General features: G+C 69.4%; 52 protein-coding genes (1 of these 52 cut by a window edge). 17 read left to right on the top strand and 35 right to left on the bottom strand.

Features of this window, described 5'->3' with window-relative positions; all coding sequences use genetic code 11:
* Nucleotides 1-100 precede the first annotated feature (100 nt).
* From ACFOWB_RS20820 to ACFOWB_RS20835, 4 genes are all read right to left on the bottom strand, one after another.
* Nucleotides 101-388 (bottom strand): hypothetical protein, encoded by a 288-nt coding sequence (locus ACFOWB_RS20820; RefSeq protein ID WP_261402342.1) that lies wholly within the window; start codon nucleotides 386-388, stop codon nucleotides 101-103.
* 85 nt (nucleotides 389-473) lie between these two features.
* Entirely contained in the window at nucleotides 474-8,993 is an 8,520-nt protein-coding gene (locus ACFOWB_RS20825; RefSeq protein ID WP_378149115.1) for a GH36-type glycosyl hydrolase domain-containing protein, read from the bottom strand.
* Nucleotides 8,994-9,151: 158 nt separating this feature from the next.
* Entirely contained in the window at nucleotides 9,152-9,286 is a 135-nt protein-coding gene (locus tag ACFOWB_RS20830; RefSeq protein ID WP_261402341.1) for a hypothetical protein, read from the bottom strand.
* A gap of 216 nt (nucleotides 9,287-9,502) precedes the next feature.
* The gene (locus ACFOWB_RS20835) at nucleotides 9,503-9,715 is read right to left on the bottom strand and encodes a cold-shock protein (protein WP_261402340.1); all 213 of its coding nucleotides are present in this window, start codon (nucleotides 9,713-9,715) and stop codon (nucleotides 9,503-9,505) included.
* Nucleotides 9,716-9,953: 238 nt separating this feature from the next.
* On the opposite strand from ACFOWB_RS20835, the gene ACFOWB_RS20840 reads away from it, so the two are divergent.
* A complete protein-coding gene (locus ACFOWB_RS20840) occupies nucleotides 9,954-10,265 on the top strand; it encodes a hypothetical protein (protein WP_261402339.1) in 312 nt (103 codons plus the stop codon).
* Here the strand turns inward: ACFOWB_RS20840 and ACFOWB_RS20845 are convergent.
* On the bottom strand, nucleotides 10,184-11,068 hold the full coding sequence (locus ACFOWB_RS20845) for a transglutaminase family protein (protein WP_261402338.1): 885 nt from the start codon (nucleotides 11,066-11,068) through the stop codon (nucleotides 10,184-10,186). The two genes, ACFOWB_RS20840 and ACFOWB_RS20845, sit on opposite strands and share 82 nt — an antisense overlap.
* Before the next feature lie 162 nt (nucleotides 11,069-11,230).
* Between ACFOWB_RS20845 and ACFOWB_RS20850 the strand changes: the two genes are divergently transcribed.
* On the top strand, nucleotides 11,231-12,061 hold the full coding sequence (locus tag ACFOWB_RS20850; RefSeq protein WP_261402337.1) for a transglutaminase-like domain-containing protein: 831 nt from the start codon (nucleotides 11,231-11,233) through the stop codon (nucleotides 12,059-12,061).
* Between the two features lie 31 nt (nucleotides 12,062-12,092).
* Here the strand turns inward: ACFOWB_RS20850 and ACFOWB_RS20855 are convergent, their stop codons facing one another.
* The 8 genes from ACFOWB_RS20855 to ACFOWB_RS20890 form a co-directional block, all read right to left on the bottom strand.
* Complete coding sequence (locus ACFOWB_RS20855; protein ID WP_261402336.1) at nucleotides 12,093-12,326, bottom strand: hypothetical protein; 234 nt, start codon at nucleotides 12,324-12,326, stop codon at nucleotides 12,093-12,095.
* A gap of 96 nt (nucleotides 12,327-12,422) precedes the next feature.
* Entirely contained in the window at nucleotides 12,423-14,918 is a 2,496-nt protein-coding gene (locus tag ACFOWB_RS20860) for a PAS domain-containing hybrid sensor histidine kinase/response regulator (RefSeq protein WP_261402335.1), read from the bottom strand.
* A gap of 25 nt (nucleotides 14,919-14,943) precedes the next feature.
* A complete protein-coding gene (locus ACFOWB_RS20865; RefSeq protein ID WP_261402334.1) occupies nucleotides 14,944-15,297 on the bottom strand; it encodes a circadian clock KaiB family protein in 354 nt (117 codons plus the stop codon).
* Nucleotides 15,294-15,599 (bottom strand): circadian clock KaiB family protein, encoded by a 306-nt coding sequence (locus tag ACFOWB_RS20870; protein WP_261402333.1) that lies wholly within the window; start codon nucleotides 15,597-15,599, stop codon nucleotides 15,294-15,296. Before ACFOWB_RS20870 ends, ACFOWB_RS20865 begins: the two co-directional genes overlap by 4 nt.
* 2 nt (nucleotides 15,600-15,601) lie before the next feature.
* On the bottom strand, nucleotides 15,602-17,299 hold the full coding sequence (kaiC, locus tag ACFOWB_RS20875; RefSeq protein ID WP_261402332.1) for a circadian clock protein KaiC: 1,698 nt from the start codon (nucleotides 17,297-17,299) through the stop codon (nucleotides 15,602-15,604).
* 194 nt (nucleotides 17,300-17,493) lie between these two features.
* Nucleotides 17,494-18,477, bottom strand: coding sequence for a saccharopine dehydrogenase family protein (locus ACFOWB_RS20880; protein ID WP_261402331.1), 984 nt, complete (start codon nucleotides 18,475-18,477; stop codon nucleotides 17,494-17,496).
* Nucleotides 18,478-18,479: 2 nt separating this feature from the next.
* Nucleotides 18,480-18,875, bottom strand: coding sequence for a VOC family protein (locus ACFOWB_RS20885; RefSeq protein ID WP_378149121.1), 396 nt, complete (start codon nucleotides 18,873-18,875; stop codon nucleotides 18,480-18,482).
* An 11-nt stretch (nucleotides 18,876-18,886) separates the two neighbouring features.
* Nucleotides 18,887-19,630 (bottom strand): SDR family NAD(P)-dependent oxidoreductase, encoded by a 744-nt coding sequence (locus ACFOWB_RS20890; RefSeq protein WP_378149123.1) that lies wholly within the window; start codon nucleotides 19,628-19,630, stop codon nucleotides 18,887-18,889.
* A 137-nt stretch (nucleotides 19,631-19,767) separates the two neighbouring features.
* Here ACFOWB_RS20890 and ACFOWB_RS20895 point away from each other — a divergent pair, with 137 nt between their 5' ends.
* Nucleotides 19,768-20,667 carry an AraC family transcriptional regulator gene (locus ACFOWB_RS20895; RefSeq protein WP_378149125.1) on the top strand — a complete coding sequence of 300 codons (900 nt, stop codon included), beginning with the start codon at nucleotides 19,768-19,770 and terminating at the stop codon, nucleotides 20,665-20,667.
* Nucleotides 20,668-20,774: 107 nt separating this feature from the next.
* Here ACFOWB_RS20895 and flhA read toward each other — a convergent pair whose 3' ends face one another.
* A complete protein-coding gene (flhA, locus tag ACFOWB_RS20900) occupies nucleotides 20,775-22,946 on the bottom strand; it encodes a flagellar biosynthesis protein FlhA (protein ID WP_378149127.1) in 2,172 nt (723 codons plus the stop codon).
* Between the two features lie 292 nt (nucleotides 22,947-23,238).
* Between flhA and ACFOWB_RS20905 the strand changes: the two genes are divergently transcribed.
* Nucleotides 23,239-24,414: an FAD-dependent oxidoreductase gene (locus tag ACFOWB_RS20905; RefSeq protein ID WP_261402330.1), complete on the top strand. Its 1,176-nt coding sequence runs from the start codon at nucleotides 23,239-23,241 to the stop codon at nucleotides 24,412-24,414.
* A 3-nt stretch (nucleotides 24,415-24,417) separates the two neighbouring features.
* Here the strand turns inward: ACFOWB_RS20905 and ACFOWB_RS20910 are convergent, their stop codons facing one another.
* Nucleotides 24,418-25,035, bottom strand: coding sequence for a DUF1345 domain-containing protein (locus tag ACFOWB_RS20910; protein ID WP_261402329.1), 618 nt, complete (start codon nucleotides 25,033-25,035; stop codon nucleotides 24,418-24,420).
* Between the two features lie 83 nt (nucleotides 25,036-25,118).
* Here ACFOWB_RS20910 and ACFOWB_RS20915 point away from each other — a divergent pair, with 83 nt between their 5' ends.
* The 3 genes from ACFOWB_RS20915 to ACFOWB_RS20925 all read left to right on the top strand — a co-directional run bounded on the left by ACFOWB_RS20915 (nucleotide 25,119) and on the right by ACFOWB_RS20925 (nucleotide 28,135).
* Nucleotides 25,119-26,186: a hypothetical protein gene (locus ACFOWB_RS20915; protein ID WP_261402328.1), complete on the top strand. Its 1,068-nt coding sequence runs from the start codon at nucleotides 25,119-25,121 to the stop codon at nucleotides 26,184-26,186.
* Between the two features lie 104 nt (nucleotides 26,187-26,290).
* The gene (locus ACFOWB_RS20920; protein WP_261402327.1) at nucleotides 26,291-26,791 is read left to right on the top strand and encodes a DUF1523 family protein; all 501 of its coding nucleotides are present in this window, start codon (nucleotides 26,291-26,293) and stop codon (nucleotides 26,789-26,791) included.
* A 96-nt stretch (nucleotides 26,792-26,887) separates the two neighbouring features.
* On the top strand, nucleotides 26,888-28,135 hold the full coding sequence (locus tag ACFOWB_RS20925; RefSeq protein ID WP_261402326.1) for a GGDEF domain-containing protein: 1,248 nt from the start codon (nucleotides 26,888-26,890) through the stop codon (nucleotides 28,133-28,135).
* 15 nt (nucleotides 28,136-28,150) lie between these two features.
* Here the strand turns inward: ACFOWB_RS20925 and ACFOWB_RS20930 are convergent, their stop codons facing one another.
* The 8 genes from ACFOWB_RS20930 to sciP form a co-directional block, all read right to left on the bottom strand.
* A complete protein-coding gene (locus tag ACFOWB_RS20930) occupies nucleotides 28,151-29,020 on the bottom strand; it encodes a hypothetical protein (protein ID WP_261402325.1) in 870 nt (289 codons plus the stop codon).
* Between the two features lie 66 nt (nucleotides 29,021-29,086).
* Entirely contained in the window at nucleotides 29,087-29,272 is a 186-nt protein-coding gene (locus tag ACFOWB_RS20935; protein WP_261402324.1) for a hypothetical protein, read from the bottom strand.
* Nucleotides 29,273-29,285: 13 nt separating this feature from the next.
* Complete coding sequence (flbD, locus tag ACFOWB_RS20940) at nucleotides 29,286-30,650, bottom strand: sigma-54-dependent transcriptional regulator FlbD (protein ID WP_261402323.1); 1,365 nt, start codon at nucleotides 30,648-30,650, stop codon at nucleotides 29,286-29,288.
* A gap of 20 nt (nucleotides 30,651-30,670) precedes the next feature.
* Nucleotides 30,671-31,024, bottom strand: coding sequence for a flagellar motor switch protein FliN (gene fliN, locus ACFOWB_RS20945; protein ID WP_261402322.1), 354 nt, complete (start codon nucleotides 31,022-31,024; stop codon nucleotides 30,671-30,673).
* A complete protein-coding gene (locus tag ACFOWB_RS20950; protein WP_378149133.1) occupies nucleotides 31,021-31,686 on the bottom strand; it encodes a hypothetical protein in 666 nt (221 codons plus the stop codon). The genes fliN and ACFOWB_RS20950 overlap by 4 nt, the downstream gene beginning before the upstream one ends.
* Nucleotides 31,687-31,722: 36 nt before the next feature.
* Nucleotides 31,723-32,751 carry a flagellar motor switch protein FliG gene (gene fliG / locus ACFOWB_RS20955; protein WP_378149135.1) on the bottom strand — a complete coding sequence of 343 codons (1,029 nt, stop codon included), beginning with the start codon at nucleotides 32,749-32,751 and terminating at the stop codon, nucleotides 31,723-31,725.
* A gap of 3 nt (nucleotides 32,752-32,754) precedes the next feature.
* A complete protein-coding gene (fliF, locus tag ACFOWB_RS20960; protein WP_378149358.1) occupies nucleotides 32,755-34,374 on the bottom strand; it encodes a flagellar basal-body MS-ring/collar protein FliF in 1,620 nt (539 codons plus the stop codon).
* A 221-nt stretch (nucleotides 34,375-34,595) separates the two neighbouring features.
* A complete protein-coding gene (gene sciP, locus ACFOWB_RS20965) occupies nucleotides 34,596-34,871 on the bottom strand; it encodes a CtrA inhibitor SciP (protein ID WP_261402319.1) in 276 nt (91 codons plus the stop codon).
* Between the two features lie 306 nt (nucleotides 34,872-35,177).
* On the opposite strand from sciP, the gene ACFOWB_RS20970 reads away from it, so the two are divergent.
* From ACFOWB_RS20970 to ACFOWB_RS20990, 5 genes are all read left to right on the top strand, one after another.
* Nucleotides 35,178-36,713 carry a flagellar hook-length control protein FliK gene (locus tag ACFOWB_RS20970; RefSeq protein WP_378149137.1) on the top strand — a complete coding sequence of 512 codons (1,536 nt, stop codon included), beginning with the start codon at nucleotides 35,178-35,180 and terminating at the stop codon, nucleotides 36,711-36,713.
* A gap of 10 nt (nucleotides 36,714-36,723) precedes the next feature.
* The gene (locus tag ACFOWB_RS20975) at nucleotides 36,724-37,398 is read left to right on the top strand and encodes a flagellar hook assembly protein FlgD (protein ID WP_261402316.1); all 675 of its coding nucleotides are present in this window, start codon (nucleotides 36,724-36,726) and stop codon (nucleotides 37,396-37,398) included.
* 108 nt (nucleotides 37,399-37,506) lie between these two features.
* Complete coding sequence (locus tag ACFOWB_RS20980; RefSeq protein WP_378149140.1) at nucleotides 37,507-37,911, top strand: hypothetical protein; 405 nt, start codon at nucleotides 37,507-37,509, stop codon at nucleotides 37,909-37,911.
* Between the two features lie 102 nt (nucleotides 37,912-38,013).
* Nucleotides 38,014-39,201, top strand: coding sequence for a tRNA 2-thiouridine(34) synthase MnmA (gene mnmA / locus ACFOWB_RS20985; RefSeq protein WP_378149142.1), 1,188 nt, complete (start codon nucleotides 38,014-38,016; stop codon nucleotides 39,199-39,201).
* A gap of 13 nt (nucleotides 39,202-39,214) precedes the next feature.
* Nucleotides 39,215-39,856 carry a class I SAM-dependent methyltransferase gene (locus tag ACFOWB_RS20990; protein ID WP_261402314.1) on the top strand — a complete coding sequence of 214 codons (642 nt, stop codon included), beginning with the start codon at nucleotides 39,215-39,217 and terminating at the stop codon, nucleotides 39,854-39,856.
* 193 nt (nucleotides 39,857-40,049) lie between these two features.
* Here ACFOWB_RS20990 and ACFOWB_RS20995 read toward each other — a convergent pair whose 3' ends face one another.
* Together ACFOWB_RS20995 and ACFOWB_RS21000 are read right to left on the bottom strand one after the other, a co-directional pair.
* Nucleotides 40,050-40,355: a hypothetical protein gene (locus ACFOWB_RS20995; protein ID WP_261402313.1), complete on the bottom strand. Its 306-nt coding sequence runs from the start codon at nucleotides 40,353-40,355 to the stop codon at nucleotides 40,050-40,052.
* Nucleotides 40,356-40,541: 186 nt separating this feature from the next.
* The gene (locus ACFOWB_RS21000; RefSeq protein WP_261402312.1) at nucleotides 40,542-40,856 is read right to left on the bottom strand and encodes a hypothetical protein; all 315 of its coding nucleotides are present in this window, start codon (nucleotides 40,854-40,856) and stop codon (nucleotides 40,542-40,544) included.
* 98 nt (nucleotides 40,857-40,954) lie between these two features.
* Between ACFOWB_RS21000 and ACFOWB_RS21005 the strand changes: the two genes are divergently transcribed.
* Together ACFOWB_RS21005 and ACFOWB_RS21010 are read left to right on the top strand one after the other, a co-directional pair.
* Nucleotides 40,955-41,911, top strand: coding sequence for a LysR family transcriptional regulator (locus tag ACFOWB_RS21005; RefSeq protein ID WP_261402311.1), 957 nt, complete (start codon nucleotides 40,955-40,957; stop codon nucleotides 41,909-41,911).
* Between the two features lie 142 nt (nucleotides 41,912-42,053).
* Nucleotides 42,054-43,112, top strand: coding sequence for a transglycosylase SLT domain-containing protein (locus tag ACFOWB_RS21010; protein WP_378149145.1), 1,059 nt, complete (start codon nucleotides 42,054-42,056; stop codon nucleotides 43,110-43,112).
* Here ACFOWB_RS21010 and ACFOWB_RS21015 read toward each other — a convergent pair.
* From ACFOWB_RS21015 to fliI, 4 genes are all read right to left on the bottom strand, one after another.
* Nucleotides 43,064-43,621 (bottom strand): RES family NAD+ phosphorylase, encoded by a 558-nt coding sequence (locus tag ACFOWB_RS21015; RefSeq protein WP_378149147.1) that lies wholly within the window; start codon nucleotides 43,619-43,621, stop codon nucleotides 43,064-43,066. The two genes, ACFOWB_RS21010 and ACFOWB_RS21015, sit on opposite strands and share 49 nt — an antisense overlap.
* Nucleotides 43,605-44,012 (bottom strand): antitoxin Xre/MbcA/ParS toxin-binding domain-containing protein, encoded by a 408-nt coding sequence (locus ACFOWB_RS21020; protein ID WP_261402309.1) that lies wholly within the window; start codon nucleotides 44,010-44,012, stop codon nucleotides 43,605-43,607. Before ACFOWB_RS21020 ends, ACFOWB_RS21015 begins: the two co-directional genes overlap by 17 nt.
* A 133-nt stretch (nucleotides 44,013-44,145) precedes the next feature.
* A complete protein-coding gene (gene fliJ, locus ACFOWB_RS21025; RefSeq protein WP_261402308.1) occupies nucleotides 44,146-44,568 on the bottom strand; it encodes a flagellar export protein FliJ in 423 nt (140 codons plus the stop codon).
* A 24-nt stretch (nucleotides 44,569-44,592) separates the two neighbouring features.
* Nucleotides 44,593-45,927: a flagellar protein export ATPase FliI gene (fliI, locus tag ACFOWB_RS21030; protein ID WP_261405814.1), complete on the bottom strand. Its 1,335-nt coding sequence runs from the start codon at nucleotides 45,925-45,927 to the stop codon at nucleotides 44,593-44,595.
* A 373-nt stretch (nucleotides 45,928-46,300) separates the two neighbouring features.
* Between fliI and ctrA the strand changes: the two genes are divergently transcribed.
* Nucleotides 46,301-46,999 carry a response regulator transcription factor CtrA gene (gene ctrA, locus ACFOWB_RS21035; RefSeq protein ID WP_261402307.1) on the top strand — a complete coding sequence of 233 codons (699 nt, stop codon included), beginning with the start codon at nucleotides 46,301-46,303 and terminating at the stop codon, nucleotides 46,997-46,999.
* Between the two features lie 142 nt (nucleotides 47,000-47,141).
* Here the strand turns inward: ctrA and ACFOWB_RS21040 are convergent, their stop codons facing one another.
* The 6 genes from ACFOWB_RS21040 to chpT all read right to left on the bottom strand — a co-directional run bounded on the left by ACFOWB_RS21040 (nucleotide 47,142) and on the right by chpT (nucleotide 53,471).
* Nucleotides 47,142-47,999 carry a CheR family methyltransferase gene (locus tag ACFOWB_RS21040; protein WP_261402306.1) on the bottom strand — a complete coding sequence of 286 codons (858 nt, stop codon included), beginning with the start codon at nucleotides 47,997-47,999 and terminating at the stop codon, nucleotides 47,142-47,144.
* Entirely contained in the window at nucleotides 47,996-49,114 is a 1,119-nt protein-coding gene (locus ACFOWB_RS21045; RefSeq protein WP_261402305.1) for a protein-glutamate methylesterase/protein-glutamine glutaminase, read from the bottom strand. The genes ACFOWB_RS21040 and ACFOWB_RS21045 overlap by 4 nt, the downstream gene beginning before the upstream one ends.
* A 28-nt stretch (nucleotides 49,115-49,142) precedes the next feature.
* Nucleotides 49,143-49,508, bottom strand: coding sequence for a response regulator (locus tag ACFOWB_RS21050; RefSeq protein WP_261402304.1), 366 nt, complete (start codon nucleotides 49,506-49,508; stop codon nucleotides 49,143-49,145).
* Nucleotides 49,509-49,557: 49 nt separating this feature from the next.
* Nucleotides 49,558-50,019 (bottom strand): chemotaxis protein CheW, encoded by a 462-nt coding sequence (locus tag ACFOWB_RS21055; protein ID WP_261402303.1) that lies wholly within the window; start codon nucleotides 50,017-50,019, stop codon nucleotides 49,558-49,560.
* A complete protein-coding gene (locus ACFOWB_RS21060) occupies nucleotides 50,016-52,676 on the bottom strand; it encodes a hybrid sensor histidine kinase/response regulator (RefSeq protein ID WP_261402302.1) in 2,661 nt (886 codons plus the stop codon). The genes ACFOWB_RS21055 and ACFOWB_RS21060 overlap by 4 nt, the downstream gene beginning before the upstream one ends.
* Before the next feature lie 114 nt (nucleotides 52,677-52,790).
* Nucleotides 52,791-53,471, bottom strand: coding sequence for a histidine phosphotransferase ChpT (gene chpT / locus ACFOWB_RS21065; protein ID WP_261402301.1), 681 nt, complete (start codon nucleotides 53,469-53,471; stop codon nucleotides 52,791-52,793).
* 145 nt (nucleotides 53,472-53,616) lie between these two features.
* Between chpT and cysQ the strand changes: the two genes are divergently transcribed.
* Both cysQ and ACFOWB_RS21075 read left to right on the top strand, forming a co-directional pair.
* A complete protein-coding gene (gene cysQ / locus ACFOWB_RS21070; protein ID WP_261402300.1) occupies nucleotides 53,617-54,426 on the top strand; it encodes a 3'(2'),5'-bisphosphate nucleotidase CysQ in 810 nt (269 codons plus the stop codon).
* Between the two features lie 128 nt (nucleotides 54,427-54,554).
* On the top strand, nucleotides 54,555-55,738 hold the 5' portion of the coding sequence (locus ACFOWB_RS21075) for a hypothetical protein (protein ID WP_261402299.1). It continues 283 nt past the right edge of the window; the window shows 1,184 of its 1,467 coding nt (coding positions 1-1,184); its start codon is at nucleotides 54,555-54,557; the stop codon falls past the right edge of the window.

A 55,738-nucleotide genomic window follows, 5' to 3' on the forward strand; every position in this document is an offset into this window, starting at 1 on the left:
CGGGCAACAGCCTTGAAGGCTAACCCGCCGAGGGAAGCAGCCGGTCCATCCCATTAGCGGACGTAGCGTGGGCCGCATATTGGCCAGCTGAAGCGACGCGTCAGCGATTGCCGCTCTTCGAAGAGCCGGCGCGAGCGCCCGCCGCTTTCATTTTGCGTCCAGCGCGGACCATTGGGGCGTCGACGGGACCGAATAGAGGCCGTCGGCGCTTGGTCGTTTTGGCCCCGGACAGAGCCGCCGCGAGCAGCGCCCGCGCCGCCTCTTCGCGCGACATCGGGTCGAGGTGAGCCGCGATCCAGCCGTCGAGCTTGGCGAGAAGCTCGGAATCAGCCGGTATCGTGAGGGTGGCGACGCTGGAGGTCGCCGGGAACTCGGTGTTCTGGGTCATTGAGATAGCCTATCAGCGCCGCACGTCGGAATAGCGGCGGATTGGAACGAGGCCGCGCCGAAACGTCGGCTCAGAGGTGGGACGGTCAAGCTTCGCCCCTAGCCAAGGTGATCGTCAGCTCATGCGCGCGCGCGTCTAGCGGGATCCGCGCGCCTTCTGCGGTCGGATCGAGAGGGCTGCCGTCGAGCGTATGCCGCGGGGCATCGTCATCGCCAGCCGCACGCCGCCCGACCCGGATCCGGCAGACCGTATCCTCGACCGTAAGCGTCGCCTCGAAGCCTGGCCATGACGGCGGGATCACGGGCGCGACGCGCAGTTGCGCGCCTTCGCGGGTGACGCCCAGAATGCCTTCCAGTCCCGCGCGATACATCCAGGCGGCGGATCCCGTGTACCAGGTCCAGCCGCCGCGTCCGACATGGGGGGAGACCGAATAGACGTCGGCCGCCACCACATAGGGCTCGACCTTGTAGCGCTCAGCCGCGGCGCCATCGAGCGCGTGGTTGATCGGGTTCAGCATGGCGAACAGGTCGTGCGCCTTCTTCCCGTCGCCGAGCCTTGCGAAAGCCAGGATCGACCACATCGCGGCGTGCGAATACTGCCCGCCGTTCTCGCGCAGGCCCGCCGGATAGCCTTTGATGTAGCCGGGATCGTGCGGGGTCGAGACGAAGGGCGGCGAGAACAGGACCGCGATTCCATCGTCGCGCCGGATCAGGCGCTCGTCGACCGAGGCCATGGCGCGGGCGGCGCGCTCCGGGTTTGCGGCGCCGGACAGCACCGCCCAGGACTGCGCGATCTGGTCGATGCGGCACTCGTCGCTGTCTTTTGAGCCGAGCCACGTCCCGTCGTCGAAGGTCGCGCGGCGATACCATGCGCCGTCCCAGGCCTCGCGCTCGATCGCCGCGCGAACGCTTTCGGCATGCGCCCGCCAGCGCGAGGCGCGGCCGGGATAGCGCGCATCGGCGAGCGGCGCGAACAGCGAGACGGTGCGGATAAACAGCCAGCCGAGCCAGACGCTTTCGCCCTGGCCGCCCTCGCCGACGCGGTTCATGCCGTCGTTCCAGTCGCCCGCGCCCATCAGCGGCAGACCGTGCGGGCCGGTGAGTTCCACGCACTGGTCGAGCCCGCGGGCGCAGTGCTCGAACAGAGAGGCGCGCTCGGCCGACACCATCGGCTGGAAGAAGGCGTCGTGCTCGCCGGGCTTCAGCAACGGGCCGTCGAGGAAGCCGGTCTCCTCGTCGAGAACCGCGGCGTCGCCTGAGGTCGAGACGTAGGTCGCGCTGGCATATGCGAGCCACACCCGGTCGTCGGAGATGCGCGTGCGCACGCCCTGGCCGGAATGCGGCAGCCACCAATGCTGGACATCGCCTTCAGGGAACTGGCGGCTCGCGGCGCGCAGCAGATGGGAGCGGGTCTCGGCGGGGTCGATCAGCGACAGCGCCATGCCGTCCTGCATCTGGTCGCGGAACCCGTAGGCGCCGCTCGCCTGGTAAAAGCCCGAGCGCGCCCAGATGCGGCAGCCGAGCGCCTGATAGAGCAGCCAGCCGTTGAGCATGATGTCCATCGCCCGGTCGGGCGTACGGACCTGAACGGCGCCGAGGCGCGTCTTCCAGCCGTCCGAGACCTCCTCCAGCATGGCGTCGATGTCAGCCTCGCGGGTCCGCAGCACGAGCGCGCGGGCCTCGTCCTCGGAGCGGCACTGGCCCAGGAGCCAGACGATCTCGACGCTTTCGCCGACGCCGAGCGACACCTTCGTCGCGAGCGCTGCGCACGGATCGAGGCCCGCGCCCGCCGCGCCCGACAGCGGCGCGTCCTGGAACAGAGCGGCCGGCGCTTCCGGGCCGCCGTTGCGGCCGAGGAATTCGGCGCGGTCGGCCGTCCAACTGGTTTGGCGGCCGAGGAGATCGGCGAACGCCACGCGGCCGGGGAAGGCCGAGCCCCACGGGTTGCGGGCGAACAGCGCGCCGGTGTCGGCGTCCATCCCCGTCACGACGAACGGCGCGGAGGCGCCGCGCGCGGTCCCCAAAACCCATTCGGCGAAGGCCGTGACGGAGAGCTTGCGGGGGCGGCCCGATGTGTTGCGCAGCGTCAGCCGCGAGATCTTGACCGGGTCGGCAACGGCCACGAACTGCGTCAGCTCCAGCGCGACGCCGTTCGCCTCGTGCTCGAAGCGGCTCGAGCCGAAGCGGTGGCGCGCGACGTAGAGCCCGCCGTCGCAGATCGGCTGTGCGGTGGGGGTCCAGACATCGCCGGTCTCCTCGTCGCGAATGTAGATCGCCTCGCCGGACGGATCCATGACGGGGTCGTTCGACCATGGCGTCAGCTGATTCTCGCGGCTGTTCTCCGACCATGTCGAGCCGGCGCCGCCGGCCGAGACCTGGAAGCCGAAAGCTGGATTGGCGATGACGTTGATCCACGGCGCGGGCGTCGTCGCGCCGCCGTCGAGCGCGACGACATATTCGCGGCCGTCGTCGCCGAAGCCGCCGAGCCCATTGAAGAATTCGAGCCCCGCCGTCGCCGCGGCGCGCTGCGCCTCGGCGCTCTTCGCCTTTCGCGTCATGCGCCGCGCAGGCGTCGCGAGGGGCGCGAGCGCGGAGAGGCGCGCCATCTGGGCCGCGATCGGGCCGCGGCGGGCGACGAGCACGACGCGCGCGACCGACAGCAGCAGGTTGCGGGCTTCGGTTGAAAGCAGGTCGGCGCGCAGCGTGTAGACCGCGCCTTGCGCCGGCGCGTCGCCGAGACGCGGCCGCGACTGGCCCGAGCGGACCGCGGTGTCGATCGCGACCTGCAGGTCCTGCAGGTAGGACGAGGCATGCTCGTTGACGATGACGAGATCGACCGAGATCCGCTTCATCCGCAAATATTCGTGGGCGCGCAGAAGCTGGCGGACCTGGTCCATGTCCTCGACGTCGTCGATCCGCAGGAGCACGATGGGCAGGTCGCCGGAAATCGAATACGGCCACAGGCCCGACTGCGGACCCGCGCCGCGGACGATCACGTCGGAGGCCGCCCGGAAGCGCGCGTCCGGATAGAGCAGCGGGGCGGCAAGCCGCTGGAAGTCGGCGGCCTCTTCGGCGGTCACGTCGAGATGGCGAAGCTGCACCTGCGCCTGCGTCCAGGCCAGCGTCTTCGCGCGGTCGAAGGCGTTGCGGTCGTGATGGGCGTCGACGAGGTCGAGGAGGTCTTCGCGAGAGGTCGCGACCACGGTCCAGAACGCGACGCGCACGCGGCCGCCGGCCGGGACCGTCACGCGGCGGCGGATCGAAAACACCGGGTCAAGCACCGTCCCGACGGTGTTCGACAGCGGCCGGGCCGCATTGCCTGCGAAAGCCGCAGGGGGCGCCAGACTGCGCCCGAGGAATTTCGCGCGATCGGTCTCGTATTCCGGAGCGGCGGTCTCGCCGCCCTCGACCACCGCGAAATGCGCCGCGCAAGGCGCGGCCTCGCCGTTTGCGCGCGGGCGGCGAGTGGCGACCAGCGCGCCGAACTCGGGCAGGTGCTCGGTCACGACGAAGAGCTTGGCGAAGGCAGGATGCGCGGCGTCGGCGGCGGGCGGCGCGAGCACGATCTCGGAATAGGACGTCAGCTCGATCTCGAAGGCGGTTCTGCCGGCGTTGGTCAGCGTGACGCGCCGGACCTCGGCGTCGACCTCGCCCGAGACGATGACCTCCATGGTGGTGGCCAGCGGTCCGTCGCGGCGGATGAAGCTCGCCTGATCCTCGCCGAACACGACCTCCTGGTGGTCCGCCGGCGCGCCGATCGGCTGGGCCGCGGCCGACCAGGTCCGTCCGCTCGCGACGTCGCGCAGCGTGACGAAGGACCCGAGATCGTCGCGGGTGGCGTCGCCGCGCCAGCGGGTGACCGCGAGGTCGCGCCAGCGGCTGTAGCCGGCGCCTTCCGCCGTCAGCATGACGGCGTAGCGGCCGTTCGACAGCACATGGGTGACCGGCCCGCCGCCCGTCGACGGCGTGACGCGCCGCATGACCGAGGCTTCTGTGAGCTCGCCGGCGGACGCCTTGACCTCTTCGGCGCGCGCCCGCAGCACCGCGACGTCGCGCGGCATGCGCTCCTGCATGAGGAGATCGCAGGCCTGGATGATCGGCTCGCGGTGGAAGCGCGCCCGCATCTTTCCGTCCTGCAGGACGTTCGAAAGCGCCACGATGGTCATGCCCTGATGATGGGCCATGAAGTTGCGGACGATGGCGACGCTCTCGCCTTCCGGCAGACGCGAGCGTGTGAAGTCGAGCGCCTCGTAGAACCCGTAGCGGCCGCGCCCGCCCATATCCGCCATATGCGCGAAATTCGCCAAGGCGCCCTGCGGGTCCACCATGGCGGCGAGCGCGGTCGCGTAAGGAGCGAACACCGCGTTTTCGGCGAGGCCGCGCTTCAGCCCGAGGCCCGGCACGCCGAAGTTGGAATACTGGTAGGTGGATTCGAGGTCGCGGGCGTTGTAGGCGGACTCCGAGACGCCCCATGGAACGCCGAGCGACTTTCCGTAGTCCTGCTGGCGGCGAACCATCAGGCGGTTGGTCTGCTCCAGCAGGCTGCCGGCCGGCGCGCGCATGACGAGCGACGGCATCAGATATTCGAACATCGAGCCCGACCAGGAGATCAGCGCCGAGGCGCCGCCGATCGGGGTCGCGGTCCGGCCGAGACGGAACCAGTGCCTTGTCGGGGCGTCGCCTTTGGCGATGGCGAACAGGCTCGCGAGCCGGGCTTCCGAGGCGAGCAGGTCGTAGCAGCTCGGATCGAGCCGGTTGTCGGGCAGCGAGTAGCCGATCGAGAACAGTTTGCGCTCAGGATCAAGCAGGAACGCGAAGTCCATCGCAAGGGCGGTCGCGCGCGCCTCCGCGCCGATGGCGCGCGCCCGCTCGGCGAGCGCAAAACTGGGGCGTTCGGCTTCGTCGCGCGCGTGCTCCGCGACGCCCTGCGCGAACGCCCTGATCCAGAACTGGAAGTCCGAGCCGCCCTCCGACGCGACCGGCGGCAGCACGTCGCGCGCGACCTTGAGGGTCTTTTCGGCCAGCCGCGCGAGCACCGGCGCGAGCGTTGCAATCGCGACGCCGCCATTCAGCTGGCCGTCGATCTCGTCGAGGATCGCTGTGATCTGGCGGGCATGATCGTCTTCGCGCGACACGAGCACGGCCAGCGCGCTTCGGGCGAGCGCCAGATTGTCGCCGAGCCCCTGCCTTATGGGCGGCGCCACAGGCTCAGCGGCCCATTCCTCGCAGGCGTTGGCGAGCGCTATGAGGTGGCCCGCAAGATTGCCGCTGTCGACGGTCGACACATAGGCCGGGATGAGGGGCTCGCCGCTTTCCGTGCCGTACCAGTTTAGAAAATGCCCGCGATGGCGCTGCAACTTTCGAAGCGACGCGAAGGTCGCCTCCAGCCGTTCGACGGTCTCGGCCGTTCCGGCCCAGCCGAAGTCGCGCGCCGCGACCGCCGACAGCAGGTAGAGCCCGATATTGGTCGGCGAGGTGCGCCGCGCGATGACCGGTCGAGGGTCTTCCTGAAAGTTGTCCGGCGGCAGCATGGTGTCGGCCGGCGTCACGAAGGTCTCGAAGAACCGCCACGTCCTGCGGGCGATCAGGCGCAGCTCGTGCGCGTCGGCGGGAGAGACGGCGAGATCGGACGCCGCGCTCGGCGAGCGGCTCGCCCAAAGCGCGATCGCAGGCGCAAGGCCCCATGCGATGGCGAATGGGACGATCAACGCCCAAGCCGCGGGAGCGATCGCCAGAGAGAGAGCAGCAAGCCCGAGCCCGAGGCCCGTGCCTCCCGCCATCATGCTGTAGAAGCCGCCGAGCGTCAGCCGCGGCGACGCGCTCGACTGGGCGGCGGTCGTCCATTCGAGCAGCCGGCGCCGGGTCCGGAACACCCGGTCGAGCGTGCGCGCGATGGCGTCGATCCCTCGCCATGCCTGGTCGGGCAGGAAGGCGAGCGACAAAACGATCTGCGTCGCGGCGAGCCTGAGATCGCCGAGCAGCGCGCGGTTGTGCGCCCCAAGATGGATTCCCGAGCGCCGCGGCACCACGCAGAAGAACAGGTGCAGCGCGCCCGGAATGGCGATGGCGAGAACCGTGAACAGCACGCCCAATGCGGCGGCAGGAGCCGGCGCCAGCCAACTGGCCGCAAGCGTCGCCATCGCGGCGGGCGCGACGAGGGAGCGACGGAGGTTGTCGAGCATCTTGCCGCGCCCGACGGCAGGCAGGCCGGCGCGGCCCTGTCCTACGCCGAGCACCCAAGGCAGCAACTGCCAATCGCCGCGCGTCCAGCGGTGCTGGCGGCGCGCCGCCACGTCGTAGCGGGACGGGAAATCCTCGATGACCTCGACGTCGGAGGCCAGACCCGCTCGCGCGAATATCCCCTCGAACAGGTCGTGGCTCAACATGGCGTTGTCGGGCGTCCGACCGGCGAGCGCGGCCTCGAAGGCGTCGACGTCGTAAATACCCTTGCCGGTGTACGAGCCCTCGCCGAACAAGTCCTGATAGACGTCCGAGACCGCGGCGGCGTACGGATCGACGCCGCCCGGCGCCGAGAACGCCCGCTGGTAGGCCGAACCCTCCCGGCCGATGGGCAGGGAGGGCGTCACCCGCGGCTGGAGGATTCCATATCCGCCGACCACGCGCCGCCCGGCCGCGTCGAAACTCGGCCAGTTCAGCGGATGGGCCATCTTGCCGATGAGCCGGCTCGCCGCGTCGCGCGGCAGGCGCGTGTCGGCGTCGAGCGTGATGACGTAGCGGACGCCCTCGGGGACCCGCGGCGAAAGTCCGTCGAGCGACGTGAACGTCGTGTCGGTCGCGCCGCGCAGCAGCCGATTCAGCTCGTGCAGCTTGCCGCGCTTGCGCTCCCATCCCATCCACACGCCATCGACGGCGTTGAACACGCGGCGGCGATGCAGCAGCAGGAAGCGGTCGCCGCTCGGGCCGGGGCCGTGCGTCGCGTTCAGGCGCGCGATCGACCCCTGCGCCATGGCGAGAAGCGCGGAGTCGCCGTCGAGCGTCTCGCGGTCGGCGTCGACGCCGTCGATCACCAGCGCGAACGAGATATCACCGCCGGCGCCGGCGAGATGATGCACTTCGAGCCGCGCGATCTGCTCGGCGAGATCGGCCTCGCCGGTGAGCAGCGTCGGCATCGCGACGAGCGTCCTGAGCTCCGACGGCACGCCTGTCGATAGGTCGAGCCCCGGAAGCGCGTTGGCGCCGAAGCTCCAGCCGATCACGCGGTTGACGAGCGCTGTGGCGACTTCGGTGGCCGGGATGACGCCGAGCAGCGCGATCATCCACGGCCAGACCGATCCGCCGCCCGCCGCGGTCAGCGCGCAGACGACGCCGCCGAGGAGCGCGGCCGTGAGCGCCAGGATCGCCCCGACGTAACCGCCGATGCCGAGTCTGATGCTAAGCCGGTTGAACCACAGCCGCGGCGACGGGCGGAACCCGATCGCGCGTTCGAGCGCGGGCCGGCCTTCGGCGATCAGATGATAACCCGGATCGCGGACGCGCTCCGCCCCGGCCGCAGACGCAGCCGTACCGGGCCGCGACGCCGCGAGCGCCGCATCGGCGACCTCGAGTTCGCTTGCCGACGAACCGCGGGCAAGCTGCTCGACCGCGCTGCGGTAGAGGTTGCGGGTGGGGAAATCCATCGCCGCGAAGTCGCTGGCGTCCCGAAGCCTCTCGTCCACGAGGCTGACGCTTTCGAACAGCTCCGCCCAGTCGATGTCCGAGATCAGGCGCATGCTGGTGATGACGTTGCGGATCGTGACGTTCGAGGCGCCCTGTCGCATCTGCGCGTGCCGAACGGACTCCTCGATCGAGGAGCCTTGCAGCGCCAAGCGCTGCTCGAGCCATTCGAGCGCAGGGTTGGTGCGTGGGTCCTGGTCGCGCAGACGCTTGGCGAGCTGCGCTGCGAACAGTTCGGAGACCGGACCTTCGGGTCGCGTGGCGATGTCGGCGTCGAGCGCGGACCGCGCTCCGCCCGATGCGAGAAGCCGGTTGGCGAGCGCCTCGGCGTCGGCGCGGGCCGCGCGCGCTACGCTGATCTGGTCGGCGAGCCGTCGCAGGTTTTCGATCAGCACGATGCGGATCGTGATCGCCACCGCCCAGAGCTCGCCGATCGTCAGCGGCTGGACCCTCTGATAGGCCGCGACGAACCGTTTCAGGATCTCCGGATCGAAATGGCTGTCGGTGTGGGCGACATAGGCCCATGCGATGCCGAACACGCGCGGGTAGCCCTTGAACGGACCCGCGGAGAGCTTCGGCAGCTGCCGATAGTATCCCGACGGCAGATCCTCCCTGATCTCGCGGATCTGGTCTTCGACGAGATGGTAGTTGTCGAGCAGCCATTCGGCCGCCGGCGTCACGCCGCGCCCGCTCTCTAGCTCGGCTGCGCTCGCCTTGTAGGCGGCGAGCAGCGTGATGGCGTTCTCGCCCAGGCGCACGCGAAGCGACCGCACGAAAGGCGGCCGTTCGGCGATGGGCTGGGCGGCCGCGAGCGATTCGGCGTGCTGCTCGAGCCGCTCGGCTCCGAAGAGCTCCTCGCGGACCGGCGAGGCGTCGTCCCACGGGGCCGCCGAGCCTCTGCGAGCCAGGATGTTGCGCGCGATCTCAAGCATGTTCGCCCTTCCAGCCACGACCTGTCGGCAGGGCGATCTGTTTCATGCGCGGGCGAAACGAAGCCGCGCCGAAGCTCAATGATCGAGCGCCTTCAGCGTGAACGGCCGGTGGAACGTCACCGTGGATTCCTGAGTCCGGCGCGACATGTCGGTCGCCGTCAGGATTTCTTGGACTTCGGCGCGCCGGCCGGTGAGGCGCCGATCTTCAGAGCCGTGGTCGGGGCGGGTTCCGCCGCCTTGATCTTCTTCGGCTTCTTGGCTTCCTTGTTGCCGCGCTTCTGTGCCTTGGCCATTCGCCGTACTCCGGTTGGGCCCGTCGGGGCCGAAAGCCAAAAGAAGACCCCGCCGCCTCGAAAGGCGACAGGGTCGAAAGCGCTCTCAAGCGCCTCTTCGGATCTGATGCTGCAGCGCTGCCGCCAGCGAGGTTCGCCAGTACATCCGTGGTCGACCTCGCTCGTCAGGGCGCTTCGCCGCGCCGCCCGGAGCGACCGGTGCGGCCGGCGTTGTGATCAGGTCTGAATTTGCAGCCGGTCGGCCGTCATCTTGCCGCTCTTGCGATCGGAGACGAGCTCGTAAGCCACCTTCTGGCCCTCCTGAAGATCGGAGATGCCGGCGCGCTCCATGGCGCTGATGTGCACGAACGCGTCAGCGCCGCCGTCGTCAGGCGCGATGAAGCCGAAGCCCTTCTGGGCGTTGAACCATTTGACTGTTCCCGAAGACATGGGAGTTCCTTCTCGAAAATAAATGCGCGCGCCCGCGAGGGCGGCGCGGCCTACAGTGCTGTTTGATGAAAATAAAATCTGGCGCACGAAATATTTTTATTTCGGAGCGCCAAATATTACGTCGCTTGAACAACGATACTGAAATGATGTCCGCTTCGTCATTTGCAATGACGCGTCGGTCTTATTTTTCTAGGATCGTGTCCGGGTCGCGATAGTTCGAGGAACGCTTTTGGACGTTATGGTCAAACCGGTTTTCGGCCGGAAGGAATGGCTGCTGACCGATCTGCTCGGCCGCCCGATGGGAATGATCCGCACCACCGACAGCGGACACGTCCATATCGAGCCCGACGGCAAGGCGACCGCGACCATGACCGGCATGCGATGCGGCCCGTTCGCCTCGCTCGACGAGGCGCTGGCGATGATCGAGACCCACACCAGAGGCGTCTGCCGCCGCGAGCCCGGCGAGGCTCAGGCCGCTGCAGGTGAACCCGCCGCGACGGTCGAGACCTCGACGGACATGTCCGAAAACGCGTCCGCGGACCCGAGATAGCTGCCCGAAAGCGGCATGATCTGCCTGATGTCGCGGGCGACCGCGACAGGGATCAGATTGGCGCTTCCGACACTTCGGTTGGTCGGGTCGAAGGTGATCCAGCCTGCGCCCGGCACATAAACCTCCGCCCAGGCGTGGGTCGAGCCAAGCCCGTTCGAGCCGACCAGCCCCTCGCCCGGATCGTGGAGATAACCCGAGACGACCCGCGCTCCGAAGCCGAGGCTGCGCGCGGTCTCGGCGAACAGGGTCGCGAAGTCGCGGCACGAGCCGAGGCGGCGATCGAGCGTCTCGAGCGGCGACTGGACGCCTTCGTCCTCGCGGATCTCATACGCGACCTCGGCCGCCACGCCGGCGTTAACGTCCTTCAGCAGCGACAGCGTATCGGTCGGCTCGCCGTACACGAACCCGCGCGCCCAGCCGCGCAGCCGTCCCGCCGGATCGAGATACTGGTTGAGCGTCAGCGATCCCAGATCGGTCCGCTCGTCGTCGGAATAGGGAAACGGATACTGGATCGCGGACGCCGCGACGTCGAAGACCGGCCAGGCCGGCGCATCGAGCTCGATCTTCGCGACGCTCTCTATCGTCAGGAGATCGGTAGCGTCCGCAAAACTCGCGATCGCCACGGCATTGCCAAACACGTCGTAGCTCCAGGACAGCGAGGCCGCGGGCGTGATCGAGACGTCTATCGACAGCAGCCTGAGTTCGCGGCTCTCGCGCGGGCGAGCCACCATCCTGTGCGGATTGAGCCGCACAGGGCTGCGGTAGCGATACGTGGTCCGGTGCCGGATCGTGATCTCGTCCAAGGGGTCTCCTGGCTGCCGCGCCGAAGCGGTGCGATTTGAGCGCGGCGGGAAGTTTTTCGCACTGCAGCGTCCGCGGCCTGCGATCTTTGCTAGGGTGAGCCCGGTCCGATCCCGCGCAATCGGTCGAACCGTTCGTCGGCGCTCCTCCAATGAAAGAGCGCGATGCTGATCCGCTACGGCTACGAGATCACGCTGAACTGCCAGTCGCCGACGCCGGTCGTCTGTCTCCTGTCGGTCCATGACGAGCGCAGCGCCGACATTCGCGATCCCGAGAAGGTGTTCACGACGCCGATCACGCCCACAACGACCTATCGCGACCTGTTCGGCAACCAGTGCCGACGCCTCGTGGTTCCGGCCGGCGACTTCAAGCTCTGGGGCGACGCTACGATCTGGGACAGCGGGCTGCCGGAAGAGCCGGCTCCCGGGGCGTGCGAACACCCCGTCGCGGACCTGCCCGACGACACGCTGCTCTACCTGATGGGCAGTCGCTACTGCGAGACCGACCGGCTCAGCCAGGCGGCCTGGGACCTGTTCGGGACCGTCGAACCGGGATGGGGCCGCGTGCAGGCGGTGTGCGATTTCGTCAACGGCCACATCGCCTTCGACTACATGCAGGCGCGCTTGACCCGCACAGCATTCGACGCCTTCAACGAGCGCATCGGCGTCTGTCGCGACTACGCCCATCTTGCGGTCGCGTTCTGCCGCTGCCTGAACATCCCCGCGCGCTACGTGAACGGGCATCTCGGCGACATCGGCGTGCCCGTCGTCGATCCCATGGATTTCAGCGCCTGGATCGAGGTCTATCTCGGGGGCGCCTGGCGCACCTTCGACCCGCGCAACAACATCCCGCGCATCGGCCGCATCGTGGTCGCGCGCGGCCGGGACGCAGCGGACGTGCCGCTGATCAACTCCTTCGGCCCGCATACGCTGAAGGCGTTCAGGGTATGGACCTATGAGGTCGACGAGGCCCCGCAGGGTCAGCAGGGCGCCTAGCAAGACGCGTGACGGCGATCGCGTCGTCGCGTCAGTCTTCGAACTCCGCGGGCGTGCGCCCGGCCCGGAACAGCACCAGCGGGTTTTCGTCCGCCTGCTCGGTGTCGACGTCGTAGCCCTGGCTGAGCGCGACGACGCCGGCGAATTTGCCCTCCGCGCGCTCGGCGCGGCCCTTGGCCTCCGCGGCGGTCTTGAACTTCATCGGCGTCTCGGCCCGCAGCTTGCCGCGTTTGTCGGCGCTCCAGGTCAGCACGATGTGAATCATCTCTGTCGCCATGAACCGAGATAGCAGTGATCGCAGACGCCTGTCTCGTCACCGCCGGATCATCAGGCAAATTTCTGGAGCAGGTCGAGCGACGGGTCAGCCATTGTTCGCGTCCCTCACGGTCCGGCTCACGAGCCGCGAGAGATCCTCCGCCGCATACGGCTTCTGCAGCAGTTCGAACCCAAGACGCCCCTGATCGACCAGCACGTCGCTGTAGCCGCTCGTCAGAAGCACGGGCAGGCCGGGGTAGAGCCGGTTGATCTCCTGGCCGAGTTCGACCCCGCCCATGCCCGGCATCACGATGTCGGAGAACACGAGGTCGAACCGGCGCGGCTCCCGCCGCAGCAGGTCGAGCGCCTCGCGGGCGTTGTTGGCCCAGACGGTGTTGTAGCCGAGGTCCTGGAGCATCTGGGTCGAGAACGCCCCGACGTCGTTGTTGTCCTCGACCACCAGCACCCATTGGCCCTGGCCTGCGCCCGCGATCTCGCTTTCGGCCCGCACGCGCGCGGCGGGCTCTTCCTCGCCGGAGGCGTGCGGCAGCAGGATCGTGAAGGTCGCGCCCTGTCCCAGAGCGCTCCGCACCGTCAGGTCGCCGCCGCTCTGCTTGGCGAAGCCGTAGGCCTGCGACAGCCCGAGACCGGTGCCCTTGCCGACCTCCTTGGTGGTGAAGAATGGCTCGAAGATCTGCTTGAGCTGCTCGGGCGCGACGCCGACGCCGGTGTCCTCGATCTCGATCCGGACCATGCCGGGCGAGACGCGCGCGGCTAGCGGCCCCTTCTCGTCGGACGACACGCGGATCGTGAGGACGCCTTCGCCCGCCATGGCGTCGCGCGCGTTGACCGCGAGGTTGACGACCGCGGTCTCGAACTGGCTGACGTCGGCCTCGACGAGGCAGGGCGACCGGTCGTCGACCTCGACCACGACGCCGACGCGCGCGCCCACGATGGTGCGCAGCATGTCGGCGACCGAATGGACCTGGAGGTTGACGTCGAAGATTTCCGGCTTGAGCGCCTGGCGGCGCGCGAAGGACAGCAGCTGCCCTGTAAGTTTCGCCGCGCGGTCGACCGTGTCGGCGATCGCGTCGATGTAACGTCGCCTGCGCTCCGGCGGCAGGTCGTCGCGGCGCAGGAAGTCCACCGACGAGCGCACGATCGTGAGCAGGTTGTTGAAGTCGTGCGCGACGCCGCCGGTCAGCTGCCCGACGGCCTCCATCTTCTGCGACTGGCGCAGCGCGTCCTCGGCCTGTCCGCGGCGCGCGACCTCGTCGGCGACCCGCGACTCGAGCGTCTGGTTGAGCCGCTCCAACTCCTCGGCGGCCCGCCGCCGCTCGGTGATGTCGAGCGAGACGCCGGTCATACGCAGCGGCGCGCCGTCCTCGCCGTAGACCGGGCGGCCTCGGATCTGCACCCATCGGATCTCGCCGCTCGGCCAGACGACGCGGTATTCGATGTCGTAGTCGACGCGTTCGGAGAGTGACCGCTCAACGGCCTCCTCCATCCGGGCGCGGTCGTCCGGCAGCACCGATCGCCTCAGATCCTCGTAGTCGAACGGATCGTCAGGGCCGCGGCCAAAATTCGCCCGGCAGGTCTCGCTCGCCTGGAGCGCGCCGGTACGCACGTCGAGCTCCCACGCGCCGAGCCGGCCGGCCTTGAGCGTGAAGCGCAGGCGCGCCTCGCTGTCGCGTAGCGCCGCCTCCGTAAGGCGGCTCTCGGTGCGGTCCCTCAGGATCTTGAGGTAGCCGATGTGCTCTTCGCCGACGAGCAGCGGCATCATCAGGCCGTTCGCCCAGAACCGCGAGCCGTCGCGCCTCAGGTGCCAGCGCTCGTCTTCGGCGCGGCCGTCGCGCGCAGCCTTCGACATCTCGAGCTCGGGCACGCCGGCGGCGCGATCTTCCGGCGTCCAGATCAACGGCGCGGGCGCGCCGAGGATCTCGTGTTCGGACCAGCCGAAGATCTTCTGCGCGCCGGCGTTCCAGGTCGTCACCCGCTCGTCGAGATCGGTGGCGATGATGGCGAAGTCGGTCGCGCTCTGCAGGATCAGCCGCGAGAAGCCTTCGCCTTCGCGCCGGGCGAGCGTGGCCTTGGCCTCGCCGAGCTGCGCGGCCTGGCGGCGTTCCTGGCTGAGGTCGGTGACGACCGCCCCGATCAGGCCCTCGCCGTCGCCCTCGATCGCTGCGAACGACACGGTGACGGGCACGTCCGTGCCGTTCGCGGTCCTGAGCGCAGCCTCGACGCGGCCCGGCCGGTCGAACAGCGCATGGAACAGTCCGGGCGAGGACAGGAACGAGCCGAGCGTGTGGCCGACAACCGTCTCGGGCGCGAGGCCCAGCATCCCAGCGAACGCCCTGTTGGCGTATAGGATGAGGCCTTCGCGATTGAGCGTCAGCGCGCCTTCCTGCATCTGCTCGATCAGCAGGCGGTAGGGCCGATCGGCGTTTTCGAGCGTGTAGACCAGCGGTTCGCCGCTGGCGCCCCCGACCACGACCGCGTCGACCTCGCCCGAGCGGATCGCCTCGATGGTCTCGAGCGCCTCCCGCAGTCGGGCCTCGAGCTCTGCGGATCGTGCCTGGAAGTCTTCGGTCTGTGCGGACATGAGCGACGAGGGGATCAAACCGGCCTTAGGGCTTGTCGGATGGGGCGCCGCCGAAGGACGCGAACGGATCTTGCGCCGTCCCGTCGTTCTTTACGATGTCCAGGCTGTAGCGGACGCGGTCGTGATCGGTGAGATCGCCGATGACGCGACGCACGGGCGTCGGCAGGAGCTTGAGCAGGGTCGGGGCCGCGATGACCTGATTTTCCTTTGCGGCCTCCGGGTGCAGATAGACGTCCACCACCTCGAGCTCGTAACGGCCGGGGAGCTCGGCCTCGCAGATCGCGCGGAGGTTTTCGATTGCGCGGACCGATCGCGGGGTGGAGCCTGTCACGAACAGCCGGAGCACATAGCGTTCGCCGGACTGCGCGGCGTCGGTCACGGGTTGAGCTTCTTGATCTCGAGACCGAACAGAACCTTGTCGACGTCGGCGAGCTTGCCGATGATGCGCTTGAGCGGCGGCGGCAGGTGTCGCACCAGCGTCGGCAGCGCGACGATCTGGTCCTGCGCGGCGCGCTTGGGATCCTGCGACAGATCGATGATTTCGACGGTGTGGCGGCCGGGCAGATGCTCGTCGCACAGGCGCCGCAGGTTCGCGATCGCCTCCATCGAATTGGCCGTGCGGCCCGCCACGTAGAGGCGCAGGTTGTAGTGGCCGTCCGGGATGTCGCCGTCGTCCGCCATCGTCATTCCGCGGCCCCCCGGGCGATCGACAGGGCGGCGCGATCGGCTTCGCGGTCCTGCTCGCGTTGCTCGGCCTCGTCGGCCAGCCGCTGAATCTCGGCGGCCTCGGCGTCGAGCGCAGCGCGCGTCTCAGCCATCTGGCGCTCGGCCGAGTCGCGCTTGACCTGATGCTTTCTCAGCCGCTTCTCGACCTGCTGGCGGCGCGCGGTGTGGTCGGCGCGCTCCTGGGCTTCCTGGGTCAGGCGCGCGGTGCCGGTCAGAACGCCCGCCGAGCCGATATAGGGCTCGATCAGGCGCACGCCCTGCGAGGTCAGCACATATTCGCGGATCTGGTTGGAATGGCTCATGCCGCGCGACTTCAGCACGAACAGGCCGCGGTTTCGTTCGCCGTTTGATTCGAGATCGTGCAGGCCGATCCAGGTGTCCATCAGCGACGACAGCCCGTGGTCGGTCGCATCGTCGCGCCCGGGCGAGGTGAGATTGGTGAAAAGCGCCGTGATGCCCCAAGCTTTCAGCAGGTCCACCATCCTGAGCAGCATCGAGTGAACTTCGGTCGATGGCCCGCGGAACGCTGAGATCGGATCGACCACCACCACGCTCGGCTTGAACGACTCGATCGCCCGATACATCAGCGTCAGGTGCATCTCGAGCCCGTAGAGGCTCGGCCGGGCCGAGGAGAGCTTCAGCACCCCGGATTCGACATGGGGCGCGAGGTCGACGCCGACCGAGCGCACGTTGCGGATGATCTGGCTCGGCGACTCCTCGAGGCCGAACAGCATGCAGCGCTCGCCGCGGGCGCTGGCGGCGGCCGCGAAATGGGCCCCGAAGATCGTCTTGCCGGTTCCCGATCCGCCGGTGACGAGCACGCTCGCGCCGCGATAGAACCCGCCTGCGCCAAGCATCGCGTCGAGCCCGGCGATGCCGCTGGAGACCGTGTCGAGGGTCGTGTCGTGGGCAAGGCCCGCCGTCGTGACCGGCAGGACAGAGATGCCCTCGCTGTCGATCAGGAAGGGGTATTCATTGGTGCCGTGCGCGGAGCCGCGATACTTGACGATCCGGAGCGAGCGCGTCGTGATCTGGTCCGCGACGCGGTTGTCGAGCAAGATCACGCAGTCGGAGACGTATTCCTCGAGCCCGCGGCGCGTGAGCGCGCCGTCGCCGCGCTCGGCCGTGATCACGGCCGTAACGCCGCGCTCCTTCAGCCAGGCGAACAGACGCCTGAGTTCCGATCGAAGCAGCGACTCGTCGTCGAGGCCCGCGAACAGCGCCTCCAGCGTGTCGAGCACGACGCGCTTGGCCCCGACCTCGTCGATCGCATAGGCCAGCCGCACGAACAGGCCTTCGAGGTCGTATTCGCCGCTTTCGGCGATCTCGCTGCGCTCGACGCGGACGTAGTCGATCGCGAGCTTCTTGGCCGCGACCAGCCCGGCGACGTCATAGCCGAGCGAGGCGACATTGGCGGCGATGTCGCGGTCGGTCTCCTCGAAGCTCATCAGCACGCCCGGCTCGTCGAACAGGGTCGCGCCGTTGACGAGGAAGGTCGCGCCGAACAGTGACTTGCCGCAGCCGGCCGCGCCGCAGATGAGCGTCGGCCGCCCGGCCGGAAGCCCGCCGAACGTGACAGCGTCGAGACCAGCTATTCCAGTGCGAGCCTTGGGGAGCGCTCCGGCGGGCGCGTGATCGAGGTTCTGGGCCGTCACGCTACGCTCGCCTATCGGGATACTTACGGGAGCCCACTCAGATGCGTCGGCGGAGCGTCTGTCAATCTGATCACGCAGAGCGCGAGCATCTGAAAAGACACCTAAACCCTCAAGACGTCTGTCCATCGGACAGTGGCTCTCATGTCGGCTGCCTGCGCAGAACCCGATGGCCGCTTCTGGCGCTCTCGGGTCGATCAGACGTCGACTATATGGGTGTCGGCGATGGTCTCAGCGAAGCCATAGCCGAACAGACCTACTGGCGTCTGGAAGCCAGGTTGAACCTCTCCGCCCAGGACGCGGCGCGCGGCTTCAACCGCCGCCATGGGCGTGAACGTGTAGCCGTTGACCGTGTCTAGGATGGAGCGAGCCACGGTCCCGTCTGCCCCGGTCGCCTCGACCGCGGCCTGGTAGCGATTGGCCTCGCGCTGTTCGGCCGTCGGGCCATCCGGAATGGTCGCCACATCGCCCGTGGGGAAAGCGTCCCCAGAGACGTGCACGAAGGTCTCGATGTTCGGGATCCCGGTCGCTCGCCAGATCGTCACGAGGTCGGGCAGCGTCACCGGGAAGCACGCCTTTGGTCCCGCGCCGAAATCGAAGTCGCGCAGTTCCTCCGGGCTTCGACCCGCCAGCGCGCCATCCACGCGTTCAAGACACTCCGAAGTCAGGTTCTCCGTCGCGCTGATCGCCGAGCCCCGAGACATCGAGCCCGAAACGTGGAGCGCGACCCGCAGTCGGACCGGCGCCGCGACACGGGTCGCCGCATGACCCGCAAGGCTCCCGAGCATTGCGACGCTGCCGCCGCTTCCAGGCAACAGCATCACGTCCGCTTTGCTCGCGGCCCCATCGAGCTCTTCGGCGAGCCGGTAGCTGTCCAGCTCCGCGGCGACGTCGAGGTAGTGGGTCCCCGACCGGATCGCGGCGTTCATCAACGGCGCAGCGGTGCGCATGAAAGGCCCCGCGCAGTTGAGAAGCACATCCACGTCCGACAGAGCTTCGTCGATTGCGCAAGCGTCGCCGACGCCGAACGTCCGATGTTCGGCGTCGAGTTCCGAAGCGAGCTTTGCGAGCCTTGTTTCGTCGCGTCCGCCTAGGACGAAGTCGAGACCGGCCGCCCTTGCTCGCTCGGCGGCCATGCGCCCGGTGTAGCCGGTGGCGCCGTAGATCATCAGCTTGGTCATGGTCAGCGCTGCCAGCTCTTGTGGACGAACTCGAGACTGTAGCCATCGGGGTCGAGGACGTTCGCCGCATAGTAGCGGGGGTCGTAGTGAAGCCGTGGCCCGGGCGCGCCGTTGTCGGTCGCGCCGGCGGCGATCGCTGCGGCGTAGGCGGCGTCGACCTCGGCGTGGCTCTTCGCCACGAAGCCGACATGCGCCGCGCGGCCGTCGACGGCGCCCTCGCGCAGCCAGAGAAACATTCGCCCCTCGGAGCCGAACCCCTTGAGGTCCGGATGTCCGGGCGGCCCGTCTTCGCCGTCGTAGTCGAGACGGTCGTGGACGCCGAGGGGAGCAAGCGCTGCGGCATAGAACGCGGTCGACCGGTCGAGGTCGCTCACGGACAGGAAGACATGGTCGAGCATGGCGCTTCTCCTCAGATCACGTAGCCGCCTGCAACCTCGATCGACTGGGCGTTTATCCAGCGGTTCTCGTCGGAGAGCAGGCTCGCGATCACGCCGCCGACCTCGTCCGGCTCGCCGACGCGGCCAAGCGCCGTCTGGGAGGCGAGCATGGCTTCGAGCTCGTCGTTCAGGCCGCCGGCCAGCTCTGTCCGGATGGCCCCGGGGGCGACCGAGTTCGCCCGGATGCCGCGGTGGCCGAACTCCTTCGCCATGTATCGGGTCAGAACCTCGAGCCCGCCCTTGAAGCTCGCATAGGGGGCGACGCCCGCGGTCGCCACGCGCGTCGTCGCGCTCGTGACGTTCACGATCTGGCCGCCGTCGTTGATCAGCGGCAGCAGGGTCTGGGTGAGGAAGAACGGTCCCTTGAGGTGCACGTTGAACAGGCCGTCGAACTCGGCCTCCGTGACCGATCCGATCGGGTTGAAGACTCCGTAGCCGCCGTTGTTGACCAGTCCGTCGAAGCCGTCCCGGCCCCATGTCGACCGCAGCGCCGAACCGACGGCTTCGCGGAACGCCGGGAAGGACGGGACGTCCGTGACGTCGAGCTTGAGGGCGACGGCCTTGCCGCCATCCGCCGTGATGGCGGCCGCCACCTGTTCCGCCGCAACGGCGTTGCTGTTGTAGGTGAGGATCACGCCCATGCCGCGCCGGGCGCACTGCCGTGCGACGCCTGCTCCGATGCCGCGGCTTCCGCCCGTGACGATGATGATTTTCATGTGTCTCTCCAGCGCTTGTCGCCGAAGCGGAGGGTAGGTCTCAGGGTCGGGTCCGCGCTCCCTCAATCCTCCTCCGATATTGCCTATTCCTGCTTTCCCATTGCCTCCACGGTGCCGCACGTGAGAGAGCTCGACCTATGGACGCTCAACTCGCGGAACTGCGGAAGCTGGCCTCGAGGGCGCAGAACAGGCGCACCGAGACAGGCGTCCCGCGTGTCGCCATGGTCCAGGGCGAGGTCCCCGAGCACCAGCTCGCGGCCGTCTATGATCCAATGGTCAACCTGATCCTCACGGGACATAAGACCATGACGGTCGGGGACACGACGTTCCGGTACGATCCGGCGACCTACTTCGTCATGTCGGTGGACCTTCCCGCGGTCGGGTCGGTCCATCCCTCCGAGTCGGGCGATCCCTACCTCGCCGTCAGCCTGACGCTGGAGCCCGCAGTCGTGGCGGCTCTGCTTTCAGATCTGCCTAAACCTGCCGACGGCGGGCTCTACGGTTCTGGGTTTTCGGTCGCGCCCGTGACGCCCGACCTGCTCGACGCCTGGGTCCGGATGCTGCGGCTCATGAATCGTCCGGGCGAGGTGGCGGCGCTCGCGCCCGCCTATGAGCGCGAGCTGCTGTTCCGCGTCCTGCAGGGTCCGCTGGGCTGGATGCTGCGCGACATGGCCGCTCCCGGAACGGCGCTCTCGCGCATCGGGATCGCGATCCATTGGATCCGCCAGAACTTCACGAAACAGCTACGGGTTGAGGCCCTGGCCGAAATGGCGGCCCTGAGCGTCTCGGCGTTTCACCGGCACTTCAAGGCCATCACGGCGTTGAGCCCGCTGCAGTACCAGAAACGCATCCGCCTGCTGCACGCCCGATCGCTGTTGGTCGCCGGCGAGGGCAACGCCACGTCCGTCGCCTTCGGGGTGGGCTACGAGAGCGCGACCCAGTTCAGCCGCGAGTACGCCCGGCTGTTCGGGCTGCCGCCATCAAAGGACGCCGCGGCGATCGCAAGGCGGGCGCGGATGGAGCGATCGACGGCTTGAAGGAGTCGCCACGTTCGACCGCTGTCGCGATCGTCTGCTTTTCAGCAGACAGGCAACGTCCACGAACGGCGCATCGCGGCTGTGCATCGATCGAGACAGAAGAGCCCTCACACGCTCCCGACCGTCTTCAGCCGCGCGCGCGGATGCACTTCGTTCTGCGACATCACCGGCGTCTGGCTGCGGAAGCGCTCGATGATGGAGCGCACGAAGGGGCGCGCCGAGGCGGAGGTGAGCAGCACCGGGCTCTCGCCGATCTTGGCCGCCTCCTCGAAGGCGTCGCGCACGGCGGCGACGAATTCGTGGAGCTTGGAGGGCGCCATCGCGAGGTTCTTCTCCTCGCCCGTCCCGATCGTGGCCTCGGCGAAGGCCTGCTCCCAGGCCGGCGAGAGCGCGACCAGCGGAAGGTAGCCGTTGTAGGTCTGGTATTGCGCGCAGAGCTGGCGGGAGAGCCGCGAGCGGACATGCTCGACGATCTGGGCCGGCGCGCGGGTGTAGGCCACCGCCTCGGCGATGCCTTCGAGGATGCCCGAGAGGTCGCGGATCGAGACGCGCTCGGTGAGCAGCAGCTGCAGCACGCGCTGGACGCCCGTGGTCGAGATCTGGCTCGGCACGATCTCCTCGACGAGCTTCTGCTGCTCCTTGGGCAGTTCCTTCAGAAGCTTCGTGACCTCGGCGTAGGTCAGGAGATCGGGCATGTTGCCCTTCACGATTTCCGACAGATGCGTCGAGAGCACGGTGGTGGCGTCCACCACCGTGTAGCCGCGGATGTTGGCCTCCTCGCGCAGATTCGCGTCGACCCAGGTGGCCGGCAGCCCGAAGGTCGGCTCGACCGTGTGGACGCCCGGAAGCGTGACCTGCTGGCCGGTCGGGTCCATCACCATGAACTGGGCCGGGTAGACGTTGCCCGTGCCGCTGTCGACTTCCTTGACCTTCACCACATAGCCGTTCGGCGGCAGCTGCAGATTGTCGACGAGGCGCACCTGCGGCATCAGGAAGCCCATCTCGCCGGCGATCGTCTTGCGCAGCGCCTTGATCTGCTCGGTGAGCTTGTCGGTGCCGCTGGAGGCGTCGACGAGCGGCAGCAGCGCGTAGCCGAGCTCGATCTTGACCTCGTCCATCTTGAGCGCGGCCGTGACCGGCTCCTCCTGGGGCCCGGCCGCCGCGCCGCCGGCTGCGTCGCCGACCGCCTTGGCGATGCGCGCCGCGTCCGCCGCCTTGTGGCCCTGCTCGGCCCGATAGGCGAGATAGCCGGCGCCGACCGCAAGGCCCATGAAGGGGATGAACGGGATGCCGGGCAGGAACGCCATCACGCCCATGACCGCGGCCGCAAGGCCGAGCGCCTTCGGATAGCCCGAGAGCTGGCGGACGAGCGCGCGGTCGGCCGAGCCCGAAACGCCCGCCTTCGAGACCAGCAGGCCCGCGGCGGTCGAGACGATCAGCGCCGGAATCTGGGAGACGAGGCCGTCGCCGATCGACAGCAGCGTGTAGGAATGCGCGGCGTTCGCGAACGTCATGCCGTTCTGCGCGATGCCGACGATCATGCCGCCGATGATGGTGGTGAAGAGGATCAGCAGGCCCGCGATCGCGTCGCCGCGCACGAACTTCGAGGCGCCGTCCATGGCGCCGAAGAAGGTCGATTCGTCCTCGAGCTCCTTGCGGCGCGTCTTGGCGGTGGTCTCGTCGATGAGGCCGGCGGAGAGATCGGCGTCGATCGCCATCTGCTTGCCGGGCATGGCGTCGAGGGTGAAGCGGGCCGCGACTTCCGCGATGCGGCCCGAACCCTTGGTGATGACGACGAAGTTCACGATCAGAAGGATCGCGAACACGATCACGCCGATCACGAAATTGCCGCCCATCACGAAGTTGCCGAAGGCTTCGATGACGTGGCCGGCGGCGTCCGTGCCCTCATGGCCGTGGCCGAGGATCAGGCGCGTCGAGGCGAGGTTGAGCGACAGCCGCAGCATGGTGGCGACGAGCAGGACCGTCGGGAAAGCCGAGAATTCGAGCGGCTTCTCGATGAAGAGCGCCGTCATCAGGATGAGGACGGAGAGGATGATCGAGACCGCGAGCAGCACGTCGAGCAGCAGCGCCGGCAGCGGGACGATGAGCACGCACAGGATGACGAGGACGCCAAGCGCGAGGCTCAGGTCGCCCCGCCGGAGCATCTGCCAGATGCCGAGCGCCCAGGCCGGCATCGCGAAGCCCGCGCCGCCCCCCGACGGCGCGCCCGCGCCCGGAACCACGGGCTGAGCCGGACCTGCCACCGTCACGTCGGACATGCGATACCCCACCGCGCAACGCCAAATCGCGCTCGGCAGAAATTGCCGGGCGCATGGTTAGCGGGGAGTTAACGGATCCGGTAACGAAGTCGCGGCCATCGACCTGACGGCGCAGGAAACGACGCCGTCAGGCCCGGAGGAGCCGGGCATCCACGACGTCCGGAGACCGTAGCGCCCGACGCCGAAGTCGTGGATACCCGCGCGAAGGCGCGGGCATGACGGGCGGCGGTCGTCGGCGCCTTGGCGCCCAGCCTTAGCGCCCAGCCTCGGCGCATATCGGAGGAAGCATCGCATGGCCCGTCTGGAGATCGCCGTGGCCGGGGCCGGGATCGGCGGCCTCGCGGCGGCGCTGTTTCTGGCGCGCGCAGGCCATCGCGTCGTCGTCGTCGAGCGTTTCGGCTCGCCGCGTCCGGTCGGGTCCGGCCTGATCGTGCAGCCGACCGGCTTTTCGGCGCTCGAGGCGCTCGGTCTCGGCGAGGCGGTCGCCGCCCATGGCCGTCCGATCCGCCGGCTGTTCGGCGAGGCCAGCGGCCGGACCGTGCTCGACGTGCGCTATCGCGCGCTCGGCCGCGAAGGGCTCGGCGTCCACCGCTCGGCGCTGTTCGGCGCGCTGCTGGACGCCGCCCAGCGGCAGGACGGCGTCACCTTCGAGACCGGTTTCGAGATCGACCGTCTGGAACGCGGCGCGGACGGCCGGCCGAGCCTTGTGGCGAAATCCGGCCGCGTTCTCGGGCCCTTCGACGCGGCGATCGACGCGGCCGGCTCGCGCTCGCCGCTCTCGGCGGGTTTTTCGGACCGTCGCCGCGCGCTCGCCTATGGCGCGCTCTGGAGCGACGTCGCTTGGCCCGGCGCGCCCTTCGACGAGACCGCGCTCGAACAGCGCTACGAGGCCGCCAGGCGCATGGTCGGGCTGCTGCCGATCGGCCGGCGGTTTGGCGAGGACGCGCCGCTGGCCGCCTTCTTCTGGAGCCTGAAGCCGGCGGCCTACGGGCAGTGGCGCGCGCGCGGCCTCGAAGCGTGGAAAGATGAGGTCGCGACGCTTTGGCCGGCGGCCGCGACGGCGATCGCGAACATCCAGCATCCCGACGAGCTGATTCTTGCGACCTACGGCCACCACACGCTCGCGCGGCCGTTCGGCGAGCGCTTCGCGGTGATCGGCGACGCGGCCCACTCGACGAGCCCGCAGCTCGGCCAGGGCGCAAATATGGCGCTGCTCGACGCCGAGGCGCTCGGACGCGCCTTCGCCGAGGCCCGCGACCCGACCGAGGCCGCGGCCGCCTATGCGGCGGCCCGGCGCGGGCATGTGCGGCTCTATCAGGCGTTCAGCCGGCTGTTCACGCCGGTCTACCAGTCCGACAGCCGGCTCCTGCCGCTGCTGCGCGACCGGCTCGCCGCCCCGCTGTCGCGATTGCCCGTGGTCGATCGGCTGCTCGCGCGGCTCGTCGCCGGCGAGGTCGGGCGCGGGTGACGATCAGTTCCCGCCGATCAGGCCGCCCGCGAGTCCGACGCTGATCGCGATAATCACCGTGTTGAAGATGAACGACACCACGCTGTGAACCAGCGTCAGCCTGCGCATCTCGCCGGACCGCGTGTCGACGTCCGAGGTCTGGAACGTCATGCCGATCGTGAACGAGTAGTAGGCGAAGTCGGAGAAGCGCGGCCGTTCTCCCGGGAAGTCGAGGCCGGGCGACTTCGGCCCGCCCGAGAAGCAGCGGTGCGCGTAATGGGCGGCGAACACCGTGTGGACGAGCGTCCAGGAGCAGAGGATCGTGAGCGCCGCAAGCGCCGCGGCGCCCTGCGAGGCCATGTCGAACACCGCCACACCGCTCGCGGCCGCCGCCGCGGTGAGCAGGAGCGTGATCGCCCAGCGGCCTTCGTCCTCCTGGCCCGACCACGCCACCATCTCGTCGGCCGAGGCCGGAAGCAGGGTCGCCCAGACATGCGCCGTATAGGAGATCGCGGCGGCGTCCCATCCCAACGCGAGCGCGTTCGGGGTTCCGGTCGCAAGCCGCGCGGCCACGCCCGCGGCCGTCCCGATCGCCGCGCAGATCACAAAGCGGAGAGCATGGCCTCGCAAGCCGTTCTTCATTTGGCTCCCGACGCCCCTGTCGAATACCACTTTGGGTGGCGAGACGGTCCGTGGGGGGCAGGCCGCCGACGGAGCGCGTCTCGATGGGTCCCGGCCGCCGACCGACGGCTTATCTCCATATCGGCCCGCATAAGACGGGCTCAACCTCGATCCAGCATTTCTGCCGAACGAACTACGAGCGCCTCGTCGAGCTGGGGCTCTACTTCCCGCTGCTCATCGGCGAGCATGGCAGGCCGGCCCGCAATCATCAGGACCTCGGGACGCGCCCGGAGATCCGCCGCAACGGCGACCTGAAGCCGGGCGCGATGCTCTGGAGCGAGATCGACGACATCGCCTGCAAGGCGGGCATGGACGTGCTGCTGTCGAGCGAGATGTTCTGCAACTCGTTCACGGTGCGCGAGATGTTCCCGCGCATCCTGACCTTCTTCGAGAAGCGCGGCTATCGCGTGGTGGTGATCGCCTATGTGCGCGACCAGCCGGCCTGGCTGAACTCCAAATACGTGCAGAGCCAGAAGCGGATGTCGCGCCTCATCTCCTTCGAGGCGTTCTGCGCCGAAGCGGCGGAGAGCGGCGGCGCGGATCCCGAGCGCTACCTCAGGCGGTTCGTCGACGAGCCGCGCTGCGAGCTCCAGGTCGTCTCCTTCGAGCAGGCGGCGAAGGCCGGGCTTGAACGCGACTTCATCCGACGCTGCGGGATTTCGGACGACGCCACGCTCGAGGACGTGCAGCTGCGCAATCCCAACGCCGGGGCGAAGTCCGTCTACGCCGCGCAAGAGATCATGCGGCGGGCGGGACCCAAGCTCATGAGCCTTAACGGGTTCGGTCCCGTCTACGCCGACTTCAAGCAGCGCTGCCAGCGCCTAGGCTACGACAGGACGCCCTATGTGGCGCTTGATCAGACGGCCTACGAGCGCATCCGCTCGCAATACGCCCCGACCAACGAACGCTTCGCGCGGGCCCGGTTCGGCCGAAGCTGGGCGGAGCTCTATCCGCCTAGGACCTACGCGCGCTCGATGTTCGAGCCCGCCAAAGCCTCAAAGCCCGAGCTCGACGAGCTCGAAGACCTGATCATGACCGCCGTCGACCGGCTGGCCCTTCTCGCCGACGCCAAAAAGGCGAAACGTCTGCGAAAAGCCGCGCTGGCGGACTAAGTCCTGTCCTCGCGCCGGCGGTTTTCGGTCGCGGAGCGTTTGGCGCGCGGGCGGCGAGATCCAATATCAGCCTCAAGCCCTCCCCGCTCGTCCGGAGAACCTCGTTGCGCGTCCTGCTTATCGTCGCCCTGCTCGTCCTCGCGCCGGTCGGCGCCTTCCTGCACTACGTGCTGCCGCGCCACGACGTGGTCCGGATCGTCAACACCGAGGTCCGCAGGGTCGACGCCAGCGGCAAGCCGGTGGGCGGCGGCGAGAACGTCGGGGCGAGCCGCGACGTGTTCTACATCTTCGCCGAAGACGTCGACGACAAAAGCCCGCGGGTCTACCGCAACGAGGACACCGGCTGGGGCTTTCCGCCCTACCTCAAGTTCAACTCCGCCGACGAGCAGGCGATCGCCTCCTCGATCGCGCAGGAGCGCGGCGTCGCGCTCGTCACGAAATACGGCTGGCGCGTCCACCTGTTCTCGTGGTTCCCGAACGCCACCAACGTCCGCCGCTGGGATCCCGCCGACGGCGTGACGCCCTATTTCAACATCGCGTTCTTCACAGGCCTCGGCGCGCTTTTCCTTTACGCTTTCATCCGCTTGCGCCGACGCGGCGTTTAATCTCGCGACGCGGCGTGATAATCTCGGCCGTCAGGGCCTGTTAGCCCCGGCGCGGCGCCCGCCAGGCGCCGCGGTTCTCGTCGAGATAATCTGCAAATGGCCGGCGTCGCGTTGCTTTCCGTTCAGGCGCTGGTCTATTTCGGCGTGATGTCCGCGCTGTTGCGCGCCCGCAAGACTTACGGCGTCGGCCTGTTCGTCTGCGCGCTCGGGGTGATGCACTTCCTCGAGACCTATCTGGCGGCGGTGTTCTTCATCGAGCTGCCGTTCGGCCTGCTGTCGCCGGGCTCCACGGTGCTGTTCTCCGGCAAGCTGATGATGTTCCTGCTGCTCTACATCCGCGAGGACGCGGAGACGGTGCGGCAGCCGATCTACGGCCTGCTGATCGGCAACATGCTGCTCGTCGTGCTCGCGCTGATCCTGCGGTTTCATTCCGACGTCGTGCAGATGCCGGGCTATGCGCCGGACCTCAAGTTCCTCGACCAGATCGGCACATTGATGGTCTGGGGCACGCTGCTCCTGTTCGTCGACTGCATCCTCTTGATCCTCATCTACGAACGGCTGTCGCGCGTGTTCGCGCGCAACGTCGTGGCGAGCGCCTTCATCGGGTCGGCGATCGTGCTCAGCTTCGACCAGCTCGCCTTCTTCCCCGTGCTGCACTGGGTCACGGGCACGCCCTTCGAGGCGCTGACCGGGGGCTGGGTGGCCAAGGTCGGGGCCGCGGCGCTCTACAGCCTGCTGATGGGCTTCTACCTCGTCGTGCTGGAGCCGGCCGCCGAGCCCCGACGGCCGCGCCCGATCCGGGACGTGTTCCAGGCGCTCACCTATCGCAGCCGCTACGAGGATCTGCTCGAGCGCGCCCACACCGACGAGCTCACCGGCGTAAAGAACCGCGCCGCGTTCGAGCAGCTGCGCCGGGACTGGCTGGAGCGGCCGGCGATCGACGCGCGCCCGGTCGCGGTCGCGATGGCGGACGTCGACCGTTTCAAGGAGATCAACGACGAGGGCGGCCACGACGCCGGCGACGCGGTGCTGCGCGCGCTCGGCCGGGCGCTCGAGGCGCATTTGCGCGACGGCGACCTCGTGTTCCGCTACGGCGGCGAGGAGTTCGCGCTTCTGCTGCGCGGCGTCGGACGCCAGGAGGCCGTCGACGTCGCCGAACGGCTGCGCCTCGCTGTCGCCGAGGACGTCGCCAAGGCCTGCGGCCGTCAGGTGACGATGAGCGTCGGCGTCGCGACGTCGAACTTCGGCGGCGGCGACCTCCGCGACCTGGTCGCCAAGGCCGACAAGCGCCTCTACGAAGCCAAGCGCCTCGGCCGCGACCGCGTGGTGGGCGAGACGGGTTAGATCAGATCTGAGGGCTCAGGCGCGCATCGCGGCCGCGGGCGCGAACGGGTCGTCGGAATCGTCGCTGACGACCTCGTCACGGGCGAACGTCATCTCGACGGCGCCGTGCCCCTTCGTGATGCTCCGAAGCGTGTTGGCGTAGCCGAACAGGTTGGGCAGCGGGACGACCGCCGTCACAATAGCCTCGTCGGCCTGTCGTTCGCCTCGGATCTCCTTGCCTCTTCGCGAGCGCAGATCCGCCATGACCGCGCCGACCGCCGGCGACGGGGCGACCACACGAACGCTCATGCAGGGTTCGAGAAGAACGGCGCCCGCCTTCGTGAGCGCTTCGCGTAGCCCATGGAGCGCCGCAAGGCGAAACGCATTCGCAGACGAGTCCGTCGCGTGCCAAGCGCCGTCGCGCAGGGTGGCGAGAACGCCAGCCACCGGAAAACCGGCCACGACTCCCGCGGCGAAAACTTCTGCGACAGCGCTTTCGACCGCGGCGACATGGTCCGGCGGCAGCGCGCCCTCGGACGCCTCGCTGACGAAGCAGCGGTCACCTCGTGTCGGCTCTAGAGATAGGACGACGCGGGCGAACGCGCCCTGCCCCCTTTTCGTGACGTCGACTGACGCGGGACGGAGAATAGTCTCGCGATAGGCGACGGCTGGAGCGCCGAAATGCACAGGGATTCCGGACGTCTCTCTCAGGTCGCGGACCAAGCGGTCCAGCGTCAGTTCATCCGGACCAGAGATCAGCGCTGCATAGCCGGTCTCGGCGTAGTTCACCACGATGCCTGGCGCTTCGGCCAAAGCCGCGAGCAGCCTTGCATAGTCGCGCGCGTCCACCGGCTCGATAGCGAGGTCGACGAGCGCGCGGGGATCGCGGCGCGGCATCTCGGTCATAGCTCAGTCCGGCTCACATGCCGCCGCGCCCCATGGCCCGGCAGGAAGGCGGACGGCAGCCTGCCCTCACCGCCGCGTCGGGTCGAGCTCCGGCACGGGGTAGCGCAGATCCTCGCTCGGGCGCAGCGACGCCCAGAGGCCCCAGCGGCTGCGCGCCGCCTCATGTCCCCCACCGGAGCGGGTCGCCAGATAGGCGCTCGCCTCGGCGATCGCCTTGGCGTAGTCGATCGCCGCCCCCGAGGCGTCGGTCATCGAACTCTCCCCTTCAGGCCGCCGCCACGCCCGCCTGCGGCGGCGGCACGGCGAAGCCCTCGTCGTCGTACTGGTTGAGCTTGTTCCTCAGCGTCCGGATCGAGATGCCGAGGATGTTGGCCGCATGCGTGCGGTTGCCGCGGGTGTGGCCGAGCGTGTCGAAGATCAGGTCGCGCTCGACGTCGGCGAGCGTGCGGCCGACGAAGGAGCGCGTCACCTCTTCTGCGGTCGCGGCCGCGCGGGCCGCGGGGCTGCGGGCGGCCTGAGGTTCGAGCGGCGCGCCGTCGGGCGTGCGGATCGCCTCGACGCCGATCTCGGGGCCGGCCGCGAGCAGCACGGCGCGGTGGATCGTGTTCTCGAGCTCGCGGACGTTGCCGGGAAAACGCGAGCGGGCGAGCTCGCCGCGGGCCTCCGCCGAGAGCGGGCGCACCGGGAAGCCGTTGATGCGGGCGTATTTGTTGGCGAAGTGGGCGGCGAGCGCGAGCACGTCGGCGGGCCGCTCGCGCAGCGGCGGGATCTTCAGGTTCACGACGTTGAGGCGATAGAGCAGGTCCTCGCGGAACGTGCCCTTCCTCACCTCGTCCGCGAGGTTGCGGTTCGAGGTCGCGATCACGCGGATGTCGACCGAAACCGGCTTTCCGCCGCCGACGCGGTCGATCACCCGCTCCTGCAGCGCGCGCAGCAGCTTGGCCTGAAGGCGCACGTCCATCTCGGAGATTTCGTCGAGCAGCAGCGTGCCGCCGCTCGCTTCCTCGAACTTGCCGATGCGCCGCGCCGTCGCGCCCGTGAACGCGCCCTTCTCATGGCCGAAGAGCTCGCTTTCGAGCAACTGCTCGGGGATCGCGGCGCAGTTCACCGACACGAACGGCGCGTTGGCGCGCGGGCTCTTCGTATGGACGTGGCGGGCCAGCATCTCCTTGCCCGAGCCGCTTTCGCCGGTGATGAGCACGGACGCCGAGGAGCCGGCGATCTGGGTCGACAGCTGCACCAGCGACACCATCGAGGGATCGCGGAACACCATGTCGCGGCCGTCGTCGGCGACAGCGGCGAGCACCGCGGCGATGAGCTCCGGGTCGGGCGGAAGCGGGATGTATTCTTTCGCGCCGGCGCGGATCGCCTCGACTGCGGCGCGGGCGTCGTTGTCGACGCCGCAGGCGACCACCGGAATGTGGAAGCGCTCGGCCTCGAGCGCGCCCACGAGATCGCGCACGGGGAGCGCGACGTCGATCATGATGAGGTCGGCGCCGCGGCCGGCGCGGAGCGTCCGCAGGGCCTGCTCGACGGTCTCGGCATGGACGACGGCGGCGCCGCGGTCCATGGCGATGCGGGTGGCGACGGTGAGCTGGCCCTTCAGATGGCCGACGATGGTGAGGCGCATTTTCTCGCTCCCCCTCTCGGTTAGGCCCTGTCGGGCTTGATGATTTCGGTCATGGTGACGCCGAGCCGCTCCTCGACGAGGACGACCTCGCCGCGCGCGACCAGCCGGTCGTTGACGTAGATGTCGATCGCCTCGCCGATCTTGCGGTCGAGCTCGATGATCGCGCCGGGCCGCAGCCGCATCAGCTGCTGCACCTCGAGCCGCGCGCGGCCGAGCACCGCCGAGACCGCGACAGGCACGTCGAACACCGCCTCGAGGTCGGAGGCCGCGCGCGGCTCGGTCGAGGGATCGCCGGGGCGGCGGCCGTCGACGAGGTCGAGGTCGTCGCCGCCCGAGCCAAGATCCGGCAGCGGGACGCTTTTGTCGGCGCTCATCGGTCGTCTCCTTCAGGCCCGTCCAATCCCTCGGGCCCAGACTCGTCCGGCGCCCCAAATCTCTGCTCGACCGCCCGGTCGATGGCGCGGGCGACCGCCGCGGCGTCGCGGATCACGCCGCCGTCCGCCCATTCGAGCCGTGCGTCGCCCTCGGCGACCTCGGGATCGCCAAGCACGATCAGGCGGCCCGCGAAGCCGCGCTGCTGGGCGGCTTCCGTCAAAGAGGCGCGCACGCCCTCGACGAAGTCGGGCGCGACGCGGGCGACGAGATGCGGGGCCTGGCGGATCTCAGCGAAGCAGGCCGCCGCCGCCGCCTCGATCTCGGCGAGCGGGAACTGCGCGACCGCCGCGCCCGCGAGCTTGCGGGCGAAGGCGAGCGCCAGCACCGCGGCCTCGCGTTCGACGGTCAGGGCGCGCGCGTCGGCGTCGGCGAGCGCGACGGCGAGCTGCGCGCCGAGCGTCTCGATCGCGGCGTTGAGGCGGGCGGCGTCGGCCTCGCGCGCGGCGCGCCGGCCGTCGGCCTCGCCGCGGCGATAGCCCGAGGCCTCGGCCTCGGCGAGCGCGGCCTCATGGTCGGAGAGCGCGACGGTGGCGACTTGCGCCTTGATGACCTTCGGCGCGCCGAAGTCGGTGTCGAACAGGAAGCGTTGCGGCTGGCTCATGCGGCCCTCCGACGGCGCGCGGGCGCGAACGAAGCGTCAGTAGACAAGTTCGTCCTCCCCCTTGCTCTTGACGATCGAGATCTGGCCGGAGGCCGCGAGGTCCTTGGCGAGATTGACGAGGATCGACTGCGCCTCGTCGACGTCGCGCAGGCGCACCGGGCCCATGGCCTCGATGTCGTCGAGCAGCATCTTGGAGGCGCGGCTCGACATGTTGCCCATGAAGAAGTCGCGCATGGTCTGGCTCGCGCCTTTGAGCGCGACCGCGAGCTTGTCGCGCGGGGCGTCGCGCAGCAGCGTCTGGACGCCGGCCGAGTCGAGCTTGCCGAGGTCGTCGAAGGTGAACATCAGCTGCTTGATGCGGTCGGCGCTCTCCTTGGCCGCCTCTTCGAGCTTCGACAGGAAGCGCGCCTCGGTCTGACGGTCGAAGGAGTTGAAGATCTCCGCCATCTGCTCATGCGGATCCTGCTTCGACGACTGGGACAGACCCGACATGAACTCCGAACGCAGGGTCTGCTCGATCCGCTCGAGGATGTCCTTCTGCACCGACTCCATCGCGAGCATGCGGCGCACGACGTCGAGCGCGAAGTCGTCGGGGAAGATCGCGAGCACGCGCGCGGCCTGCTCGGCGCGCAGGCGCGACAGCACCACCGCGACGGTCTGCGGATATTCGTTCTTGAGATAGCTCGCGAGCACCTGCTCCTGCACGTTGGAGAGCTTCTCCCACATGGTGCGGCCGGCCGGCCCCCGGATCTCCTCCATGATCTGGTTGACGCGCTCCTTGGGCAGAAGCTGCGTGAGCAGACGCTCGGTCGAGTCGACGTTGCCGACAAGCCCGCTCGTGCTCGACATCGAGCCGACGAAGTTGACCAGCAGGTCCTCGACCACGCCCGGATCGACCGGGCCGAGCGTCGACATCGCGGCCGAAAGCTCGCGCACTTCGAGCTCGTCGAGCTGGGCCCACAGCGGCGCGCCATGGGTCTCGCCGAGCGCCAGCATGATGGCGGCGGCGCGCTCCATGCCGGTCAGCGTCCGGTTGCTCGGCGTCGTGGCGGGAAGCGGCGCCATCGGTTACGCGGGCTCCTGCATCATGCGGCGGATGAGATTGGCGCTCGAGGCGGGATCGCCGCGCACCATCTCGCCGATCTTCTCGATCGACTCGGCCTTGCTGCGGCCCGCGGCCTCGGCGGCGGCCAGACGCCGGCTCACGCCGTCGTCGCCGACGAAGCCGAGCTGCGCCGCGCCGCCCTGGCCGGCGTCGATCTGGCCCGGAGCGCCCGGCTGCGCCGCCCCGCCAGCGGCGGCGACCGCCGCGCCCGGGACGCCGGCGGCCTGCGCCACCGGGAGAGACGCCGAGGCGCCTTCGCCGAGCGTCTTCCTGACGAGCGGGCGAACCACCACGAGCAGGACGAGGAGCGTCAGCAGAGCGAGGACGCCGAGCTCGACGGCGCGCATGATGTCGGCGCGGGTGAAGTCGAACCAGCTCTCGGCGCCGGCGTCGCCTGCGCTCTGGCCCGGAATGTCGGCGAAGCGCAGGTTGACGATCTCGACCGTGTCGCCGCGCCCCTGGTCGAAGCCGACGCCCGCGCGCACCAGCGCGCCGATTCGGTCGAGCTCCTCCTCGGCGCGGGGCGCGTAGGACACGTCGCCGTTCGGGGCGCGGATGTAGACGCCGTCGACCAGCACCGCCACCGAGAGGCGCTTCACGCGGCCGCCGTCCTGGGTCTCGGTGCGGGTGGTGCGCGAGATTTCGTAGTTCACCACCTCCTCGTTCTTGTTGGAGGCTTCCTTGCCGGCCTGGGCGGCGGCGTTCTGGGCGGCCGCGTTCGGGATCTGGTTGGCGGCGGTGACCTGCTGGTCGGCCGGCTGGGTCGACTGCTGGCTCTCCTCGCGGGTCTGGGTCGAGCGCGCGACCTTGCTCTCGGGATCGAAGGTGTCGGAGGTCTGGGTCGACTTGGTGCGGTCGATCTCGGCGCGCACTTCGACCCGGGCGCGATCGGCCCCGACCACGCGGCCGACGATCGCCTCGACGCGGTCGCGCAGGCGCTTCTCGAGCGCGGCGCCGCGCTCGTCGGCGGTCGCGTCAGCCGCGTCCTCGCCCTCCGCGCCGTCGGCGAGCAGGCGTCCGCCCTCGTCGACGAGCGAGACCTTCTCGGGCTTGAGGCCCTGCACCGCGGAGGCGACGAGATGCCGGATGGCGCGCACCTCGCCCTGGCCGAGGTCGCCGCGGGCGCGGATCACGATCGAGGCGGAGGGCTGGGGCGCGTCGCGGGTGAAGAGCGGGCGCTCGGGAATGACGAGATGCACGCGCGCCGAAGCCACGCGGTCGAGCGCCTTGATGGAGCGGGCGATCTCGCCTTCGAGCGCGCGCAGGTGGTTGACGTTCTGCACGAAGCTCGTGGCCGAGAAGCCGTCGCCCTTGTCGAAGATCTCCCAGCCGACGCCGCCGCCGGCCGGCAGGCGCTGCTCGGCCAGACGCATGCGAAGCTTGGCGACGTCGTCCTTGGGCACGAGGATGCCGGCGCCGTCGCCCTTCAGCTCGTAGGGAACGTTTTGGCTCTCGAGCTCCTTCACGACCGCGGCCGCGTCCTGCGGCGACAGGTCGGTGAAGAGCGGCACCATCGTGGGCGCGGTGAAGCGGATGATGACGAACGCGAAGAAGCCGATGAGCGCGAGCGTGACGACGCCCATCGCCGCGACGCGGCCGGCGCCGAAGGACTTGAGGAACTGACCCAGAGCGTTCACCGGCAAACCCCCGAAGCGGCGCCGGACCGAACCATCGGCGCCACCCGGCAAGAATTGCCCGGCGCATGGTAAACGGGTCGTTAACCGGCCCGTCGACGGGGCCCTAAAACGACCGCGCCGGCCACGAGGGCCGGCGCGAAACATCGTTAATACGACTTGCGATGACTTTAGGCGCGATACTGCTGGATGCGCGTCGTCCGAAGTCCGGCAAGTCCGTGGCGGTCGATCGAAGCCTGCCAAGACAGGAACTCCTCGACGGTCAGCGTGTAGCGCTGGCACGCCTCTTCCAGGCTGAGAAGCCCGCCGCGCACGGCGGCCACGACCTCAGCCTTGCGCCGTATGACCCAGCGCTTCGTGTCGCAGGGCGGCAAATCCGCAATCGTCAGCGGACTGCCGTCGGGGCCGATCACGTATTTGGTTCGTCCGCGAGGCATTTCGCTCATAGATACTCTCACACGCGACTGACCCGTTCGTGCAGACATTAGGCTCCGTCATTTAACATTTGACTAAGCGAACGCGGGGATTTCGAGGCTTTTTCAAAGGTTAAAGACCAGTAATTCAAATACTAACGAATTCTTTTCCTTAACGATTTGTCTAACCTTGGTCGATCGGCAAAATTTTCCCGCGCCCGGCAAAAACGCCCCCACGGGCCAGCGCGCATAACGTTGATATCATTGGCCTTTTTCGGACGGAGCGCTGGCACGGCGCTTGCTGATCTGCATGTGAAACCGTTCATTCGCATGGACCAGATGACCGTCGCAGCCGCCCTCGTCTTCCCGACCTCGCCTGTCGCCGCGCCCGTCGCGCAGCCGGCCGCAGCCGTCGGGTCGGACGGAAATTTCGCGCAGTTCGTTTCGGAAACCTCGGGCGCGGCCGATCAGCAGGCCGCGGGTCTCACGGCCGAACGCAAGCGCAAGGCCGCGGCGGAGGCCTCCGCCGCCTTGGCGCAGCCGGTCGCCGCCCTGCTCGCCCCCTCCCCCGCGGCGCCGGCGATCGCCGCGACGCAGGCCGACGCCGCCCCGGCCGGCTCGGCGCCGATCGCAGCGACGGGCGCGACGCCGGCCTCCGGATCCGCGGCGCCTTCCGGCCCCGCGCAGGCGCTCGCCTTCGCGTCCGTCCCGACGACGGCCTCAGGATTGAAGGATCAGGCCGGGCTCGCGGCGATCGCCGCGGGGCTCGCCGGCCAGGCCCCGGCCGTCGAAGACGCTGGATCGACGCCCGCCCAGCAACCGGCCTCCCAGCCGGCGGCGCCCGCATTGGCGGAAGGCGTCATGTCGATTTCGGCCAAGACCGGGCTCGCCGCCGACGCGCCCGCGACGAGCCAGCCCGGCGCGGCGGATGCGGCGGCGTCCGCCACGGCCTCCTCTGAAATCCTCTCGGCGCGCCGCGCGGCGGCGAGGGCCAAGGCCGCCGACCAGGGCGCCGGCGGATCGGTTTCGTCGGTCTCGAAGGCCGACGCGGCCACGATCCAGCAGGCCGCCGCCGGCGGCCAGAAGCTCGACGCCCCCGCCCCTCTCGCCGCGCCCGCGCCGGCGATCGCGGACGGCGACGCCAAGCCCGCGGACAATGCGACGGCCGCAACGGCGACGACGGGCGCGGCGACGGCCGGCGCCAAGTCCGAAGCCAAGTCGGACGCCTCGAAGGCGACGATCACCAAGCCCGACGCCGGCAAGGCGGCGGCCCCGGGTTCAAAGGAACAGGGCGCCGCCGACGAGATGGTCGCGGACGACGCTGCGGCGACCGCGCCCGCCTCGCGCGCCGAAAGCGCGCCGGGGGCCGAACGCGCGTCCGCGCCCGCGGCTCAGGCGCAGACGACGGCGACCTCGTCGGCCACGTCTTCGGCCCAGGCCCAGCCGACCTCGGCGCTCGCCTCCGCCGCCGCGGCCCAGGTCGCGACCGAGATCGCGAGCCACGCCGGCTCCCGGCGCACCCGCTTCGAGGTCCGGCTCGATCCGGGCGAGCTCGGCCGCATCGACGTGCGGCTCGACATCGGACATGACGGCCGCGTCGCGACCCGCCTCATCGTCGAGAAGGCCGAGACGCTCGACATGCTCAAGCAGGACGCGCGCGAGCTCACGCGCCAGCTCGAGCAGGCCGGTTTCCAGCTCGGCCAGGGCGGGCTCGCCTTCCAGCTCAAGGACGGCCGCCAGACCTTCGTGCGCGACGACGCGGACGAGCGCCGCTCCGACGGCGCGGTCGCCGAAGACATCGAGGAGGCCGCGCCTGCGCTCGCGGCCTACGCCCGCTCGCCGCTGTCAGCGGCCGGCGTCGACAGGACAGTGTGAGGACATCGCGATGGCGATCGACGGCATCACCACCAACACCACGACGACCGGCTACACGTCGGGCTCCAGCTCGACGTCGGGCCTCGCCAACAACTTCACCACCTTCCTGTCGCTGCTGACGACGCAGCTCCGGAACCAGAACCCGCTCGATCCGCTCGACACCAACCAGTTCACCCAGCAGCTGGTGCAGTTCGCGGGCGTCGAGCAGCAGCTCAAGACAAACGACACGCTGGCGGCGCTGCTGGTCTCGAGCCAGACCGCGACGGCGAGCTCCGCGCTCAGCCTCGTCGGCCGCACCATCACGGCCGACGGCGACACCGCGAAGCTCGAGGACAACAAGGCGGTCTGGAGCGTCAACTCGCCGAAGGACGCTGTCACCGGCACGGTGACGGTTCGCAACTCCTCCGGCGCGATCGTCTACACCGGCGACATCTCGCTGAAGGAAGGCGACCAGAACTTCGAGTGGGACGGCAAGAAGACCGACGGCACCAAGGCGCCGGAAGGCCTCTACACCCTGTCGATCGACGCCAAGGACACCGACGGCAACGCCGTCACCGTCACCTCCGAGGTGACCGGCGTGGTGGACGGCGTCGACCTGTCGACCGGCCAGGCCATTCTGCTGATCGGCGACCTGCGCATTCCGCTCGGCGCGCTGAAGGCCGTCAAGGCGACGACGACGAGCTAAGGACGCCGTAGTCGATCGTCAGACGATCATGATTCATCTGATCGATGATTACGCTTTACTGAAAGCGACAATTCGGATTGACTTCCTTTTTATCAAGGGGAAGCAATCATGATCATGCGTTCAATTTGCGCGGCGGCAGCTTTCGTCTTCGCGATCGGTTGCTGGAGCGCTACCGGCGTGGGGCCTGCGGCCGCGCAGTCTGGCCCCCAGGCGCGAGCGTTCGGCCTCGTGATCGGCGAGAGGTTTTCGTTTAGGCAAGGCTTCAAGTCGCTGCGGAAAGCCGGCACGGGACTTTACTGCCTCAAGCTGGGCGCGAAGCTGATGCCGTTCAGGGAGCTGATCACCCCCTCGGTCACGGTCGAATACGGCAACTCGTCGGGCAAGAACCTGTCGGCCTACTATGACGTGTCGGGCTGCGACGACGGAGAGATCGCCGTCAGAACCTTCCAGTTCACCGCCGGCGGCAATAACGAGCCGTCGGACAGCGTCGCCTTCGTGATCTTCATTCCCTGACCGCAGACATGATCTGATCAAGGACACGGGCCGAAAGAGCCGGCGCACGCTTCCAAGGCGGCGCGGGCGCGGCTACAAGCTGAGCCCATGACTGCTCAGCTCATGACGGCACAGCCTCTGACCGGCGCGCTCGACCTCGTTCCCGACGTCGACCTCGAGCTGCCCGGCGACCGCGCCTCGACGCGGGTCGTCGTCGCCATGTCGGGCGGCGTCGACTCCTCCGTCGTGGCCGGCCTGCTCGCGCGCGCGGGCTATGACGTCGTGGGCGTGACGCTTCAGCTCTACGACCATGGCGCGGCGATCGCGCGCAAGGGCGCCTGCTGCGCCGGCCGCGACATCCATGACGCGCGCGTGGTCGCGGGCCGGCTCGGCATCCCGCATTACGTGCTCGACTACGAGCGGCGGTTCCGCGAGGCGGTGATCGAGCCCTTCGCGGAGGCTTACGCGAAGGGCGAGACGCCGATCCCCTGCGTCGCCTGTAACCAGACGGTCAAGTTCCTCGACCTGCTCGACATGGCCAGGGATCTCGGCGCCGCGGCGCTCGCGACCGGCCACTACGTCGCCTCCCGCGCGCTGCCGGACGGCCGCCGCGGCCTGTTCCGCGCCGCCGACGACAGCCGCGACCAGAGCTATTTCCTCTACGGCACGACGCCCGAGCAGCTCGCGATGCTGCGCTTCCCGCTCGGGCGTCTGGAGAAGTCGGCGGTGCGCGACGTCGCGCGCGCGCTCGGCCTTCTCGTCGCCGACAAGCCCGACAGCCAGGACATCTGCTTCGTGCCGACCGGCGGCTACGCCGACGTGATCGAGCGGCTGAAGCCCGGCGCGGCCGAGCCCGGCCCGATCGTCGACCTTTCGGGCGCCGAGATCGGCCGTCACGAAGGCGTCGTGCGCTACACCGTAGGACAGCGAAAAGGGCTCGGGATCGCGGCCGGCGAACCGCTCTACGTCGTCAGGATCGACGCCGCCGCCAGGACGCTGGTGGTCGGCCCCCGCAAGGCGCTCGGCGTGCGCAAGGTTCTGCTGCGCGACCTCAACTGGCTGGGCGACGAGGCGCTGGAGGCGATCGGCCCCGAGGGCGCGCCGCTGCTCGCCAAGGTTCGCTCGACCCGCGCGCCCGCGCCCGCGCGGCTGCGTCCGCTCGGGGCCCACGAGGCCGAGGTCGAGCTCATCGACGGCGAGACCGGCGTCGCGCCGGGTCAGGCCTGCGCGCTTTACGACGAGGCCGGCGAGCGCGTGCTCGGCGGCGGCATCATTCGGGCGGCGGCCGGCGTTCAGCGCGCGGCGGCGTAAGCGAGGGCGGGCGTTGAGCGTTCAGTACGATCTGGAAGGCCAGAAGCGCGCCTATGAGAAATGGGCGCCGATCTACGACCGCGTCTACGTCAAGCTGCTGGCCGACGCCCATCGCAAGACCGCGACCGCGGCGGCCGCCTGCGGGCCCGACATTCTCGAGGTCGGCGTCGGCACCGGCCTCGTGCTGCGGCACTATCCCTCGACCGTTCGCGTCGTCGGCGTCGACCTCTCGGTCCACATGCTGGCGAAGGCGCTCGAGAAGGTGCGCGAGGAGAAGCTCTCCCACGTGCGCGCGATCGTCGCCATGGACGCCTGCCGGCTCGGCCTGCCGGACGCCGTGTTCGACGCGGTGGCGGTGCCCTTCGTCATCACGCTGGTGCCGGACCCGGAGGCTGCGCTCGACGAGATGCGCCGCGTGCTGAAGCCCGGGGGCGAGATCGTCGTGACGTCGAAAATGGGCGCCGACCAGGGGTTCGTGGCCAAGGTCGAGGGCGCGGTCGCCCCGCTCGTCGCCAAGATGGGCTGGTCGTCGGACTTCAAGGTCTCGCGCCTGCGCCGCTGGGCGGACAAGGCCGGCGACATGAGCGTGATCGACGTGCAGCCGACGTTCCCGGTCGGGTTCTTCAAGATCGTCCGGATCAAGAAGGCGGGCTGAGCGCGAAGGTCGGGGGTCGGGGTCGAACGGATCTACTGGAGCCCAAGCGCCCTTGCCCCGGACGTGATCCGGGACCCAGAACCGACGCCGCCAGTCAACTGAACTCCGAACCCTCGCCGCCTTTCCCGGAACCCGCATCGGTTCTGGGTCCCGGATCACGTCCGGGACAAGGGGGCGGCGCGACGGCCGGCCGTCAGCGGCAATCGAAGTCCTTCTTCCGCTTCTTGTCGGTCAGCGACACGAACAGCTTGAACGAATAGACGCCCCAGGCCTCGTTCTCCCAGTAGGCGCGCTCGGGCGTCTCCTTGTCGATGATCAGGACCTGCTTCGGCTGGCCCGAGATCTTGACCTCGATCCTGTCGGGCCACCCCATCTCGGTCCGCGGGGTCAAAACCTCGAAGCCCGGCCCCTTGCCGCAGGTGAACGCGTCGCCCGCTTTGGCCGCGCCGGGCGCGACGGCGAGCGCAATTGCGAGAGCGGTCGCCCACAAAGCCTTCATCGCCATCCCCCCGGTCGGCGCCATCGATGGCCGATCAGATCGCGTTTTTCCCTGGAGGTCGAGCGCTCCGCCAGGGCCGCGGCCGGGTCGGAACGAAAAAAGCCCTCCCCGATCGCTCGGGGAGGGCCAAGTCGCCTCGACGGTCCGGAGGGAGGAGACGGACGGCGAGGCGCAGTTCAGCTCAGATTACGAGCCGGCGCGCTCGGGAGCGGCGAGCCAGCGGACGGTCGCGGCGGTGGCGCGGCCGGCCTGGAGGTCGGCGGCGTTGAAGCTCACCGGCTGGCCGGCGGTCGCGTAGTGCATGGCGCCGACGGTGCCGGGGCTCTGGGTCGCGGCGGCGTCGGCCTTGGTGGCCGCGATGGCGACCAGCGGGCGGTCGACCGTCGAAGCGAGGGCGACCTCGCCGGCGAAGGCCGAGACCGGGCTCAGAACGACGGCCGCGGCGGCGGCGTAGGCCGCGAACGCGGCGGCGGCTGAGATGGCGACGATACGGTTGGACATCGTAAGTACCCCAAGTGATTGCGGCGGGAAGACCCCGTCGCGTCTTGAGGGTGAATGTGCTTATCCCTTCGTCATGAATCAAACCGATTGGATGCATAGTGGCTATCGACCACGTTAATCTAAACCGGCTCGACCTCAATCTCCTGGTCGCCTTCGACGCGCTGGCGAGCGAGGGCACCGTGACCCGAGCCGCGGTGAAGGTCGGGCTCGGGCAGTCGGCGATGAGCCATGCGCTCGGACGGCTGCGCATCGCGTTCGACGACGAGCTGTTCGTGCGCACCCCGACCGGAATGCGGCCGACGCCCAAGGGCGCGTCGCTGATCGAGCCGGTGCGCGCCGCGCTCGCCCGCATCGAGGCCATCATGGCGCCGCCGCAGGCCTTCGACCCGGCGACAGCCGAGCGCGAATTCACGGTCGGCCTGCCGGACTCGACCGAGGTGCTGCTGGTGCCGCGGCTCCTCGCTCATCTGCGCGCGGTCGCTCCCGGCGTGCGGCTGCTGATCCGCAGCGTCGACCGCATCCGGATCCTGCAAGACCTCGACGCCGGCCGCGTCGACCTCGGCATCGGCCTGTTCGAGGAGGGCGCGACGCATCACAAGCGGCGCCTGCTGCACAAGGACAACTACCTCTGCGTCTTCAACGCGGCGCTGGTCGGCGTCGAGCCGCCGATCTCGCTCGAGGACTATGTCCGCCTGCCCCACGTGCTGACGAGCCTCGTCGAGAGCGCCCATGGCGTCGTCGACGTGGCGCTCGCCAAGCTCGGCCTCACGCGCCAGATCGCCCTCACCTCGCCGCGCTTCACCGCCGTGCCCTTCGTGGTGCGCGAGGCGCCGGTGATCGCCACCATGCATTCGCGCGTCGCGCGGTTCTTCGCGGGCTCGATGGGTCTGGCCGTCAGCCCCGCGCCGGTGGAGCTGCCGGACTTCGCGATCTCGATGATCTGGCACACGTCCTTCGACGACGATCCGGCCAACCGCTGGCTGCGCGAAACGATTCGGGAGCTGCGCCGCAACGAGCCGGAGCCGGACGCGGGTTTTCTTCACGATCGCGCATGAAGGACTGAAAGCCGATTGTGGCGACGCAGTCTTGGGCCGCGACTCGCTCTCCAAGGAAATGCGTCCCAAATCGGGCGAGTCACGTTCTGGCCTTATTTGCAAGCGATCAAGCTCGCTTGCGCGGCGGCGTGGGGACGCGGACTTGAAGGCAACGACGATCGGGTTCGCCCTCGCGGCGGCCGGATGCATGGCGGTCGCGGGCGGCGGAGACGCGCGCGCGGTCGAGGGCCCGGCCGAATACGACGCCGTCATCGCCAAGCACTCGGCGGCGACCGGCGTCCCCGAGACGCTGATCCGCCGCGTCATCGTGCGCGAGAGCAAATACAATCCGCGCGCGATGAACCGCGGCCATTACGGCATGATGCAGATCAAGCCCGCGACCGCGAAGGCCATGGGCTATCGCGGCTCGGCCGCCGGCCTGCTCGACGCCGACGTCAACCTCACCTACGGCGTGCGCTACCTCGCCGGCGCCTACAAGGTGGCGGCTGGCGACCACGACCGCGCGGTCCGCTACTACGCCAGCGGCTATTATTACGACGCCAAGCGCAAGGGCATGCTGGCCCAGATCGGCATGGGCCGGAACGGGGCGCTCTCGGCGCCGCCGGCCGCGCCCGTCGCCCTCGCCTCCGCAGCCCCGACGGCGACGCCGCCCGGCGCGCGCGTCGCGACGATGGTTCCCGCGAGCCCCGCCCCGGCCGTGGCTCAGCAGGCCCCGGTGCCGCAGCCGCGCGGCGCGACGCCGCCGGCTGTGCTCGCGGCCGCGACGCCCACGGTCACTCCCATGCCGACGCCGCGCGGGCCCGTCGCCGCCGCCCCGCAGATCCAGACCGCGTCGGCCCAGCCGGTCGCGCCGCTTCCGCCGGTCCGGCCGGCCGATCCGCGCGTCGCGGCGCCCGCCGCGCCTCAGCTTGCGGCCGCGGCTCCCGTCGCCCCGGCCCGCAACGCCGACCCCCAGACCACGGGATCGATCGCCGTCGCGGCCCCTGCGCGCCCAGCGGTTCCCACGCCCCCGATCCGCGCGGTCGCTTCCGTCGCCCCGGCGCAGCAGCCGGCCGGCGCGAAAGCGCGCGTGATCTCGCCGGTCGCCGCTCCCGTGCTCGCCTCCGCCGGCCCCGCGCCCGCGACGGCCCGGCCGGCCCCCGCCCCGCTCGCCTATTCGTCCGAGCCCGCGGCCAAGACCCCGTTCCCGCCGCGCCGCTGAAAGACCCCGGCTTCGGCTGACGTCTCGTCCGCCGCCCAGTCGGGCAGCGGCGGGCCGAAGGCGTCGACGATCTCGAAATGATCGGCGTCGCGGTGGGTGGGGTTCAGCAGGAAATTGTAAGCGCCCGGCCGCGCGACCGAGGGCGCCTTCAGCAGCGGCGCCGAGGCGGACGCCAGCCACGCGTCCCCCGCCCGCTGGCAGGCGGTGAAGCCCGGGCCGAAATCATCCCGCCAGTCCTCCGGCAGGTGCGAGGCGTCGAGCGCATCGACCCGCGCCCAGCGCGGCGCGACGATCTTCAGCAGGCAGACGGCGTCGGGCAGCAGCTCGGGCGAGCCGACATGCCTCAGGATCTCGGCATAGGCGGTCGCGGGCGCGTCGGAGCACCACATCACCGCGCGCGGACGGCTGTGCCAGCGGCCCGAGGCGATAAGCCCGCCGCGACCGCTGAGGTCCTGGTGGTTGGAGATGCGCCAGACGGTCAACAGGCCTGTGTCAGGCTGCGATCCCATGGTCGATCCGGATCAGCGTGCTCTCGACGAAACGGGCCCCCGATTCGCTTCCAACATAACTGATCGGACTCACTCCAGCGAGTTGTCCATGCGGCGCACGCAACCAGAGGAAGGCCTTTTCGGACGAGACGAACACCTTCTGGGCGAGGCCGACGATGCGCGCGAGGCGCGCGGCGCGCTCGCTGGCGTCAAGAGTGAGAGCGCGTTCGCCCGCGACCGCAAGGCGCACGTCGGGACGTCCGACGATCTCGTCGATCTCGCGCGCGTCGACGCCGGCGAGGCGCATCGCCTCCACCATGTCCTCGTCGAGCGAAAAGCCGCGCGGGTTTTCCCGGATCCGCGCCTCGACGGCGGCCTCGATGTCTTCGAACGGATTGGGGCGGCGGTTCATCACAGACGTGTCGGTTCGCGGACTCCGCGGGAGCCCGACGCTAGAAACACATCCTTAAGCAATGGTTAACGCGTGCGCCGCCGGGCGGTGCGCAACCTGCCGGTCGGCAGTTTCCGGTGGGCGGCCCCGCCGCTCAGTAGGCCCGGGCTTCGCCGCGGCGGATGGTGAGCGCGATGCGGTCCATCTCGGCCTGCTCGCGGGCGCCTTCGGCGACGCGCTCGCGGGAGGCGTCGCGCTCCTCGAGCAGTTCGACCTTCTTGAGCTCCTCGAAGGCCTCGGCCAACGCGTCCTGCGCGTCGGTGAGCTGCCCGACGAGCTCGTCGGCGGAGCGCTTGAGGTTGTCGCGACGCGTCATCGCGGCCTTGGCGTAGGTCGGGTAGGCGTAATGCCCGACGTCGTGGATCCCGGCCTTCTCCTGCTCGTGCAGGATCTCGCGGTCGAGGTCGGAGGCCATGCGCTCGAACTCGGCGATCATGGTCTCGATCTGAGCGACCTGGCGACGTTTTTCGTCGACCTGGAACCGCTTCAGGCGGATGAGGGTGTCTCTGGACTTCATGTCGGACATCTAAGCACAGCCCGGTTAGCGCTCCGTGTCCGAAACGCCTAGAATGGTACGCAACTGAGCGTAACAGTCGCCGAGACCCGTTGCTTCTTCCTTACCCTGCTTGAGAAAGGCTTCGAGCGGGCCGTTCAGATCGATGGATTCGTCGACTTCCGGGCTTGAGCCGGGCCGATAGGCGCCGAGCCGGATCAGCTCCTCCATGTCCGAATAGGTCGCCATCGTGCGCCGCGCGCGCGCGACCACCGGACGCTCGGTTTCGGGCGTCGACTTCGGCATGGTGCGCGACACCGATTTGAGCACGTTGATGGCCGGATAGCGCCCGCGCTCGGCGATCGAGCGCTCCATCACGATGTGGCCGTCGAGAATGCCGCGCACGGCGTCGGCGACCGGCTCGTTGTGGTCGTCGCCGTCGACCAGCACGGTAAAGAGGCCGGTCGCGGTCCCCTCCCCGGTTCCCGGCCCCGCGCGCTCGAGCAGGCGAGGCAGCTCCGCGAACACCGTCGGCGTGTAGCCCTTGGCGGTCGGCGGCTCGCCGATCGACAGGCCGATCTCGCGCTGGGCCATGGCGAAGCGCGTGACGGAATCCATCATGCAGAGCACGTCCTGGCCCTGGTCGCGGAAATATTCGGCGAGCGCGAGCGTGAGATAGGCGGCCTGGCGGCGCTTGAGCGCCGGCTCGTCGGAGGTCGCGACCACGACGACCGAGCGCTTGAGGCCGGCCTCGCCGAGGTCGTCCTGCAGGAACTCCTGCACCTCGCGGCCGCGTTCGCCCACGAGCCCGATGACCGCGACGTCGCACTGGGTGTTGCGCGCAAGCATCGCCAGCAGGACGGACTTGCCGACGCCCGAGCCCGCGAACACGCCCATGCGCTGGCCGCGGCAGCAGGTGAGGAAGGTGTTGATGGCCCGCACGCCGAGATCGAGCGGCGCGCCGACGCGCTTGCGGGCATGGGCGGGCGGCGGCGAGGCGCGATAGGGATAGACGGTCGGCCCCTGGTCGATCGGGCCGAGCCCGTCGATCGGGGTCCCCATGGCGTCGACCACGCGGCCGAGCCAGCGCGGCGAAGGCCGGACCCCGGGTTCGGTCGAGCCGACGATCGCCCGGCAGCCGCGGCGCACGCCCTCGAGCGGCGCGAACGGCATCACGAGCGCGCGCTCGCCTTCGAAGCCCAGCACCTCGCAGGGCGTCTCGCGCCCGTCCTGGCCCTCGATGACCACGCGGCCGCCGATCGCCATGGCGCCGAGTGGCCCGGCGATCTCGACGAGAAGACCGCGCACGCCGACGACGCGCCCATAGACCTCGCGGTCGGGCGCGCTCTCGAGGTTTTTGAGGAGACCGCCGAGGGCGGTCATGGCCGTCATCGAGGGAACTCCGTCGAATCATGAACGTTCGGCGTCACACAGTAACCCTTCGTTTACCGAGGCGCCGAATTATGGGCTCGAACCTTAACGCCTCGAAAACCGTGACGTGCACCGAAACGTTGAGTCGATAGAGTCAGTTAGCCCTGTTCGTTAAGAAACGACATGAGCTTGGCGAAATCGGAAAATCGTTTTGAAACAGCCAGTTACGAATAATTTGGGCGGGAATCAGTTCAGGCTTGCGGCGCAGAATCACACTCTGTTAACCTTTTGTCGTTAAGCTTGAATCGGAACGGAAACGATCGGTTCACCGTGACCCCCGAGGCAGTTCGGGCGTTGGTCACGCGGGGCTCGGTGGAGGATTCGCATGCGCGTTCTTCTTATTGAAGACGACAGGTCGACGGCGCAGAGCATCGAATTGATGCTCAAGTCAGAGAGCTTCAACGTCTACACCACCGAGCTCGGCGAAGAAGGCATCGATCTCGGGAAGCTGTACGACTACGACATCATCCTTCTCGACCTGAACCTGCCCGACATGTCGGGCTACGAGGTTCTCCGGGCGCTCCGGGTCGCGAAGATCAAGACCCCGATCCTGATCCTCTCCGGCCTCGCCGGCATCGAGGACAAGGTCCGCGGTCTGGGCGTCGGCGCCGACGACTACATGACCAAGCCCTTCCACAAGGACGAGCTGGTCGCCCGCATCCACGCCATCGTGCGCCGCTCGAAGGGCCACGCCCAGTCGGTGATCTCGACCGGGGACCTCATCGTCAACCTCGACACCAAGACGGTCGAAGTCGGCGGCGCCCGCGTGCACCTCACGGGCAAGGAATACCAGATGCTCGAGCTTCTGAGCCTGCGCAAAGGCTCGACGCTCACCAAGGAGATGTTCCTCAACCATCTCTACGGCGGCATGGACGAGCCCGAGCTGAAGATCATCGACGTCTTCATCTGCAAGCTCCGCAAGAAGCTCGCCAACGCCACCAACGGCAAGAACTACATCGAGACGGTCTGGGGCCGCGGCTACGTGCTGCGCGAGCCGACCGAGGACATGCGCGCCGCCGGCTGATCTTCTCGCCCGCGCTGGCTTAACCGACAAAGCCCCTCGCCTCGCGGCGGGGGGCTTTTTCGTCGAGAGCGCTCCGGCATCGGTCGCCCAAGGCCCAATGACGACAGGTCGATCGCCGCGTCATGCCCGAGCTTGAAGCGCTTTATCGCGCGGCGACGAGACTGAGCGCAGGCGCGGCGGAGGCGGCGCCCTCGCCCTTCACCAGCAGGCCGCCGCGGCTCGGATGCGCGCGGAACCGGCGGGTGATCGCCTCCGGCGCCTCGGCGGAGCCGACCATGAGGTAGCCGTCCGGCGCCATGGAGGCCGCGATCCGGTTCAGCACGTCGGCCTTGGTCTCGGCGTCGAAATAGATCAGCACGTTGCGGCAGAACACGACGTCGAAGCGCCCGAGCGCTGAGAAGTCGCGCAGCAGGTTCAGCGTGCGGAAATGCACCATCTGGCGCAGCGCGGCGTCGATGCGCCAGCGCTCGCCTTCCTGGGCGAAATGCTTCAGCAGCAGCTTGATCGGCAGCCCGCGCTGCACCTCGAACTGCGAGAACAGGCCCTCCTTGGCGCGCTCCACCACCTCGCCCGCAAGGTCGGTCGCGACGATCTCGACGCGCCAGCCGGCGAGCTGGGCCTTGCGCTCGGCGAGCAGCATGGCCAGCGAATAGGGCTCCTGACCCGACGAACAGGCCGCCGACCAGATCCGCAGCGTCTTTTCGCGGGCGCGCGCGGCCATCAGATGCGGCAGCATGACGTCGGTGAACAGCGTGAAGGGCGCGCCGTCGCGGAAGAAGAAGGTCTCGTTGGTGGTCATCGCCTCGACGACCCTGGCCGCGAGGTCGAGGTCGGCGCCGCGGGCGAGCGCGGCCGCAAGGTCGGAAAGGCTCGCAAGCCCGCGCTGGTGCGCGACCGGCCCGAGCCGGGCCTCGACGAGGTAGCGCTTGTCCTCGCCGATCACGAGGCCGGAGCGATCCTTCAGGAACTTGGCCAGAAACGCGAACTGCGCAGGTGTCACGAACGCCCCCGTTCCATCATGCGGACGACCCGCGGGCCGATTTCCTTGAGCGGCAGCACCGCCGCGCAGGCGCCGGTGGCCGCGGTCGCGCCCGGCATTCCCCAGACGACGCTCGTCGCCTCGTCCTGCGCGATGACGCGTCCGCCCGCAGCGGCGGCGGCCGCCGCCGCCGTCGCGCCGTCGCTGCCCATGCCAGTGAGAACTACCGCGACCAGCCCCGCGCCATAGGCCTTCGAGGCCGAGCGGAACATCGGATCGACCGACGGCTTGCAGAAATTGACCGGCGGGCCGTCCTCGAGCTTGGCGATGACGCCCGAGCCGCCGCGCAGCACCGAAAGATGGCGCCCGCCCGGCGCGACATAGACGCGGCCCGGCAGGATCGGCTCGCGATCCTCGGCCTCTTTCGCCTCGACGCCCGCCCCGCGCGACAGATGTTCGGCGAGCGCGGCGGTGAAGCCCGCCGGCATGTGCTGGGTGACGATCACGGGCGCGTCCGGGAAGGTGCCGCTCATCGCGCGAAGCATCTCCATCAGCGCCTGAGGTCCGCCGGTCGAGGAGCCGATCGCGACGCACTCCACGCGCTGACGCCCCTCGGCCGCAGGCGATGCGGCGGGCCGGGAGGCGGCGACGGGCGGCGCGGCTTGGGCTGCGACGCGCGGGGCCGGCGCAAGGCCGCGGCGCCGGCGCGCGAAATCGCCGAGCGCCTGCATCCGCGCCAGGAATTCGCGCCGATATTCGCCGGCCTGCATGGCCTCGCTCGTCGGCTTGGCGAGCACGTCGGTCGCGCCGAGCGCGAGGCAGCGCAGCGAAAGCTCCGCGCCGCGCGTCGTGTAGCTCGAGTTCATCAGCACCGCGAGGCCGGGCCGCGCCTTGAGCAGCAGGGGCAGCGCCTCGACGCCGTCCATGCCCGGCATCTCGACGTCGAGCAGCACCACGTCGGGCCGCACGGAGGCGATCCGGTCGAGCGCCTCCTGGCCCGAGCGGCAGCTCGCCGCCACCTCGAAGCCCGGCTGCGCCTCGAGCCAGCGCGCGGCGAGAGCGCGGGCGACCACGGAGTCGTCCACGATCATCACCCGCACCGTCTCGACCGGCCGCGCGGCGACTGCCTCGATCATATGCGTCCGTCCCGCGGCGCCGGTCCGCTCAGAGCAGGCCGACTTCGGCGAACTTCGAGGTGATGATCTCGCTGTCGAACGGCTTCATCACATACTCGTCCGCCCCGGCGCGCAGCGCCCGGGTGATGTGCGAGACGTCGTTCTCGGTGGTGCAGAACACGACCTTGGGCGCGTCGCCGCCCGGCAGCGAGCGGAGCTCGGCCAGGAAGTCGAAGCCGTCCATGATCGGCATGTTCCAGTCGAGCAGGATGCCGTCCGGCATCGCCTGCTTGCAGAGCGCGAGCGCGCTCTGGCCGTTCTCGGCCTCGGAGATCCTCATCTCGCAGCCCTCGAGGATGCGGCGGGCGACCTTGCGGATGACGCTCGAGTCGTCGACGACGAGGCAGTGTTTCATGGCTTCGGCTCCGTGGGTTCGGGGCGGCGGCGACGCGCCGGGATCGGGGTCAGGCGGCGACCGGCTCGGCGCTTGCGGCGAGCGCGCGGTCGACGTCGAGGATGAGGAGAAGGCGGTCGTCGAGGCGGAAGACGCCTTCGACGAGGCTCGCCCAGCGGCGATCGAGCGTTGCGGGGGCCGGTTCGAGGCCCGCGACGTCGAGATCGACGACGTCGCCCGGCCGGTCGACCAGCAGCGCGAAGGCCTCGCCGCGATGGTCGACGCCGATCGCCATGTTCTTCGAACCCGCCGGCGCCGGCGCCATGCCGAGGCGGCTGCGCATGTCGATGGCGGTGACGATGCGGCCGCGCAGGTTCAGCACGCCCGCGATCTCGCGCGCGCTGAGCGGCACGCGCGTCAGCCGCTCCGGCGCGAAAACCTCGCGCACGCGGCCGATCGCGATCCCGAACAGCTGCTCGCCGATCTCGACGGTGACGAAGGAGCGGCGCTCGCCGCCCTGCGCGTCGGTCATGCCGCGCTCCTGTAGCCGGGCGCGAGCTGGGTCAGCGCGGAGATGAGGCCCGGACGGTCGAACTTCGCCACATAGTCGCTGAAGCCCGCCTCCTGGGCGCGGGCGACGACGCTCGGCCCGGTGAGCGAAGAGAGCGCTAGCATCGGCGTTTCGGCGGCGAGCGGCTCGCCGCGGAGTTCGCCGGCGAGCGCGTAGCCGTCCATCTCGGGCATCTCGATGTCCGAGACCACGACGTCGTAGCGCCGCCCGAGCCGGATGAGGCCGAGCGCGGCCGCGCCGCCCTCGACGGCGGTGACGCGATAGCCGGCAGCGGTGAGCACGGGGGTGAGCATGTTGCGGAAGAACGCGCTGTCGTCGACGAGCAGCACGGAGGGCCGGTCCTGTTCGGCGGACGGCCGGTCCTTGCGCTTCAGCCAGTCGTCGAAGGCGAGCGTCAGGAAGTGCGCGACGTCCAGGATCTCGGTCGCGCGGCCGGCGACGGTCGCAGCGCCCAGCGCGCCGGGGATGTCGGAGGCGACGGAGATCTCCATGCGGTCCTCGACGATGTCGAGGATCTCGTCGACGATGAGGCCGACGGAGCGGCCGTCGTCGACGAAGACCAGCAGCGGCTGGTCGCCCGCAGTCCGCGCGACGACGTCGTGGGAGGCCGGCACCAGCGGCATCAGCGCGCCGCGATACTGCACCATCATCCGGCCGTTCGCCGTTTCGATGGTCGCGGCGTCGATGATCTCGAGGCGGGTCACGAGCGCGAGCGGCACGGCCTTGGGCGCCTGTCCGCCGGCGCGGAACGTCAGCAGCGCGATCTTGTCGTCGGCCTCCATCGCTTCGACGGTCTCGGCCGCGCGCGCGGCCGAGACTTCGCGCGCCGGCCCGAGCGCCTGCGCGACGCCGTTCGGATCGAGGATCAGGATCACGGAGCCGTCGCCGAGGATGGTGGCGCCGGCGAACAGCGGGATCTCCTTCAGCCGCGAGGCCATCGGCTTCACGACGATCTCCTCGGTGTGGAGCACGTCGTCGACCACGACGCCGAAGACGTCCTCGCCGGCCTGCGCCACGACGATAAAGTTCTCGCCGCCGGCCGGCTCCGCGCCGGTCGCCTGGCCGGGCGCCTGACCGAGCACCTCCGCGAGGCGCACGAGCGGCAGCAGGCGGTCGCGCAGGCGCAGCAGCGGAGCGTCGCCGATGCGCTCGATGCGGTGTTCGCCGCCGCCGCCGACATGGACGAGCTCGCGCACCGCAAGCTGCGGGATCGCGAACACCTCGCCGCCGACGCCGACCGTCAGCGCCGGGATGATGGCGAGGGTGAGCGGGATGCGGATGACGACGGTCGCGCCCTGGCCCGCGACCGAGCGCAGGTCGATCGAGCCGCCGATCTGCTCGATGTTGGAGCGCACCACGTCCATGCCGACGCCTCGGCCGGAGACGCTGGTGACGGCCTCGGCGGTGGAGAAGCCCGGCGCGAAGATGAAGCGCAGCACTTGCGCCTCGGTCATCTTCTCGATCTCGGCCTCGCTCGCGAGGCCGTTGGCGAGCGCCTTCTTCTTGATCCGCGCGACGTCGAGGCCGCGGCCGTCGTCGCCGATCTCGACCACGACGTAGCCGCCCTGGTGGAAGGCCTCGAGCCGGATGGTCCCGGTCTCGGGCTTGCCGGCCATGACGCGCTCGGCGGGCGTCTCGAGCCCGTGATCCGCGCAGTTGCGGACCATGTGGGTCAGCGGATCCTTGATGAGGTCGAGCACCTGGCGGTCGAGCTCGGCGTCGGCGCCGGCGGTGACGAGCTCGATCTTCTTGCCGAGATCGGCCGCGAGGTCGCGCACCAGCCGCGGCAGCGCGCGCCAGGCGGCGCCGATCGGCTGCATGCGGGTCTTCATGACCCCTTCCTGCAGCTCGGCTGTGACGTGGGTCAGCCGCTGGAGCGGCAAGGTGAGCTCGTCGTCGGCCGCGCCCGCGCCCGAACGGCGACGCACATGGGTCATCAGCTGGTTGCGCGTCAGCACCAGCTCCGAAACCATCGTCATCAGGCGGTCGAGCGTGTCGACGCCGACGCGGATCGTCTGGCCGGCGACCGAGCCGTCGCGAACCTCCTCGGACGCCGCGGGTTTGGCTTCGGCCGGCTTCATCTCGACGGGCTTCGGCGCGGCGGCGGCGGCCGGCTCGGGATCGTTGGCCGGCGTGAGATCCGGGCCTTCGGCTTCAAGGAACGCGCGCTCGAGCTCCTCGAGCGACACCTCGCCCGGCTTCAGCGGGCGGCCGGGGCCGGGTTCGGCCTTGGGAGCCGCGACGGCGTTGGCGGCGGCGACGTCAAGCTCGCAGATGAGGTCCTGATCGTCGCCGAGCGGCTCGGCGCCGCTGCGCTCAAGCTCGGCCAGAATGTCCTTGATGCGGTCGATCGCGCCGAGAATCAGCGTCACGGCGTCGGGCGTGGCGAGCGCGCCGGAGCGGAACTTGCCCATCAGCGTCTCGGCCGCGTGAGCGAGCGCCTCAAGCCTCGGCAGGCCGAGGAAGCCGCAGGTGCCCTTCACGGTGTGGACGAGGCGGAAGATGTTGCCGAGGATCTTCTCGTTCTCGGGCTCCTGTTCGAAGCGCACGAGCTCAACGTCGACGAGGTCGAGATTCTCGGCCGTCTCCGTCAGGAAGTCCTTTAGCAAGTCGTCCACAGGCCCGGCCCCCGCGCCGGGCTGCACAAGCCCGACGTCCGCAAGACCATGGTGGCCGAAAATGCATAACGCTTGGTTGCGCCCTCACGCGGGCGCGATCGTGCGTTCTTTGTCTCAGGCGGCCGCGGGACGGGCCCGGGTGACGATCTTCTCGCCCTCGATCTCGGCCTCGATCGTGACCGTCATGTTGGCGGCGCGCGCGACCAGCCCCGCATAGAACGGCTGGATCACATGGGCGTCGACGCGATCCTCCGGGGCCCTGCCGGCCAGAAGGTCGAGCACGTTGGCGGGAACGCGCGCGCTCACGCCGGTAGTGACGATGGCGAAGGAGGTCGCCTCGCCCTCGCCTTCCGACGTGACCTTGATCTCGCCGCCGCGCGGGATCGTGGTGGTGGCGACGAGCACGAGGTTCAGCAGCAGCTTGACGATGTTCTTCGGCAGGAGCTGGCGCTTGGCCTCCCAGACGAGGCTGGTCTTCTGGTCGACGACGAAGCCGCGCGCGACCTGCTCGGCGTCGCCGAGGTCGAGCTGGGCGGCGGCCGACCCGGCCGCGCCGAAGGCGATGCGGCAGAACTGCAGGCGCGCGGAGGCCTGCTCGGCGCTCTTCTTGATGAGGTCGAAGGCGAAGCCGCGCATGCCCTCGTCCTTCTCGTCCTCGAGAATCTCGAGGCCGTTGACGATCGCGCCCACGGGGCTGATGACGTCGTGGCACACCCGGCTCGCGACCAGCGCGGCGAGATCGAGCCCGTCGAGCGTGATCACCGCGCCCGTCGAGGCGTCTTCGGAGGTTGACATCGCGGCTCCCGGCACGGCTTTGAGTAGCGGAGGCGCGCAGGCATTGAGACTCAGGGCCGTGCGCGGCTGCCCCGCCTGATACACGTTGCTTAACGCGCCCTCAAGGCGGCTCGCCGCCAACGACCTGTCCCAGCTGGAGCCTGAGATGCACGACCCTTCCGACGACGCGCGCCTGCTCGACGAACTCGCGATCCTCTGCGTCGAGGCCGGCCGCGCGATCCTCGACGTCTACGAGGGTCCGGCGATCGCGGCCCGCGCCAAGGACGACCGCAGCCCCGTGACCGACGCCGACGAGCGCGCCGAGGCGATCCTGATCTCCGGCCTTGCGCGCATCTTCCCCTACATGCCGGTGATCGCCGAGGAATCGGCGTCCCGCGACGGCGTCCCGACGGAGGCGCCCGAGACCTTCCTGCTGGTCGACCCGCTCGACGGCACCCGCGAGTTCCTCGCCAAGAACGGCGAGTTCACGGTCAATGTCGGGCTCGTGGACCAGGGCCGGCCGGTGCTCGGCTGCGTGTTCGCGCCGGCGCTCGGGGCGATCTGGATCGGCTCGGCGGCGCTCGGCGCCAAGGTCGCGCGCTGCGGCGTGCGGGAGGATCCGGACGCCGGCGCCTGGACGCCGATCTCGGTCCGCAGCACGCCCGAGAGCGGCCCCTGCGCGGTGGCGAGCCGCAGCCATTCGGACGCGACCACGGAAGAGTTTTTGGCCAAGCTCGCGGTGGCGGACCGCCGCTCCGCAGGCTCTTCGCTGAAGTTCTGCCTGGTGGCCGAGGGCGAGGCCGACGTCTATCCGCGCTTCGGCCCGACCATGGAATGGGACACCGCCGCCGGCCACGCCGTGCTCGCGGCCGCCGGCGGCGCCGTGCTGAACCCGGACGGCTCCGAGTTCCGCTACGGCAAGTCCGAGACCGGCTTCAAGAACGGCGCCTTCGTCGCCTGGGGCGCGCGGGCTTAAGGCTTTTCGAGCCGGGCGAATCTCCGCCGGCGGAGCGCGGTGGAGATTTACCGTCGGCTCGGCGGCGTTTATCCTGGGATCGCCGCGGCGCATGCGAGCGTCGCGACGTTCCCGGGGACCACATGATGATGTCGATCGCGACCGCCGCGGCAACGCTGGGGCTGCTGTTCTGCGTCGCGACCGACTATCGGCACGATCGCGAGCTTTGGGTCTCGGACGGGACCAAGGCCGGCACGAAGATGGTCGTCGACCTCACCCCCGGGGTCTCGGGCACAAACTTCGGCGACGGGTTGTTCCCGGTCCCCGGAGGGGTGGTGTTCGGCGCCAAGACCGCTCTCGATCAAGAAACTTCCGCTCTCTATTTCTCCGACGGAACCGAAGGCGGCACGCGCCGGATCAGGACCGGCGTGGCGCGCATCCTCGGCCGCTACGGCGCGCTCGTCTATTTCGCCTCCGCCGAGACCGGCACGCTCTGGACCACCGACGGCACGGCGCAGGGCACGGTCGAGATCGGCGCGCCGGAACTGCCCTATCGGCTCGACACGATTCTGGTCGCCGCGTTCAAGGGCAAGACGCTCTTCGTCGCGCCTCCGGGCGACGGTTCCTGGACCGGGACGAACTTCGCGACCTTCCTCCACGATCCGGCCACCAACGTCACGACGCGGCTGCCCGTGACCGTCGACGGCGGCGAGGAGCCGCGACTCTCCGTCGTCGGCGACCGCTTCGTCTATGTCCGGAACACGCGCAAGCACGGCCAGGAACTGTGGGTCTCGGACGGAACGAGCGAGGCGAAACGCCCGCTCAAGGGCATTCTGAAGGGGTCTGCGGGCGCGCTCGATCCCGAATGGTCGCCGACGCGGTTCTGGCCGAGGTCGGAAGGCGCGCGCGCCTATTTCCTCGCCAGGAGCGCCGAATACGGCGCGGAGCTCTGGAGCACGGACGGCACCGAAGAGGGGACCGTCATGGTCCGAGATATCGAGCCGGGGCCGGCGGACTCGCAGATCTATTTCACGACGCGCCACACCGAGAACAACACGCTCACGACGGTCGGCGACACGCTGCTGGTCGAGAAGATCACGGGCGCGTCGAAGAACCAGCTCTTCGTCACCGACGGGACGCCGGAGGGCACGCGCAAGCTCGCCTTCAAGGACGACAAGGGCCGGCTCATCCGGCCGACCTTCGGCGCGGCGGACATGAAGGGGCCGCCCCAGGCCGTGCTGTTCGAGGGCGCGGCGAAAGGCTCGTCGAAGTCGGCGCTCTATGTCGGCGACGTCTCGACCGGCGCGGCGCGCCTGCTGAAAGACATCAACCG

This window comes from Chenggangzhangella methanolivorans (assembly GCF_042648545.1).
In the GTDB taxonomy this organism is placed as follows: domain Bacteria; phylum Pseudomonadota; class Alphaproteobacteria; order Rhizobiales; family Methylopilaceae; genus Methylopila; species Methylopila methanolivorans.

Coding starts and splice junctions, on each gene's coding strand:
- cysQ (WP_261402300.1), top strand. CDS start 53,617: ATGCACGACCCTTCCGACGACGCGCGCCTGCTCGACGAACTCGCGATC.
- ACFOWB_RS21020 (WP_261402309.1), bottom strand. CDS start 44,012: ATGAACCGCCGCCCCAATCCGTTCGAAGACATCGAGGCCGCCGTCGAG.
- ACFOWB_RS20995 (WP_261402313.1), bottom strand. CDS start 40,355: ATGAAGGCTTTGTGGGCGACCGCTCTCGCAATTGCGCTCGCCGTCGCG.
- fliF (WP_378149358.1), bottom strand. CDS start 34,374: ATGGGCGTCGTCACGCTCGCGCTCATCGGCTTCTTCGCGTTCGTCATC.
- ACFOWB_RS20830 (WP_261402341.1), bottom strand. CDS start 9,286: ATGGCCAAGGCACAGAAGCGCGGCAACAAGGAAGCCAAGAAGCCGAAG.
- ACFOWB_RS20860 (WP_261402335.1), bottom strand. CDS start 14,918: ATGTCCGCACAGACCGAAGACTTCCAGGCACGATCCGCAGAGCTCGAG.
- ACFOWB_RS20915 (WP_261402328.1), top strand. CDS start 25,119: ATGGGTCCCGGCCGCCGACCGACGGCTTATCTCCATATCGGCCCGCAT.
- ACFOWB_RS21000 (WP_261402312.1), bottom strand. CDS start 40,856: ATGTCCAACCGTATCGTCGCCATCTCAGCCGCCGCCGCGTTCGCGGCC.
- ACFOWB_RS20895 (WP_378149125.1), top strand. CDS start 19,768: ATGGACGCTCAACTCGCGGAACTGCGGAAGCTGGCCTCGAGGGCGCAG.
- ACFOWB_RS20970 (WP_378149137.1), top strand. CDS start 35,178: ATGACCGTCGCAGCCGCCCTCGTCTTCCCGACCTCGCCTGTCGCCGCG.
- ACFOWB_RS21050 (WP_261402304.1), bottom strand. CDS start 49,508: ATGAAACACTGCCTCGTCGTCGACGACTCGAGCGTCATCCGCAAGGTC.
- mnmA (WP_378149142.1), top strand. CDS start 38,014: ATGACGGCACAGCCTCTGACCGGCGCGCTCGACCTCGTTCCCGACGTC.
- ACFOWB_RS21055 (WP_261402303.1), bottom strand. CDS start 50,019: ATGACCGACGCGCAGGGCGGCGAGCGCCGCTCCTTCGTCACCGTCGAG.
- ACFOWB_RS20850 (WP_261402337.1), top strand. CDS start 11,231: ATGCTGATCCGCTACGGCTACGAGATCACGCTGAACTGCCAGTCGCCG.
- ACFOWB_RS20935 (WP_261402324.1), bottom strand. CDS start 29,272: ATGACCGACGCCTCGGGGGCGGCGATCGACTACGCCAAGGCGATCGCC.
- ACFOWB_RS20950 (WP_378149133.1), bottom strand. CDS start 31,686: ATGAGCCAGCCGCAACGCTTCCTGTTCGACACCGACTTCGGCGCGCCG.
- ACFOWB_RS20975 (WP_261402316.1), top strand. CDS start 36,724: ATGGCGATCGACGGCATCACCACCAACACCACGACGACCGGCTACACG.
- ACFOWB_RS21015 (WP_378149147.1), bottom strand. CDS start 43,621: ATGGGATCGCAGCCTGACACAGGCCTGTTGACCGTCTGGCGCATCTCC.
- sciP (WP_261402319.1), bottom strand. CDS start 34,871: ATGAGCGAAATGCCTCGCGGACGAACCAAATACGTGATCGGCCCCGAC.
- ACFOWB_RS20890 (WP_378149123.1), bottom strand. CDS start 19,630: ATGAAAATCATCATCGTCACGGGCGGAAGCCGCGGCATCGGAGCAGGC.
- flbD (WP_261402323.1), bottom strand. CDS start 30,650: ATGCGCCTCACCATCGTCGGCCATCTGAAGGGCCAGCTCACCGTCGCC.
- ACFOWB_RS20885 (WP_378149121.1), bottom strand. CDS start 18,875: ATGCTCGACCATGTCTTCCTGTCCGTGAGCGACCTCGACCGGTCGACC.
- ACFOWB_RS21045 (WP_261402305.1), bottom strand. CDS start 49,114: ATGATCGAGGCAGTCGCCGCGCGGCCGGTCGAGACGGTGCGGGTGATG.
- ACFOWB_RS20925 (WP_261402326.1), top strand. CDS start 26,888: ATGGCCGGCGTCGCGTTGCTTTCCGTTCAGGCGCTGGTCTATTTCGGC.
- ACFOWB_RS20840 (WP_261402339.1), top strand. CDS start 9,954: ATGGTCAAACCGGTTTTCGGCCGGAAGGAATGGCTGCTGACCGATCTG.
- ACFOWB_RS20930 (WP_261402325.1), bottom strand. CDS start 29,020: ATGACCGAGATGCCGCGCCGCGATCCCCGCGCGCTCGTCGACCTCGCT.
- fliG (WP_378149135.1), bottom strand. CDS start 32,751: ATGGCGCCGCTTCCCGCCACGACGCCGAGCAACCGGACGCTGACCGGC.
- ctrA (WP_261402307.1), top strand. CDS start 46,301: ATGCGCGTTCTTCTTATTGAAGACGACAGGTCGACGGCGCAGAGCATC.
- fliJ (WP_261402308.1), bottom strand. CDS start 44,568: ATGAAGTCCAGAGACACCCTCATCCGCCTGAAGCGGTTCCAGGTCGAC.
- ACFOWB_RS20910 (WP_261402329.1), bottom strand. CDS start 25,035: ATGAAGAACGGCTTGCGAGGCCATGCTCTCCGCTTTGTGATCTGCGCG.
- ACFOWB_RS20820 (WP_261402342.1), bottom strand. CDS start 388: ATGACCCAGAACACCGAGTTCCCGGCGACCTCCAGCGTCGCCACCCTC.
- ACFOWB_RS20835 (WP_261402340.1), bottom strand. CDS start 9,715: ATGTCTTCGGGAACAGTCAAATGGTTCAACGCCCAGAAGGGCTTCGGC.
- chpT (WP_261402301.1), bottom strand. CDS start 53,471: ATGTCAACCTCCGAAGACGCCTCGACGGGCGCGGTGATCACGCTCGAC.
- ACFOWB_RS20825 (WP_378149115.1), bottom strand. CDS start 8,993: ATGCTTGAGATCGCGCGCAACATCCTGGCTCGCAGAGGCTCGGCGGCC.
- ACFOWB_RS20880 (WP_261402331.1), bottom strand. CDS start 18,477: ATGACCAAGCTGATGATCTACGGCGCCACCGGCTACACCGGGCGCATG.
- ACFOWB_RS20980 (WP_378149140.1), top strand. CDS start 37,507: ATGATCATGCGTTCAATTTGCGCGGCGGCAGCTTTCGTCTTCGCGATC.
- ACFOWB_RS20905 (WP_261402330.1), top strand. CDS start 23,239: ATGGCCCGTCTGGAGATCGCCGTGGCCGGGGCCGGGATCGGCGGCCTC.
- ACFOWB_RS20855 (WP_261402336.1), bottom strand. CDS start 12,326: ATGATTCACATCGTGCTGACCTGGAGCGCCGACAAACGCGGCAAGCTG.
- fliN (WP_261402322.1), bottom strand. CDS start 31,024: ATGAGCGCCGACAAAAGCGTCCCGCTGCCGGATCTTGGCTCGGGCGGC.
- ACFOWB_RS20870 (WP_261402333.1), bottom strand. CDS start 15,599: ATGGCGGACGACGGCGACATCCCGGACGGCCACTACAACCTGCGCCTC.
- flhA (WP_378149127.1), bottom strand. CDS start 22,946: ATGTCCGACGTGACGGTGGCAGGTCCGGCTCAGCCCGTGGTTCCGGGC.
- fliI (WP_261405814.1), bottom strand. CDS start 45,927: ATGACCGCCCTCGGCGGTCTCCTCAAAAACCTCGAGAGCGCGCCCGAC.